Genomic DNA, 57,671 nt, shown 5'->3' on the forward strand with positions numbered 1-57,671 from the left:
CCCCCGCCCCCTCGCCCCTACGCCCGTACCGCCGGGGTGATCGTGGTTTCTGCCGGGCCTCGGGTGTCCGCCTCGCGTTGGCGTTCCGCGCTGTCGCTGATGCGGAGGAGGAGGGCGATCATGACCCAGTTGGCCAGGAGGGACGAGCCGCCCTTCGCCAGGAAGGGCAGGGCCTTGCCCGTCAGGGGGATCAGGCCCGTGACGCCTCCGGCGACCACGAAGACCTGGAGCGCCAGTGCCGAGGCCAGGCCCACCGCCAGCAGTTTGCCGAAGGGGTCGCGGGCGCCGAGCGCCATCCGGAGCCCGCGCTGCACGAGGAGCGCGTAGAGGATCAGGACGGCCATGACCCCGGCCAGGCCGAGCTCCTCGCCCACCGTCGTGAGGATGAAGTCGCTGCGGCCGGCGAACTTGATCAGTTCGGGGTGCCCCAGCCCGAGGCCGGTCCCGGAGATGCCGCCCGTACCGAAGCTGAACAGCGCCTGCGCCGACTGGTCCGAGGTGACGCCCGGGGGAGGGGTGTCCCAGTAGACGGAGAGCGGGTTCAGCCAGGCCGCCACGCGCGCCTTGACGTGCGGCTCCGTCGAGCCGACCACGAAGGCGCCCGCCGAGGCCATGAGGACGCCGCACACGATCCAGCTGGTGCGCTCGGTGGCGACGTACAGCATCACCACGAAGACGCCGAAGAAGATCAGCGACGTTCCCAGGTCGCGCTCGAAGACCAGCACCAGCATCGAGAGGATCCACACGGTGATGATGGGTCCGAGCTGGCGCATCGGAGGCAGCCGCATGCCGAGGAACTTCCGGCCGGTCAGGGCGAGGGAGTCCCGGTGGACGACCAGGTAGCCGGCGAAGAAGATCGCGATCATGATCTTCACGAATTCGCCGGGCTGGATCGAGAACCCGAAGAGGATGATCCACCTCTTGGCGCCGTACGTGTCCGCGCCGAAGAACGCCGGGGCGATCAGCAGCACCAGCGCGACCGCCATCGTGATGTAGATGAACCGCTGGAGCAGCCGGTGGTCGCGCAGCAGGGCCAGTACCGCGATGCAGGCGGCGACGCCGACCACCGTCCACAGCAGCTGGCCAGGGGCGTTCGCGTCCGAGTTGTACCGCTCGATGTAGCCCTGGTCGAGCCGGTGGATCAGTACGAGCCCCAGCCCGGTCAGCAGCATGGCCAGCGGGAAGACCAGCGGGTCCGCGTAGGCCGCGAAGCGGCGCACGCCCAGGTGCCCCACCAGTGACAGCAGCGTCATGCTGATGGCGAAGTAGGCGAGGTTGGGCGGGAGCTCGCCGTTCATCGCGAGGCCCGCGGCGGCGTGCCCGAAGACGGCGATGGCGATGACGAAGGCGAGGAGCAGCGCCTCGGTGCGACGGCGGGCGCCCGCCGTCGTCAGGGGCCTCAGTCCACGCACGGGATGCCGCCACCGTCCTGGAGGGCGGACGGGGAGGGCGGGGAGGAGGGCGGGGGTGACGCCTCACGCGCCCCCGGCGTGGCGCCGGGCGCGCCGGGCGCGCCGGCCGAGACGCTCGGTGCGCCGGGGCTTGCGGAAGCCTTGGGTCCGATCTGCTCTGCAATGAGGCGCTTTATCTTCATATCATCTACGACGTTGATGTCCTCCCCGAGGTTCCGTCCGAAGCGCTCCGCGGGAAGTGTCGTGACCGCACCCTGCCGCCGGACAGGTTCTTCGCCTGCTTCGCGAACGACAGCAGGTCCCACTCCTGGTCGGTGGCCACGTCCTGTTTCGCTGCGCCGATCAGCTTGATCAGCTTGATCAGCTTCACCGGCTCGGTGAAGGTCCCGGCGGAGTTGAGCTCCTTCGTCGCGCCCGCGGGGGATGCCTGCTGCCGCTTCGTACGGCCGGGGTGTTGTTCGGGCGGAGCCGTGGCGTGGGGTGGGGGCACGGCGGAGTGTCCCCGCAGGACGAGCGCGCAACCCAGCCCGTCTGCCCACCGCAAGGCCGCACGCGCCGAGCCGAGGAGACGCTCCGCCGGGGCGCCCCCCCACACCGCACATCACCGCCCCGCAGGAACCGTGGCCACCCTCGGCGGGAGCCGGTCGGCAGCGGACCCGGACAGGACACCGCGGCCGAGAATTGGCACTCCGCTTGACCGAGTGCTAATCGCCGGAATAGTCTCGCACCTGGCACTCACCCCCGGTGAGTGCCAACACAGCGACAGGCAGGTCCGGCACCCGCGACGACGGATCGACCTGGTCGCCACCTCAGACAGTTAACCCCGGATCTCCGAAGGGGGAGGTCGGACAGTGACGACCGCCAGCTCCAAGGTTGCCATCAAGCCGCTTGAGGACCGCATTGTGGTCCAGCCGCTCGACGCCGAGCAGACCACGGCCTCCGGCCTGGTCATCCCGGACACCGCGAAGGAGAAGCCCCAGGAGGGCGTCGTCCTCGCGGTCGGTCCGGGTCGCTTCGAGGACGGCCAGCGTCTCCCGCTGGACGTCACCGTTGGCGACATCGTGCTGTACAGCAAGTACGGCGGCACCGAAGTGAAGTACAGCGGCGAGGAGTACCTCGTCCTCTCGGCTCGCGACGTGCTCGCGATCGTCGAGAAGTAATTTCGCTTCACAGCACTGCTTTGAGCTGCGCCCCTGGTCACCCCGCTGATTGCCGGGCGGCGAGGGGCGCAGCCCGTTAAACCGAGTTTTCGAGAGGGCTGAACCGCTCCCATGGCGAAGATCCTGAAGTTCGACGAGGACGCCCGTCGCGCCCTCGAGCGCGGCGTCAACAAGCTTGCCGACACGGTCAAGGTGACGATCGGCCCCAAGGGCCGCAACGTCGTCATCGACAAGAAGTTCGGCGCCCCCACCATCACCAACGACGGTGTCACCATCGCCCGCGAGGTCGAGCTGGACGACCCGTACGAGAACCTGGGCGCGCAGCTCGTGAAGGAGGTGGCGACCAAGACCAACGACATCGCGGGTGACGGCACCACCACCGCCACCGTGCTGGCCCAGGCGCTGGTCCGCGAGGGTCTGCGCAACGTCGCCGCCGGCGCTTCCCCGGCCGCCCTGAAGAAGGGCATCGACGCCGCGGTCAAGGCCGTGTCCGAGGACCTCCTCGCGACCGCCCGCCCGATCGAGGACAAGTCCGACATCGCCGCCGTGGCCGCGCTCTCCGCGCAGGACGCCCAGGTCGGCGAGCTCATCGCCGAGGCGATGGACAAGGTCGGCAAGGACGGTGTCATCACCGTCGAGGAGTCCAACACCTTCGGCCTGGAGCTGGAGTTCACCGAGGGCATGGCCTTCGACAAGGGCTACCTCTCCCCGTACATGGTCTCCGACCAGGAGCGTATGGAGGCCGTCCTCGACGACCCGTACATCCTGATCAACCAGGGCAAGATCTCCTCGATCCAGGACCTCCTGCCGCTGCTGGAGAAGGTCATCCAGGCCGGTGGCTCCAAGCCGCTGCTGATCATCGCCGAGGACGTCGAGGGCGAGGCGCTCTCCACCCTCGTCGTCAACAAGATCCGCGGCACCTTCAACGCGGTGGCCGTCAAGGCCCCGGGCTTCGGTGACCGTCGCAAGGCGATGCTGCAGGACATGGCCACCCTCACCGGTGCCACCGTCATCGCCGAGGAGGTCGGTCTCAAGCTCGACCAGGCCGGTCTGGACGTGCTGGGCTCCGCCCGCCGCGTGACCATCTCCAAGGACGACACCACCATCGTCGACGGCGCGGGCAGCTCCGACGAGGTCCTCGGCCGCGTGAACCAGATCAAGGCCGAGATCGAGGCCACGGACTCGGACTGGGACCGCGAGAAGCTGCAGGAGCGCCTGGCGAAGCTCGCCGGCGGCGTCTGCGTCATCAAGGTCGGCGCCGCCACCGAGGTGGAGCTCAAGGAGAAGAAGCACCGTCTCGAGGACGCCATCTCCGCGACCCGCGCCGCGGTCGAGGAGGGCATCGTCTCCGGCGGTGGCTCCGCGCTCGTCCACGCCGTCAAGGTCCTCGAGGGCAACCTCGGCCTGTCGGGCGACGAGGCCACCGGTGTCGCGGTCGTGCGCCGCGCCGCCGTCGAGCCGCTGCGCTGGATCGCCGAGAACGCGGGCCTCGAGGGCTACGTCATCACCTCGAAGGTCTCCGAGCTCGACAAGGGCCAGGGCTTCAACGCCGCCACCGGCGAGTACGGCGACCTGGTCAAGGCCGGCGTCATCGACCCGGTGAAGGTCACCCGTTCCGCGCTGGAGAACGCCGCCTCCATCGCCTCCCTGCTGCTCACGACCGAGACCCTGGTCGTCGAGAAGCCGGCGGAGGACGAGGGCGACGCCGGTCACGGCCACGGTCACGGCCACAGCCACTGATCGCGTTCCACGTCGAAGGCCCCGTTCCGCAGTCGCGGAGCGGGGCCTTCCCCGTGTTCGGGTCTCAGGTTCCGTAGGGCATTCCGGTCCCGCCCATCTGGCGTTGCAGGGCCCCGGGGTTGTAGTGCCACCAGCCCTCGATGATCTCTCCGTTCGCGCACCGGAAGGTCGTGGTCCCGGACATCTCGTACGTCTTGCCGGTCGGTGCGACCCCCATGAACTCGCCCTTGTGGGTGCCGCGCCAGTTCCACACCGTCGTGACCATGTCGCCCTCGGCCACCTGGGCCACCGGCTCGAAGGTCATGTCGAAGCTCGCGCGCCACATCTCCATGTCGGAGCGCATGCCCTCGCGCCCGACGACGGTGGGCTCCTCCTTGCTGGCGTCGTGGTCGATGTAGTTCGTCGCGAAGCACTCGTCGAGGACGCTCATGTCGCCGGCCATGGCGGCTTCCTGGAACACCCGGTTGCAGAGCTGTTTGTTGAGGTGCTCGTCGCGGACCACGTCGAGGTTCATGAACGTCGGCATTCCCTCGCAGAGGGCCACCATCTCCTGGAACATGCGGTCCGTCTCGGGCAGCTGAGAGTTCTTCATCGCCTCCTCGTACGAGGAGAATTCCACCATGTCCACGTAGTGGTTCCGGGCCTCGCGGTCCTGGCCGATCATCGTGTGCGTGGCGGTGCGCCTGCCGCTGCTCTGTTCCGCCCAGCGGTCTATGAGCGCGTTCATCTCATCGAACCGCGTGGTTTCATAATCGATCACTTGTACGAATGTCATCGCGTCGCCTCCCGCTGGAGATGGGAACATGTCCATTTTAGGGAGATTTGGCCCGTTTGGCGGCTTCGGTGGGGCCCCGTCAGGGCCTTACCGGCGGGTCACGAACGCTACTGCGGCCCGTACTTGCGGCCCGTGCGCGAGGACACCCCGCCCAGCAGCCCGCGCGGGGTCAGCTTCACCACGCCCATCAGGGCCTTGTACCGCGGGTCCGGGATCGACACCGTCTTACCGCGCGCCAGGTCGGCCAGGGCCGCCGCCACCAGCTTGTCGGCGTCCAGCCACATCCAGCCGGGGATGTTGTCCGTGCCCATGCCGGCGCGCTGGTGGAACTCCGTCCGTACGAAGCCGGGGCACAGGGCCATCAGCCGGACCCCGGACCCCGCCATGTCCCGCGCCGCACCCTGGGTGAACTGCACGACCCAGGCCTTGCTGGCCCCGTACGTACCCCGGGGTACGAAGGCGGCCACCGAGGCCACGTTGATCACGCCGCCGCGGCCGCGCGAGCGCATCGACTCCGAGGCCGCCGAGGTCAGCCGCAGCACCGCCTCGACGTGCACCTTCAGCATGGTCAGCTCGTCGGCCATGGAGACCTCGAGGTAGCGGCCCTTGTTGCCGAAGCCGGCGTTGTTGACCAGCAGGTCCACGGGGTGCGTGCGGTCGCCGAGGCGCTTCTCGACCGCCGCGATGCCCGCCTCGGTGGAGAGGTCGGCGGCCAGTGCCTCGGCCTCGATGCCGTGCCGGTCGTGCAGCTCGGTGGCCTGCTCGCCGAGCCGCTTCGTGTCGCGTGCGACCAGCACCAGGTTGTGGCCCTGGGCGGCGAGTTTGCGTGCGAAGGCGGCGCCGATGCCCGCCGTGGATCCCGTAATCAGCGCAGTCGTCATAGGCGCAACCTAGCCGCCCCGGACGACAGCGCTAACGCGCCCCGGCCCCGGCCCCGTACTTCTCCACGTACTGGCGGACGGTCTCGTGCGCCTCCGGCTCCATCGCCGCGCCCGCGGCGAGGGTGCGCGGCAGCAGGGTGCGCTCGGTGGTGAAGGCGCGGAACCACAGCTGCACCGTCACGTCGTGGTCCGGCCGGTGGATGATCTCGATGGAGTCGCCGGGGGAGACCGAGCCCTCCTGGATCACCCGCAGGTACGCGCCCGGCCGGGCCTCCCGGGTGAACCGCTTCACCCAGCCCGCCTCGCCCAGCGCCCCCTGGAAGGTGCGGCACGGGATGCGCGCCGAGGCCACTTCCAGGACGAGGTCCGCGCCGACCCGCCAGCGGTCGCCGAGCCGTGCGGCGTTCAGGTCGATGCCGGAGGTCGTGAAGTTCTCGCCGAAGAGCCCGCCGGGCAGCTCGCGGCCCAGCTCCTGCTCCCACAGGTCGAGGTCCTCGCGGGCGTACGCGTAGACGGCCTGGTGGTCGCCGCCGTGGTGGCGGCGGTTGCAGATGGCGTCGCCCTCCAGACCGCTGCCCAGGCCGGTGGCCTTGTCGCCGGGGGCGAAGACGCGGACCGGCCCGGGGACGGGACGCTTGCCGATGCCCGTCACCCCGCTCTCCGCGTCGGTGTGCTCGGAAGGCGTGGCGGTGCCGACGTTCACGGAGATCAGATGCATGGGGCCCATGAGCACAGGCTAACCGCGCGGCCCCAAAGCGTCACGGGGGTATTCGCGCAGCGATGAAAGAGGGGCTTATGCTCGAAGGGTGATCGAGGCACGTCATCTCCGGGTACTGCGCGCCGTCGCCGGGACCGGGTCCTTCTCCGCCGCCGCGCGCGAACTCGGCTGCACCCAGCCCGCCGTCTCCCAGCAGATGAAGGCGCTGGAACAGTCGGCCGGCACCCCGCTGCTCATCCGCACCGGCCGCGAGATGCGGCTGACGCAGGCGGGCGAGGCCCTGGTGCGGCACGCCGCCGGGATCCTGGCCGGGCTGACGGCCGCCGAGGAGGAGGTCGCGGCCATCGCCGGGCTGCGCGCCGGCCGGGTGCGGCTCGTGTCCTTCCCCAGCGGCAGCTCCACCCTGGTGCCGACCGCGCTCGCGGCGATGCGTGCCGAGCACCCGGGCACCCGTATCTCGCTGGTCGAGGCCGAGCCGCCGCGGTCGGTGGAGATGCTGCGCGAGGGCGACTGTGATCTGGCACTGGCCTTCCGCTACGGCGGGGCGGCCGGGTCGGCGGCCGAGTGGGAGGACCTCGTGGTGCGGCCGCTGCTGACCGACCGGCTCGTGGGGCTGGTCCCGGAGGGACACGCGCTGGCCGGGGCGGAGCGCGTGGGCATGGCGGAACTGGCGGACGAGCCCTGGATCGCGGGCTGCCCGCGCTGCCGCCGCCATCTGGTGGAGGTGTGCGAGGACGCGGGCTTCACCCCGCGCATCGACTTCGCCACCGACGACTACCCGGCGGTGGTCGGCCTGGTGGGCGCGGGGCTGGGCGTCGCGGTGCTGCCGGAGCTCGCGGTGGAGTCCGTACGGGCCAAGGGCGTCAGCACGCTCGTCGTGGAGCCGGCCGTCGAGCGGGAGGTCGTGGCGCTGACCCTGCCCGACCTGGCCCGGGTGCCGGCCGTGGCCGCGACCCTGGCCGAGCTGGAGCGGGCGGCCGCGCGCTGACCGTACGCGCGGGGTGCGCGTACGGCCGAACGCGTGAAACCTGGAGCGGGCGGCGACACGCCCGGGCGTGCAAGTGGTGCGGAGGAAACGTTCCTTCCGTCGTTTCGTCGGCTCTCAGTGCGGCGCGGTCGGTCCGATCGCACTCGACGCGGGGATGAGTCGGTGCCGGGCGCGGCCCATCAGTTCCTCGCGTTCGTCCTCGGTGAGGCCGCCCCACACCCCGTAGGGCTCACGGACGGCGAGTGCGTGCGCGGCGCATTCCGAACGAACCGGGCATCGCATGCAGACCTCTTTAGCCGAGGCCTCGCGCGCGCTCCTGGCCGCGCCCCGCTCGCCTTCCGGGTGGAAGAAGAGGGAGCTGTCGACCCCGCGGCAGGCGGCTAGCAGCTGCCAGTCCCAGAGGTCGGCGTTCGGTCCGGGGAGGCGGGAGAAATCTGCCATTGGTAGTCCTCTTGGTGCCGGTACTGAGGCGGATACGGGTCCATGTCTCCAAGGGTCTCCACACCTACTGTCGGAGTAGATGTAAATATGACTCATTGGGAATCTAGCCTCAGACACGTGCCAAACGGAAGGAAAGCCGCCAAATAGGGCATAGCTCCAGATGGAGGACAGGCTGCGTGCGCCTCCGCCGTTGTGATCGCTTCCTCACGTAGAGTGCCGAAGGTGTCCGTCCGACCCGTAACTCTTTCGAGTGACCATCGTTGAGAGTGCGAAGGCGGTTGAACCAACGACTTCTCGGACAGATGTCCGGGGGCATCGACCGCACAGGTGACGATACGTACCAGCCTGGAGGCTCAAGGTGACGCGCATCAGCAGCTGCGGAGGGCGGTCATGACATCCGTCCTCGTCTGCGACGACTCCCCGCTTGCCCGAGAGGCGCTCCGTCGCGCGGTTGCCACCGTGCCCGGCGTCGAGCGTGTGACGACGGCTGCCAACGGCGAGGAAGTCCTCCGCCGCTGGGGCGCCGACCGCTCCGACCTGATCCTGATGGATGTACGGATGCCCGGGCTCGGCGGTGTGGAGACGGTCCGCCGCCTCCTCTCGGCCGACCCCGGCGCCCGCATCATCATGCTGACGGTCGCCGAGGACCTGGACGGCGTGGCCCTCGCGGTCGCCGCCGGCGCCCGCGGCTACCTGCACAAGGACGCCTCGCGCGCCGAACTGCGGGCCACGGTCACCCAGGCCCTCGCCGACCCGACCTGGCGACTGGCCCCCCGCCGGCTCCGCTCCGCCGAGATGGGCGCCGCGCCCACCCTCACCGCGCGCGAGATCCAGGTGCTGGAGGGCATGAGCCACGGCCGGTCCAACGCGGAGATCGGGCGCGAGCTCTTCCTCTCGGAGGACACGGTCAAGACGCACGCGCGCCGGCTGTTCAAGAAGCTCGGCGCCTCGGACCGCGCGCACGCCGTGGCGCTCGGCTTCCGCTGGGGTCTCGTCCGCTGACCCGGCCGTGGCCGGGCCCGGCCCGGTCCGCCGCAGACCGCGGATCGTCGAGAGCGGTCCCGTCCGCCACCGGTGGACGGGGCGGCGCGCCGCTCTTGCCGTCGCCCGGTGCCTCCCGGCGCCTCTTCTCGTCGCGGTAGCCCCGTCCCGCCGTACCCGGTGCGCACCCGGGGGTTGGCGGGGCACAATCCGGGGGACGTCTCGCTTCGTGCGCGATGCCGCATCCTTGAGGGTGTGGAGTCTCTCGGGGACTATTCGGCCGAGCGGGAGGGGAGGGCGCAGATGAAGAGTTCCGGCGCACCCGCTCATAACGCTTCGACGCACAACAAGGGCCACGGTGCCGCGGATGCTCCGGCGCCAAGGCACCATGGACGGATGCGCGACGACGAGGCCCTGGGGTCCCCTGCGGCCACAGGCCCCACCGGCGCCGCCGTCGGCGGCAGTGCCGGAGGCGTCAGCGCGCTCGTACGCCGCGCGGTGGAGGGTGACGAGCAGGCCACGCACGACCTGCTCGCCTTCGTGCACCCCCTCGCGATCCGCTATTGCCGCACCCGGCTGTCACGGCTCCCGGGTGACGCTCGCCACTTCGTGGAGGACCTGGCGCAGGAGGTCTGCGTCGCCGTCCTGATGGCGCTGCCGCGCTACCGGGACACCGGCCGCCCCTTCGAGGCCTTCGTCTTCGCCATCGCCGCGCACAAGGTCGCCGACCTGCAGCGGGCCGCCATGAGGCACCCGGGCAGCACGGCCGTGCCGTCGGACGAGATGCCGGAGCGGCCGGACGACTCGCTGGGCCCGGAGGAGCGCGCGCTGCTCAGCAGCGACGCCGCATGGGCCAAGAAGCTGCTGGCGAACCTGCCGGAGAACCAGCGCGAACTCCTCGTCCTGCGGGTGGCCGTCGGGCTGACCGCGGAGGAGACCGGTCAGATGCTCGGGATGTCCCCCGGAGCCGTGCGCGTGGCCCAGCACCGGGCGCTCAGCCGGCTCCGCGCGCTCGCCGAGCAGTAGGTCTACCCGTAGGAAACTACGAAACTTCTGGTTGACCTTGGTCGTGGAATGAGACGCGTCGCGATCCCGTTAGCATGGACATCCGCGCTGAGCAAGACCATTTGGGAAGGTGTCATGACTGCCGACGGAGTGCCCGACAAATTCGCCACGCTCGGACTGACCTACGACGACGTGCTGCTGCTGCCGGGCGCGTCGGACATGGCCCCGAACGACATCGACACCTCTTCCCTCATCTCCCGCAACGTGCGCGTGAACATCCCGCTGCTGTCCGCGGCCATGGACAAGGTCACCGAGGCCCGCATGGCCATCGCGATGGCCCGCCAGGGCGGCGTCGGCGTGCTGCACCGCAACCTCTCCATCGCGGACCAGGCCAACCAGGTCGACCTCGTCAAGCGTTCCGAGTCCGGCATGGTCACCGACCCGATCACGGTGCACCCGGAGGCGACCCTGCGCGAGGCCGACGAGCTCTGCGCGAAGTTCCGCATCTCCGGCGTCCCGGTCACCGACCCCGCGGGCAGGCTCCTCGGCATCGTCACCAACCGCGACATGGCCTTCGAGTCGGACCGCAGCCGCCAGGTGCGCGAGGTCATGACCCCGATGCCGCTGGTCACGGGCAAGGTCGGCATCTCGGGCGTGGACGCCATGGAGCTGCTGCGCCGCCACAAGATCGAGAAGCTTCCGCTGGTCGACGACGCGGGCATCCTCAAGGGCCTCATCACGGTCAAGGACTTCGTCAAGGCCGAGAAGTACCCGAACGCCGCCAAGGACAAGGACGGCCGCCTCCTGGTCGGCGCCGCCGTCGGCGTCGCCGGTGACGCGTACGACCGCGCCCAGGCCCTGATCGAGGCGGGCGCCGACTTCATCGTCGTCGACACCGCCCACGGCCACTCCCGGCTGGTCGGCGACATGGTCGCCAAGATCAAGTCGAACTCCTCCGTGGACGTCATCGGCGGCAACGTCGCGACCCGCGACGGCGCCCAGTCCCTGATCGACGCCGGCTGCGACGGCATCAAGGTCGGCGTCGGCCCCGGCTCCATCTGCACCACCCGCGTCGTCGCCGGCATCGGCGTCCCGCAGGTCACCGCGATCTACGAAGCCTCGCTCGCCGCGAAGGCGGCCGGCGTCCCGGTCATCGGCGACGGCGGCCTGCAGTACTCCGGCGACATCGCCAAGGCCCTGGTCGCCGGCGCCGACACGGTGATGCTCGGCTCGCTGCTCGCGGGCTGCGAGGAGTCCCCGGGCGAGCTGCTCTTCATCAACGGCAAGCAGTTCAAGTCCTACCGCGGCATGGGCTCGCTCGGCGCGATGCAGTCCCGCGGCGACCAGCGCTCCTTCTCCAAGGACCGCTACTTCCAGGAGGGCGTGGGCGGCGACGACAAGCTCATCCCCGAGGGCATCGAGGGCCAGGTGCCCTACCGCGGCCCGCTGTCCGCGGTCGTCCACCAGCTCGTCGGCGGCCTGCGCCAGTCGATGTTCTACGTGGGCGGGCGCACCGTGCCCGAGCTCCAGGAGAACGGCCGCTTCGTGCGCATCACCTCGGCGGGCCTCAAGGAGAGCCACCCGCACGACATCCAGATGACCGTCGAGGCCCCGAACTACAGCCGCAAGGGCTGAGCAGGCGCGACACTGAGGGGCGGACCCGGTCACCGGGTCCGCCCCTCTCGCATGGCGTCCGTACAGCGGTCACCGGAACGCGGCCCGCCGGGGTTCGGGGATACTGGACGGGCAGACCCAGAGGAAAGGCCACCACACGTGACTGAGATCGAGATCGGGCGCGGCAAGCGCGGCCGCAGGGCGTACGCGTTCGACGACATCGCCATCGTCCCGAGCCGGCGTACCCGGGACCCGAAGGAGGTCTCGATCGCCTGGCAGATCGACGCGTACCGCTTCGAGCTCCCCTTCCTGGCCGCCCCCATGGACTCGGTCGTCTCCCCGCAGACCGCCATCCGCATCGGTGAGCTCGGCGGCCTGGGCGTGCTGAACCTCGAAGGCCTGTGGACCCGCTACGAGGACCCGCAGCCGCTGCTCGACGAGATCACGGAGCTGGACGAGGAGTCGGCCACCCGCCGCCTCCAGGAGATCTACTCCGCGCCGATCCAGGCCGACCTGATCCGGCAGCGCATCAAGGAGGTGCGCGACTCCGGTGTCGTCACGGCCGCCGCGCTCTCCCCGCAGCGCACCGCCGAGTTCTCCAAGGCCGTCGTCGACGCGGGCGTGGACATCTTCGTGATCCGCGGCACGACCGTCTCCGCCGAGCACGTCTCCGGCGCCGCCGAGCCGCTGAACCTCAAGCAGTTCATCTACGAACTGGACGTCCCGGTCATCGTGGGCGGCTGCGCCACCTACACCGCGGCCCTGCACCTGATGCGCACCGGCGCCGCGGGCGTGCTGGTCGGCTTCGGCGGGGGCGCCGCGCACACCACGCGCAACGTGCTCGGCATCCAGGTCCCGATGGCGACCGCCGTCGCGGACGTGGCCGCGGCCCGCCGCGACTACATGGACGAGTCCGGCGGCCGCTACGTGCACGTCATCGCCGACGGCGGCGTGGGCTGGTCCGGCGACATCCCGAAGGCCGTGGCCTGCGGCGCCGACGCCGTGATGATGGGCTCCCCGCTGGCCCGTGCCACGGACGCGCCCGGCAGGGGCAACCACTGGGGCATGGAGGCCGTCCACGAGGACGTGCCGCGCGGCAAGAAGGTCGACCTCGGCACCGTCGGCACCACCGAGGAGATCCTCACCGGTCCCTCGCACAGCCCGGACGGCTCGATGAACATCTTCGGCGCGCTGCGCCGCTCGATGGCCACCACCGGCTACAGCGAGCTCAAGGAGTTCCAGCGGGTCGAGGTCACGGTCGCGGACTCCCAGCACCGCCGCTGATCCGCAGCCGGACGCACGTGACGAAGGGCCCGGCCCCCGCGACGGGGGCCGGGCCCTTCGGCGTGCCGGGATCCCGGCGCCGGGTCCTCAGCCTTCGCCGCGCCGACGCTTGCGCAGGTATTCGCTCCACGGATAGGCACAGATCGCGGTCAGCAGGGACATGAAGAAGACCGCGGCCCAGTCCGGGCCCTCGGGGCTCAGTTCCGGGTCGGTCTCGGCGAACGCGACGAGGCCGGTGGCGGCCGTGAGGATCACCGTGAGGGTGCCCAGCAGCCAGATCCACGCGGTGACGGCGCCGCTGCGGTCCGCCTTCCCGCTCGTACGCGGCCGGCTCCTCTCCGGGTCCGGCCGCGGGATCCGGGCCGGGTCGCGCGGCGGCATGCGGACCACGGAGGCGGGCGGAACACCGGCGTCCAGCGGGGCGAGGGCGCCGCCGGTCAGGTGGTAGAGGGTCGGTTCGACGGTGATGCTGAAGCCGTCCTCGCCGACGAGGTGGCGGCCGCCGTCGGGATAGACCTGCATGAGGGCGCACTCGGCGTACCGGACGGTCACCCGGCGGTTCGGTGTGACGAGGCTGATCCCGTCCTTCGCCACGAGCAGGGCGACCTTCCCGTCCTCCACGGCCGAGTAGCGGCGCCCGCTGACGATCTCCGGGGGAGCGGCGGCGGCGGTCAGGCCCGCCCAGTCCACGCCCCGCCCCGGCACCTGCACGAGGGCGTCCGCCCACACGTCGCGCGCGACACGGTGGAGGTCGGAAACGGTGACCGCCTCGATCTCGGCCCGCGCTCGGGCGACCGGCAGCCGGCGGTGACGCATCAGCAGGTTCATGGCGGCGGCCGGGAGCATCGACGCGGCGAGCTCCGGGCCGTCGAACTGCGCGAGCGCGGAGGCCCGTACGGAGTCCAGGTCGGCCTGCTCGATCCGGCCGGCCCGCAGCTTCGCGAGGACGTCGACGAAGGCGCCGACGAGTGCGTCCTGCTTCGCCGGGAGGGCGTCGGCGTACGCGAAGAGGGTGGCGTGGCCGGTGTCGCGCGGGTGGTACTCGGCGGAGGCGGTGTAGGAGTAGCCGCCCTTCTGGCGCAGCTCCCGGAAGAGCTCCTTGCCCAGGACGTCGGCGAACAGGCGCGCCGCGGTCGACCGGGGCAGGACCGAGCTGAGCACGACCACGCCGTCGGCGCCCTGGAAGTAGGCCGGGGTGGCGGGCAGGGCCGAGGTCGGCTCGGGTGCGGGCTGCCACTCGCCGGAGGGCAGTGTCAGGTCCAGGCCCTCGGGGAGGGTGTCACTGGTGATCCACAGGACCGCGTTCCCGGCGGTGAACCGGGTCCGGGCCCAGTTGCGGACGTCCTCGGCGGTGATCGCGGGCAGGCCCGTCTCGGCGCAGTCGACGAGCCCGTAGGAGCGGGCGCCGTAGCGCCACACGCCCATGCCGTCCGCGGCCCCGCAGCCGCGGCCTGCGGCTTCGGTGCGGAGGATCTCCTTCTCGGTCTCCAGCCGGTCCACCGGCAGGTCGCGCAGGGCGGCGCAGACCCCGTTCAGGTACTCGACCACGTCGTCGGCGGTGCCGGTGACGGCGAAATGGGTGTACGCGGCGGCGGTGGCGCCGTTGTAGTGGAGGTCGCTCAGGCCGTGCCGGTGCAGGGCGAGGTGCTCGACGAGGTGGGTGATCCCGCTGGTGGCGAGGGTCTCGTCGGCGCGGCCCACGCGGAAGAGGAGGCCCGCGGTGACGGGCCCGGAGCGGGGCGCCAGCAGCGTGCGCACGCCGTTCACGGTGGTCGTGGTGACCCCGTCCTCGTCGGTCGTGGTGGCGGTGGGCGCCGTCGTGGTGTCGATGTCCCTCTCCATGGTCCCTCAGCCCTTGGCCAGGGCGATCTTGCGGTGGCGTTCGAACTCGTTCTCGTGGTCGCCGCTCCCCAGGTAGCCCCACGGGAACTCGCTCGCGCGGTCGCCGAGGGCGCGGAAGTGCGGGGCCGCCGCGGCGTGGCGGGCAGCGGCGCTGTGCGCGGCGGCGAAGGCGCTGTGGGCGTCGACGGTGCGGAAGGCGTCGCGCCGGGAGGCGGGGTGGAGGACGGATTGGGCGGCCGCTTCGAGCCGCCGGGTCTGGTTGTCGAGGTCGCGCAGGTACGCCGACGCGGCGCCGGTGCTGGTCCGTTCGGAGATCTCCAGGTAGTTCTCCAGCTGGGCGATGGCGACCAGGGCTCCGTTCGGGCTGCCGTCGGGGGCCTTCGCCGCGCACTCCCGGGCGAAGCCGTGCGCGGCCTCCCAGCTGCCGCCCCACTTGGGGCAGAGCTGCTGGAGGAGCTGCGCCTGGCCGCTGTAGTGGTGCGGGTGGTGCTCGGCGAGCCGGTCGTAGCGGCGGCGGGTCTCGCCCGGGCCCAGTTCGAGGCCGCGCGAGGTGATGACCCGCAGGTACCAGGCCAGCGCGTACTGGGGGTGCTCGGCGCAGACGTCGATGAGCAGGATCTCGGCGCGCCGCAGGTGGGCGTGGAAGTCGTCGAACTGGCGCTGGGAGACGTGCTGGGCCCGGTGGCCGGTGCGGATGCCCCAGCCGATCTGGACGAGCCGGTCGGCGAGCAGCGTCCGGGGCAGCGGATCGTGCGGCAGGCGCTCCGCGGTCCGGCGCAGGAAGTCCTCCGCGCCGAGGGTCTCGGCGACGACCCGGCAGGCGAGCGCCCGGTCGTCCTCGTCGGGCAGTACGTCGAAGGAGGCGGCGACGGCGGTCCAGTCCTGGCGCCGGACGGCGGAGCGCAGGGCGGCGAGGGCCGGTATGCGGTCGGCGGGTTCGAACACGGGCGGACCGGGTGGGGTATGAGCGGGCACGCGCGGATCATAGGGACCCGTACGGATCCCGTCGACCGGGATTCGCGGTTGCCGCCCGGTCCGTCGTGCCTGCTCAGCGCCCCGTGGCCGGCCGGTGCGGGTCAGTGGGCGGCCTTGGGGGCCGTCCGGGAGGCGGCGCATGCGCCGCTCGTGGAGCAGAGGATCGGGATCGGGTCGGTGTCGTCCACGGAGAACCGGTTCGGGTGCACGAGCCCCCGGTCGGGCATCGCCAGGGGGTTTCCTGTGCTCAGAGGCGGTGGGCGGCGCCCGCCGGGCCGGCGCCGCGGGTGTCCAGGAGGAGCTGGGCCTTCACCGCCAGGGCCTGCATGTCGTAGGTGCGGTGGTGCTGGAGCAGGATCGTCAGGTCGGCGTTGGCCGCGGCCTCGTAGAGGGACTCGGCGCGGGGGACCGGCCGGTCCCGGACCCGCCAGCCCGTGATGTACGGGTCGTGGTAGCTGATCAGTGCCCCGAGGTCGATGAGGCGGCTGGCGATCTCGCCGGCCGGGGAGCCCTCCTGGTCGGCGAGGTCGGGCTTGTACGTGACGCCGAGCAGCAGGACGCGGGCCCCGCGGGCGGACTTGCCGTGCTCGTTCAGCAGGGTGGCGGAGCGCTGGATGACGTACTGCGGCATCCGGTCGTTGATCTCCTGCGCCAGGCCGACCATGCGCAGCGGGTGGCCGGGGGTGCGGGTGGTGTGGGGGAGGTAGTTCGGGTCGATGGGGACGCCGTGGCCGCCGACCCCGGGGCCGGGGCGGAAGGCCTGGAAGCCGTACGGCTTGGTCTCGGCGCAGCGGATGACGTCCCACAGGTCGACGCCGAGGTCGTGGCAGAGCACGGCCATCTCGTTCATCAGGGCGATGTTGACGTGGCGGTAGTTGGTTTCGAGGAGCTGCACGGTCTCGGCCTCGCGCAGGCCGCGGGCGCGGACGACCTTCTCGGTGAGGCGGGCGTAGAAGGCGTGCGCGGACTCGGTGCAGGCGGGGGTGAGGCCGCCGATCACCTTGGGGGTGTTGGCGATGCCGTGCGTCCGGTTGCCGGGGTCGAGGCGGCTGGGGGAGTAGGCCAGGTGGAAGTCCCGGCCCGCGCGGAGTCCGGATCCCTCTTCCAGGATCGGCCGCAGGTAGTCCTCGGTGACGCCGGGGTGGGCGGCGGATTCGAGGATCACCGTGGTGTGGGGGCGCAGCCGTGCGGCGAGCGCGCGGCCCGCGCCGCCCACGGCGGAGAGGTCCAGTGCGCGGTCGGCGCCCAGCCGGGTGGGGGCGCAGATGACGGCCGTGCGGACCCGGCCGAGCTCGGCGGGGTCGGTGGTGACCCGGAAGCCGGCCGCCGACATGCGGCGGATCTCGGCAGCGGAGAGAGTGGAGTCGGTGACCGGGCCGCTCTCGTAGCCGACCGTCTCGATCCCGGCGGCGACGGCCGCCTGGGCGAGCGGAAGGCCGAGGTGGCCGAGTCCGATGACGGCGAGGTCTGCGGGCATGGGGATGCCGTCCCTTCCCTGGCGTGAGGGGGTGCCGCGCAAGTCCTCCCGAGGGCAGGGGAGCTGGCGCAATGTCAGACTAGGCTTATATATGACAGATATGTCGCATTCCGGGGTGAACGCCACCGTTGTGTTGTCCACAGGCGGTGGCTGATGTGAGTGCGGGACGTCAGAATCATGAAACGGGGGCACGTGAGCGGGATCTCATCCGCACCAACGGGAGGCAGCCGTGAGGACAGCGACACTGGGGCCGGCACAGCGAGCCGTGGCCTTCACCCGGATGGCCGAGCGGGAACTGGACGTGCTGGTCGTGGGTGCGGGCGTGGTCGGCGCCGGTACCGCGCTCGACGCCGTGACGAGAGGCCTGTCCACCGGTCTGGTGGAGGCGCGGGACTGGGCCTCGGGCACCTCCAGCCGGTCGAGCAAGCTGATCCACGGCGGTCTGCGGTATCTGGAGATGCTCGACTTCGCCCTCGTGCGGGAGGCGCTGAAGGAGCGCGGCCTGCTGCTGGGGCGCCTCGCCCCGCACCTGGTGAAGCCGGTGCCCTTCCTGTACCCCCTGCAGCGCAAGGGCTGGGAGCGGCTCTATGCCGGCGCGGGCGTCGCGATGTACGACGCCATGTCGGTCTCCAGCGGCCACGGCCGCGGCCTGCCGGTGCACCGGCACCTGTCGCGCTCCCGGGCCCTGCAGGTGGCGCCGGCGCTGCGCAAGGACGCCCTGGTGGGCGCCCTCCAGTACTACGACGCCCAGATGGACGACGCGCGGTACGTCACCACGCTCGTGCGGACGGCCGCGGCGTACGGGGCGCACTGCGCCAACCGGGCGAGGGTCATCGGATTCCTGCGCGAGGGTGAACGGGTCGTCGGTGCCCGCGTCCGGGACGTCGAAGGCGGCGTCGAGTACGAGATCCGCGCGAAGCAGGTCGTCAACGCCACGGGGGTGTGGACGGACGACACCCAGGCGCTGATCGGGGAGCGCGGGCAGTTCCACGTACGGGCCTCGAAGGGCATCCACCTGGTCGTGCCGAAGGACCGCATCCATTCGACCACCGGGCTGATCCTGCGGACCGAGAAGTCGGTGCTGTTCGTCATCCCGTGGGGGCGGCACTGGATCGTGGGGACCACGGACACCGACTGGGACCTGGACAAGGCGCACCCGGCGGCGTCGAGCGCGGACATCGACTACCTGCTGGAACACGTGAACTCGGTGCTCGCGGTGCCGCTGACGCGCGACGACGTCGAAGGCGTGTACGCGGGGCTGCGGCCGCTGCTGGCCGGCGAGTCGGACGCGACGAGCAAGCTGTCGCGCGAGCACACGGTGGCGCATCCGGTGCCGGGGCTGGTGGTGGTCGCGGGCGGCAAGTACACGACGTACCGGGTCATGGCGAAGGACGCCGTCGACGAGGCGGTGCACGGGCTGGACCAGCGGGTGGCGCCGTGCGTGACGGAGGACGTGCCGCTGGTGGGGGCCGAGGGGTACAAGGCCCTGTGGAACGGGCGGGCGCGGATCGCGGCCCGGACGGGCCTTCATGTGGTGCGGGTGGAACACCTGTTGAACCGGTACGGGACGCTGACGGAGGAACTGCTCGGCCTGGTCGCCGACGACCCGGAACTGGGCAAGGTGGTGACCGGGGCGGACGACTACCTGCGCGCGGAGATCGTGTACGCGGCTTCGCACGAGGGGGCGCGGCACCTGGACGACGTGCTGACGCGGCGGACGCGGATCTCGATCGAGACCTTCGACCGGGGGACGCGGTCGGCGCGGGAGTGTGCGGAGTTGATGGCTCCGGTGCTGGGGTGGGACAAGCAGCAGATCGAGAAGGAAGTGGAGCACTACGAGAAGAGGGTCCAGGCGGAACGGGAATCGCAGCGGCAGCCGGACGACCAGACGGCGGACGCGGCGCGGCTGGGGGCGCCCGACATCGTTCCGTTGTAACTCCGGGATGCGGAAGGCGGAACCGCAGACCCGGGGGGTCCGTCCGTTGCGGAGTGAGGAACAATGATGGCTCTGCCGGGGCGGGTTACCGTGGGCCCCGGTCGCCGGGTCGCTCAGCCGCTGGGGCGGGCGGAGCAGCGGCACGATCGCAGAGGGGACGCATGTCGAAGCCGGAGCACACCGAGTCACCTGCCGGGGCGCCTGCGGCGGAGCTTGACGACGGCGCCTCTGCGGGGTCGCCTGCGGCGAAGCCCGAGGCTGTTTCCGTGCCCGCGGCAAGGGCTGCCGCGGACGCGGAGGCTGATGGGCCGAAGCCCGGCTCCGCGCCCGCGGATGCGCCTGCGGGCTCGCCCGCGGCGAAGCCCGGGGGTTCCGCTGCGGCTGCCGTGCCGGAGCCGAGCACGACCGTGCCCGCGGCGAGGGCTGCCGCTGACGCGGTGTCGCCCGCGGCAGCGAAGCCGGCGCCTGCGGCGCAGCCGGACGCCGGTGCGCAGCCCGCCGCCGCGAAGCCGGGGCCGACCGAGGCCACACCTGCGGCGGGCGGGACCGCTGACGCGAAGCCCGCGGCTGCGAAGCCGAGCCTGAGCAAGGCCGCGCCTGCGGCGCAGGCCGGGGCTGACGCGGAGTCTGACGGGCCGAAGGCCGCGTCCTCGCCTGCGGCGGAGCCGAATGGCGGTGCGGAGCCCGCCGACGCGCCGAGCCCGGACAAGGTCGCGCCTGCGGCACGGGCTGCTGCCGAGCCCGCCGCGGCGAAGGCCGCCCCCGCGGCGGAGCCGGTCGTCGGCGCGAAGCCGGGGAAGGCGGCGGTCGGGGCGACCGGGGGGAATCCCGTCGTCGAGAAGGCCGACGCGATGGCCGCCGCCGTCAAGGCCGCCGCGGCCAAGGCGGCCGGGGACGGGCAGCACGAAGGGCGGCTGCTGGCCGGCCGGTACCGGCTGGGAGCTGTGCTCGGCAAGGGCGGCATGGGTACCGTCTGGCGGGCCCAGGACGAGACCCTGGGCCGCACCGTCGCCGTCAAGGAACTCCGCTTCAGCAGCGGGGTCGACGACGACGAGAAGCGCCGCCTCATCACCCGCACCCTCCGCGAGGCCAAGGCCATCGCCAGGATCCGCAGCGGCGGCGCCGTCACCGTCTACGACGTCGTCGACGAGGACGCCCGGCCGTGGATCGTCATGGAGCTCATCGAGGGGCCCTCGCTCGCCGAGTTCATCCGGGAGAACGGCCCGCTCACCCCGCACCGCGCCGCCGAGGTCGGCCTCGCCGTCCTCGAAGTCCTGCGCGCCGCGCACGGCCAGGGCATCCTGCACCGGGACGTCAAGCCCTCCAACGTGCTCATCGCCGGCAACGGCCGCGTCGTCCTCACCGACTTCGGCATCGCCCAGGTCGAGGGGGACCCCTCCGTCACCTCCACCGGCATGCTCGTCGGCGCGCCCTCCTACATCTCGCCCGAGCGTGCCCGCGGTCAGAAGCCCGGCCCGCCCGCCGACATGTGGTCGCTCGGCGGCCTGCTGTACGCCTCCGTCGAGGGCGTGCCCCCGTACGACAAGGGGTCGGCGCTCGCCACGCTCACCGCCGTCATGACCGAGCCGGTGGACCCGCCGAAGAACGCCGGCCCGCTCACCGACGTCATCTACGGTCTGCTCGCCAAGGACCCGGCCCGCCGCCTGAACGAGGAGCGCGCCCGGGAGATGCTCACCGCCGTCCTCGCCGCGCCCGAGCCGGTGCCCGCCCCCGTGGTGCCCGCGGTCGCCGAGGAGACCCGGCAGATATCGCTGGCGGACGCCCAGCAGGCTGCCGAGAAGGCCACCGCCGAGAAGGCCGCCGCCAAGGCCGCGAAGAAGGAACGGGAGCGCCGGGAGCGGGAGCAGCGCGAGCGCGCCCGCGCCGCGCTGAAGGCCGCCCGCAAGGCGGCGACGGCCACTCCGGCCGTCGCGGTCTCGGCCGCGGAGGCGCCGAAGGGCCGCCCCGCCGCCGTCGTCGCGCCGCTCACGGACGTCATGCCGCGGCGCACCATCGCGCTCGCGGTGGCCGCCGTGATCGCCGTCCTCGTGGTGGTCGGCTCACTGATCGCCTACGCCGTCAGCGGCGACGACAAGGACAAGAAGGACCAGGGCAAGGGCGGTCAGCCCACCCCGGCCGCGTCCGCCCCGCAGACCTCGGGCGGAGCCGAGCAGGGTTCCCCGAAGCCGTCGGGGAACACGGGTGAGACCGGCGCGGGCGGTACCGGCGGCGCCGGTACCGACGCGGGCGCCGCCGGCCAGGGCCAGGGCCAGCAGACCGCCGGCCAAGGCCAAGGCCAAGGCCAGGGGCAGGGCCAGGGCGCCACGACCGGGGGAGCGGGCGGCGCGCTCCCTGCCGGATTCGTGATGGTGACGGAGCCCGGCTTCCACTTCTCGATGGCGATGCCCGAGGGGTTCAAGCGGACGGGCACCGCGGGCGACAACTCCGGCGGGATCTTCAGCCGCGACGGCGGATTCCCCCGGATCCAGGTCGACTTCACCAACAAGCCGGGCGACGACGCGGCCCTCGCCTGGGTCAAGCTGGCCCCCGCGGTGGGCCTCAGCAGCAAGGGCTACCGGCAGATCCGCATAGACAAGACGGAGTACCGGGGCTACCCGACCGTTGCGGACTGGGAGTTCGAGCGGGAGCACGGCGGGGTCAAGATGCGCGTCCTCAACCGCGGCTTCAAGACCGACGCCACGCACGGCTACGCCATCATGATCAGCTGCCCCGCGGACCAGTGGGACGGCCCCGAGTGCACCCAGATGCGCGAGGTCGCCTTCCAGACCTTCCAGCCTCTCGGCTGACCCCGGGACGCAGGCGCCCCTGTCGACGTATCGTGTCAGCGGGGCCCTGAGGGCCCGCCGCACTCGGGGGAGGCGATGTGGAGGAGTACGCGGGCCGGATCCTGGCCGGCCGCTACCGCCTGCCGCTGCCGCCGTCCGACGCGTACGAGCTCGTCGAGACCCGGGCCTTCGACACGCGCAGCGGACAGGAAGTCCTGGTGCGGCAGGTGCCGTTGCCGGAGGTCGTGGACGCCGAACTGGTGGACGGGCCGTCGGCCGTTCCGGCGGCCCGCCGCGCTCCCGCCGACCTGCCGGCCGTCCGGCGCGCGATCGAGGCGGCGCAGGCCGCGGCCTCGATTCCCGACCATCCGCGGCTGGACCAGGTCTTCGACGTGTTCGCCGAGGGCGAGTCGCTGTGGATAGTGAGCGAACTCGTCCCGGCCAGGCCGCTGGCCGCGCTGCTCGCCGACGAACCCCTCAGCCCCTACCGGGCGGCCGAGGTGGCGTCGGACGTGCTCACCGCGCTGCGGGTGCTGCACGCGCACGGCTGGACCCACCGGAACATCACCGTCCGTACGGTGTTGGTGTGCGAGGACGGCAGGGTCGTGCTGACCGGCCTGGCGGCCGGCGCCGCGGAGGAGGCCCTGTGCGGCTACGACCCCGTCCCCCGCACCGCCGACTCCGCCCCCGACGAGCGCTGGGGTCCGGGTCCCGCCCCCGACGAGCGCTGGGGTCCGGGTCCCGCCCCCGCCCCGTTACCGGCCCCCGCGCCGTCCCCGCCGGACCCCGTCCAGGCCCCGATCCCGATCCCGGCAGCCCCGCCCCGGTCCGAAGCGCCCGGGTACGCGCCGCTCGTGGCCCCCGGGTACGACACCGGGCCGCGGTACAACGACCACATCACCCCCGGCCGTCCGCAGGACCGGGCCGACCCGCAGGCCGCCGCGCGCGCCGGGGTCGTCGCCGCCTACCGCGCGGGCGCGCGGGCCGCCGCCCGGGTCACCGAGCAGCGCAGGGCCGAAGCGGCCCTCGAGGCCGCCACCGGGACCGGAGTGACGCCCGAGCGCAGGCCCGAGGGATCGACCCTCCCGCGGGGGTACTCGTACCCCTACGGCCGAGGAACGGAGACCGGGGCCGCAGCCGGGACCGGGACCGCAGCCGGGACCGAGGCCGCAGCCGGGACCGGGGCAGGCGCCTGGCACGGCGCGACCCCGCGCCGCCCGGCCCTGCCGCAGGCCGAATCCGCACCCGCAGCCGGACCGGAACGCGCAGCCGGACCGGAACCCGAAGCCGGACCGGCACCTGAGGCCCGGCCCGTCCCGGCTCCGCCCGCGTGGAGCCGGACCGAGCCGCCGGCCGTGCCCGCCCTGCCCGCGCAGCTCGCCCTGCCGCAGGGCTACCACCAGGCCGAGACCCCGGCGCCCGCGCCGGAGCGGGCCCCGCAGGCCGCCCCGTGGACCGGGCTCGACGCCGAGCGGGCACGGCACACGCGCATGGCCGTGGTCGGCGCGATCACCGAGCGGTGGGCCCCCGAACAGGCCGGCCCCGTGCACGGCCACTGGCAGCTGGCGGCTCCCGTCGGGCCCGCCACCGACCTCTGGGCACTGGGCGCGCTGCTCTACCGCGCCGTGCAGGGCCACGCCCCCTACCCGGAGGACAGCGTCGCCGAGCTGGTCGAGATGGTCTGCGGCGAGCCCCCCGCCTTCGCCGAGGAATGCGGGGCCCTCCGCCCGGTCGTGGAGTCCCTGCTGCGCCAGGACCCCACCGAGCGGCCGGACTTCGAGGAACTCCGCGGCTGGCTGCGCTCGCTCGTACGGTCCGCGCCCGAGCCGGACGCGGGGCTCGGCATGCTCCCGATGCCGGAGCCGGATCCCGCGCGGCTGCCCGTCGTACGCCGCCGCGGCGAGGTCCACGGCCGGCACCGCAATCCCACGGCCGCGCGCAAGCCGCAGGCGCTCGGCCGGACCCTGCTCGTCGGCATCCTGGTCCTCCTCGCCGGGGCCGTCGCGTACGCGGTGCTGTTCATGCCGCGGGCCGGCGTGCCGCAGGAGCAGGACGGCCCCGGGGAGACCACCGCGCACGCGTCGTCGGGGCCCAGCCCCTCCCAGGTCCCCACCGGAACGCCCGAGTCCAAGCCGGCGCCCCAGACCACCGGGCCCGCCGCCTCGCAGGCCGCACCCGCGCCGGCCCCGCCCGGCTACACCACCCAGCAGGACCCGGAGCACTTCGAGATCGCAGTCCCCCAGGGCTGGGAGCGCCGCGGGATCAACGAGGCGGGCCAGGTGCGCTACACCGACGGGTCGTTCGTGCTGACCGTGGTCCCCGGCAGGGACAAGGTCGAGGGCAACCCGGACCCGGCGGCGTACCAGAAGGACAAGGAGCCGGAGCTGACGCCGTACCGGACCTCCACCTGGTCGACCGTCGGGGACGTGAAGACCACCAGGGTCGGCCAGCAACTGCGGGCCACCGGCCGCTACACGTGGATCGACGGGACCGGCCGCAACGTGTTCGCGCGCAATTTCGTCGTCGCGCTGGCGGGCAGCTACCACGTCGTCCTGGTGACCGGTCCGGAGGACGAACAGACCAAGGTCACCGAGGTCTTCGAAAAGGCCACGGCGAGTTACAAGGCGGGCGGATGAGCGGATATTGACGACTGATCAGTACGGCGATTGCGTCACAGTGCCGTCTTTCGGCGCCCGGGCGGTTCCGACAGCCCCCGTGGGCTCCGTAATCTGGCCTGAAGTGCAGAGAGCGGCGGGAATTCGTGGAACAGCAGACAGGTGGGGGCGCCGTGCTGGCGGGCCGGTACAGGCTCGTCGAGCCGATCGGCCGGGGCGGTATGGGAAAGGTGTGGCGCGCGCATGACGAGCTGCTCCACCGGACCGTCGCGGTCAAGGAACTGACGGCGGGTCTGTACGTGGCCCAGGCGGACCGGGACGTCATGCACGCCCGGACGCAGAAGGAGGCGCGGGCCGCGGCCCGGATCCAGCACCCGGCGGTGGTCACCGTCCACGACGTGCTGGAGCACGATGACCGGCCGTGGATCGTCATGGAGTACATCGACGGCCCCTCCCTCGCGGACGCGGCCAAGGCGGCCGGACGGATCGAGCCGCGCGAGGCGGCCCGGATCGGGCTGCACGTGCTGGGCGCGCTGCGCGCCGCGCACGCGGTCGGTGTGCTGCACCGGGACGTGAAGCCGGGCAACGTCCTGCTCGCCAAGGACGGCCGGGTGCTGCTCACGGACTTCGGGATCGCGGCGATCGAAGGCGATTCGTCCATCACGCGCACCGGCGAGATCGTGGGCTCGATCGACTACCTGGCGCCGGAGCGGGTCACCGGTGGGATCCCCGACCCGTCCTCGGACCTGTGGTCGCTGGGCGCCACCCTGTACACGGCGGTGGAGGCCCGCTCCCCGTTCCGCCGTACGTCGCCCATCTCCAGCCTGCAGGCCGTGGTGAACGACGAGCCGCCGGCGCTGCGCCAGGCCGGGGTGCTGGGTCCGGTGATCACGTCCCTGCTGCGCAAGGACCCGACGGAGCGGCCCTCGGCGGAGGAGGCCGAGCGGATGCTGCTGGAGGCGATGGAGGGCCGCGAGCCGAAGGCGGCGCACGCGTACGTGCCGACGCGCGCGGTCACGCCCGAGGAGCTCGCCCCGGCGGCGCGGGAGCGGCCCGAGGAGCATGCCCCGCAGGCGGAGGCCGCGCCGACGGCACCGCTGCCGGAGCCCGCGGTCTCCGGGGCGGTGGCCGCGTCCGCCCCGGCCGACCGGGACGGCGGCTGGCTCAAGCGCGCCGCGGTGGTGGCCCTGGTGGCCGCGCTGCTCGGCGGCGGCGGGGTGTTCGGGGTGCTCAAGTACACCGCGGACTCGGGGAAACAGGGCGATCCGGACCGGGTCGCGAGCTCGACGGGCGGCCAGTCGGGCGACGACGGCAAGCCGCAGGCGGCGCCGCCGCCGGCCGGCTACACGAAGGTCGTCGACCCCCTCGCCGGCTTCACCCTGTTCGTCCCGGAGGGCTGGACGCGCAAGGCGAACGGCGACCAGATCGACTACACCCCGGACGACGGCAAGCACTTCATCCGGATCGCCGCCGACTCCACCCCGGACTACCAGGACCCGTACGCGCACCTGATCGACCTGGAGAAGCAGGTGGCGAAGCGGACCGACTACAAGAAGGTGCGGCTGAACCAGAACACCTTCCGGGACAGCACGCGGGCCGCGCTCTGGGACTTCACCTGGACGGAGAAGCAGAACCACCCCGGTCCGCGCAGGGCCAAGGAGCAGATGTACGTGGCCCCGGACGGCACGGAGTACGCCATCTACATGTCCAGCCCGGTGGCGAGCTGGGCCACCACCGAGCAGCAGTTCGACGTCGTGCTCAGTGGCTGGGAGCCGCCCGCCAAGAAGTCCTGACCGCCCGGATCCCGGCATCCTGCCAGCGATCGCTGGCGGAAAAGGCAAAATCCGGTTACCGGCGGGTACCCAAAGGCTGCCGGGCGCAATACGCTCACCGGCATGACGGACTCGCAGGCCCCCGCCGCCCCCCTCCGGACCGCACCGCAGCCCACCAACCCGGTCGCCCCGGCCCCGGCCGGCGCCCGCACCGCGGCCGACGTGGTGACGCCCGACCTGGTCGCACGGCTGACCCGCGGAGTGATCGGCTCCGGCCGCACCGCCAACCACACCCCCTTCACCGGGGACCGGCTGGCGGAGCTCCCCGAGGCCACCCCCGAGGACGTGGCCGAGGCCTTCGACCGGGCCCGCGCCGCCCAGCCCGCCTGGGCCGCGGTCCCCGTCCGCAAGCGGGCGGCGGTCCTGCTGCGCTTCCACGACCTGGTCCTCGCCCGCCAGGCCGAGATCCTCGACCTGATCCAGCTGGAGACCGGCAAGGCCCGCCTGCACGCCCACGAGGAGGTCCAGGCCGTCGCCGTCTCGGCCCGCCACTACGGCCGCAAGGCACCCTCCTACCTGCGCCCCAAGGGCCACACGGGCGCGATGCCGACCCTCACCAAGGTCACCGAGCTGCGCCAGCCGCGCGGGGTCGTCGGCCAGATCGCCCCCTGGAACTACCCCCTCGAGCTGTCGGTCGGCGACGCCCTCCCGGCCTTCGTCGCGGGCAACGCACTCGTGATGAAGCCCGACACCGAGACCGCGCTGACCGCCCTGTGGGCCCGCGACCTGCTGATCGAGGCCGGGCTGCCCGCCGAGGTGTTCCAGATCGTCCTCGGCGAGGGCCCCGTCGTCGGCCCCGAGGTGGTCCGCCACGCCGACTACGTCTCCTTCACCGGCTCCACCCGCACCGGCCGCGAGGTCGCCCGGGGCGCTGCCGACCGGCTCGTGGGGGTCTCCCTCGAACTCGGCGGCAAGAACGCCATGCTCGTCCTGCACGACGCCGACGTCGAGAAGGCCGCCGCGGGTGCCGTCCGCGCCTGCTTCTCCTCGGCCGGCCAGCTGTGCATCTCCATCGAGCGGCTCTACGTCCACGCCTCGATCGCCGACGCCTTCGTGGAGCGGTTCGCCGCCCGCACCCGGGCCATGCGCCTGGGCAGCTCCCTCGCCTACGGCGCCGACATGGGCTCGCTGGTCGGCGAGCGCCAGCTGGAGACCGTACAGCGGCACGTGGACGAGGCCGTCGCCAAGGGCGCCACCCTCGTCGCGGGCGGCACCGCCCGCCCCGACATCGGCCCGCTCTTCTACGAGCCCACCATCCTCGACGGCGTCGAGGCGCCCATGGCGGTCTGCGGCGAGGAGACCTTCGGCCCGGTCGTCTCCGTCTACCGCTTCACCGACGAGGAGCAGGCGATCGCGGAGGCCAACGCCACCGCCTACGGCCTCAACTCCAGCGTCTGGACCAAGGACGCCCGCCGCGGCCACTCCGTCGCCGCCCGCCTGCGCACCGGCACCGTCAACATCAACGAGGGCTACGCCCCCGCCTACGGCAGCGCCCAGGCGCCCATGGGCGGCATGAAGGACTCCGGCCTCGGCCGCCGTCACGGCTCCGAGGGCATCCTCAAGTACACCGAGGCCCAGACCGTCGCCCACCAGCGGCTGGTCCCGATGGCGCCCTCGCTGGGCATGGACGACGAGAAGTACGCGGCGTTCATGACCCGCAGCCTCAAGGTCATGAAGGCTCTCCGACTGCGCTGAAGGAGGTATCCGTGTCGCACGACGACGCATCCGACGACGCCTACGACTACGACGTCATCGTCATCGGATCGGGCTTCGGGGGGTCGGTCTCGGCCCTGCGCCTCACCGAGAAGGGGTACCGGGTCGGCGTCCTGGAGGCAGGACGCCGCTTCACCCGCGAGAGCCTGCCGAAGAACAGCTGGGACCTGCGCAACTACCTGTGGGCCCCGGCCCTCGGGCTGTACGGGATCCAGCGGATCCACCTGCTCGGCAACGTCATGGTGCTCGCGGGCGCCGGTGTGGGCGGCGGCTCGCTCAACTACGCCAACACCCTGTACGTGCCGCCGCGGGCCTTCTTCGAGGACCGGCAATGGGCGTCCATCACCGACTGGCGCGAGGAACTCGCCCCGTACTACGACCAGGCCCAGCGGATGCTCGGGGTGCGTCTCAACCCGACCATGACCCCCTCCGACGTCCACCTCAAGGCGGCCGCCGAGAAGATGGGCGTGGCGGACACCTTCCACATGGCTCCGGTCGGCGTCTTCTTCGGCGACGGCGAGGACGCCGCGGACGGGCCCCGGGTCCGGCCCGGGGAGGAGACCGCCGACCCGTACTTCGGCGGCGTCGGACCCGCCCGCAGGGCCTGCACCGAGTGCGGCGAGTGCATGACCGGGTGCCGGCACGGCGCGAAGAACACGCTGAACGAGAACTACCTGCACCTCGCCGAGCGCGCGGGCGCGGTCATCCACCCCATGACGACCGTCACCGCACTGTCCGAGCACCCGGACGGCGGCCACCGCGTCCGCACCGTGCCCACCGACGGCCGCCGCCGCGGGAAGGCGAAGGTGCTGCGCTGCCGGTACGTGGTCGTCGCGGCCGGCACGTACGGCACGCAGACCCTGCTGCACGCCATGAAGGACCGCGGCGAACTGCCCCGGCTGTCGCAGCGGCTCGGGAAGCTGACCCGTACCAACTCCGAGGGCCTGGTCGGTGCGCAGACCGACGACCGCCGCTACCGCAGGCGGCACGGCACCGGCCCCGGCACGGCACAGCGGGCCGACTTCACCCGCGGCGTGGCGATCACCTCCTCCGTGCACCCGAACGCCGACACCCACATCGAGCCGGTCCGCTACGGCAAGGGCTCCAACGCGATGGGGTTCCTGACCGTCCTCCAGGTCCCCTACAGTGCCCACCGGGTCCGCGGCTGGCTGGCCAGGACCGTGCGGCACCCCCTCCAGCTGGCCCGGTCGCTGTCGAACCGGCGCTGGTCGGAGCGGACCATCATCGGCCTGGTCATGCAGTCCCTGGACAATTCGCTGACCACCTACCGCAAGCCGGGCGGGATCGGGAAGGGCCTGCTCACGGCCCGCCAGGGGCACGGAGCCCCGAACCCGGTGCAGATCGCGGAGGCCACGCGGGCCGCGACCCTGCTGGCCGAGGAGATCAACGGCTTTCCGGGCTCCAACATCGGCGAGCTGATGGGGACCCCGCTGACCGCGCACTTCCTGGGCGGCTGCCCGATCGGGGCGTCGGCGGAGGACGGCGTGGTGGACCCGTACCACCGGCTCCACGGGCACCCGGGCATCTCGGTGGTGGACGGTTCGGCGGTCTCCGCGAACCTGGGGGTCAACCCGTCGCTGACGATCACCGCGCAGGCGGAACGGGCGATGTCGTACTGGCCGAACAAGGGCGAGCGGGACCCCCGGCCCGAACAGGGCGCGGCGTACGTCCGCCTGGACGCGGTGGAACCGGTCCGGCCGGCCGTCCCCAAGGACGCGTTCGGCGCGCTGCGGCTGCCGTTCCTGGCGGTCCCGGAAATTCCTCCGCGGGATCCGGAACCAGCAGGATGACGGCGGTGGGTACCGCGCTCCCCCTCCGAGCGCGGTACCCACCGCGGTACATACGTGACAGATGTTCAGCCTTGATGGTTGTACCGGAATCCGCCGAGCCGGGCTGTGGTGTCGATCACACCACCAAGGAGGCAACTGCGGCTCGCGTTCGGCCGTCAACGGCAGCATGAGAAAGCGCATCTCCTTGCTGGCTGCCTGCGGCGTCGCCGCCCTGGGGCTCGCAGCCACTCCCGCACACGCTGCGGACCCCGTCTTCACCCTGGCCGGACCGGCCGAGATCGGCCTGCGCCCGCACCCCGGGCAGAACGGCGGCGGGCCGCAGAAGACCTTGGTGGAGTTCCGGCTCGTCAACGACACCGCCTCGGCGTTCGACCGGCAGAGCACCTTCACGATCGACCTCAGCGGGCTCAAGGGCATCGCCGACGTCGCGCTCGCGAAGCAGCAGGGCTCGGACTGCGCCCTCACCGAGGCGGCCGTCACCTGCAAGCGCCCCGCGCTGTGGAAGGGCGAGACCAGCGTCGTCGACCTGGACCTGCGCGCCGCCGCGGGCAGCAAGGCCGGCGCCACCGCGGACCTCACCGTGACCGGCAAGGCCGAGGGGGCCACCTTCAAGGCCGCCACCACCAAGGTCCGGGTCGGCGGCCCCGACCTCGTGCTGGAGCGGGCCGCGCTCAAGGAGGAGCAGAAGCCGGGCGACAAGCAGAACCTGTCGATCGTCTTCGCGAACCAGGGCACGGAGCCCGTTCGGGGCGTCGTCCTGGAGATGCGCACCACGCACGGCATCGACCTGCTGGAGCAGTACGACAACTGCTCCTACTCCGAGGACACCGGTGCGGGCCGCCCCCTGAACCCGGGCTGGAGCACCGTGCAGTGCCTGCTGGAGGGCGAGTACGAGCCGGGCAGCGTCTACGGGGTCGACGGCCCGCTGACGCTGAAGGCCGCCCCGCACGCCTTCGCCGACACCCTCACCTACGCCGTGTACGCGGACGGCCACCAGCCGAAGGCCGGCGCGACGTCGAAGAAGCCGGCCGGAGGCAAGAAGCTGGCCGTGCAGAAGCGCGCCGCCGCCGGGGCCTCCGCGCAGTCGGTGGACCTCGACCCCTGGAACAACCTCCAGGAGTTCGACTTCAGGACGAAGAACAGCGCCGACCTCGTGGCCTGGCCCGTCGCCCTGGCCGGAGCGGCCGGCGAGACGGTCAAGGCCGACTTCGGCTTCCGCAACAACGGGCCCGCCTGGGTGGCGTACCTGCGTCCCGGTGAGAGCGTCGCCCGCACGGACATCGTGCTCCCGGCCGGTACGAAGGCCACCAAGGTCCCGGCCGACTGCCAGGGCGTCAACGCCGACGGCACCGCCCGCGAGCAGGCGCTGGGCGCGCCCCGCTACTTCTGCTCCACCGGCCACGTCGTGGGCGAGCGGGAGAAGTTCAGCTACCCGTTCGAGCTGAAGATCGAGCAGGTCGTGGCGAACGCGGCGGGCTCCGTCTCGGTCGGCCAGTGGACGCCGCAGGGCACCAAGGGCCAGCCGTGGGACCCGAACCACGCCAACGACAAGGCGTCCGTCGTGATCAGCGCGAAGGACGGGGGCGCCACGCCGAGCCCGACGGCGACCGCCACGGCCACCGCCTCGCCGACCGCCACGTCGAGCTCCTCGGCGACGCCCACCAGCACCACTGGCACCTCCGGCACCTCCGGCACCACGCCGAACGGCGGCCTCGCCGCCACCGGCAGCTCCGTCGGCCCGCTCGCGCTCGGCGGCGCGGTGCTCGTGGCCGTGGGCGGCGGCCTGGTCCTGGCCTTCCGGCGCAAGGCCGGCAGGCACGCCTAGCCGGGCGGTCGCGTACGCGCACACAGAACGGCCGGCCCGGGGCGTCCCCCGGGCCGGCCGTCCTTACGGGGTGACCGGGCTGCTGTCCCCTGCCGTCCGGTCACGCGAAGGAGCGAGGTCCCACGACGCACGCACCACGAGGCGTACGTCTCATCGCTCCTGCAGAGCCACGCGTGGTGTTGCGGTTCCGCGGCTGGCTGACGCGGACAACCTCACCAACGAAGCCTCCCGGGGGCGGTCACGCTCCGGACGGGTGACGAACAGCCGTCACACCCGGCCCCGGCACAGCTCCAGCAGGGTCATCGCGAGGGCGGTGCCGGGCCTGCCCAGGGCGTCGCTCCAATGGGACAGCACCTCCATCTCGCGGGACAGGTGCACCCGGCGCCCGCCGGAGGCGATCCGGGCCTCCTGGATGACCGTCGAGACGGCCATCCGCTCCTGGATCAGCCCGATGATCCGGTCGTCGATGGCGTCGATACGGGTACGGGACTCGGCGATCAGCTGCTCGGGGGCGGTGGCGATCGTGGTCATGGTCTTCTCTCCTGTCGGGTGGGGCCCGCAGGTCCGGAAAACGCAGAGCGCCCCGGTCCTGTCGGACCGGGGCGCTCTGGGAAGTCAGCGGCTCAAGCGAGCATCACGATGACCCATGGCGACCGGACCGGCCGGTGCCATAGGTAAAGAGGAAGCTCAGCTGCTTGCGCACGGAAGGATTATGGCCTTCCCTCCCCGCGCGTGCCAAGCCGCTTCGGATGGTGAGACGAAGGGGCCCCGGCGTCCCCCGTTAGAATTGACAAAACAGCCACCTCTTCCGCCGGAAGGCCGCCCCGTGCCAGAAGCACCCTCCGCCGCCCACGACAGCGCCCCGGACACGGTTCTCGTCGTCGACTTCGGCGCCCAGTACGCCCAGCTCATCGCCCGCCGCGTCCGCGAGGCACGGGTCTACAGCGAGATCGTGCCGAGCTCGATGCCCGTCGACGAGATGCTGGCCAAGAACCCCAAGGCGATCATCCTCTCCGGCGGTCCGTCCTCCGTCTACGAGGAGGGCGCCCCGCAGCTCGACCGCGCCCTGTTCGAGGCCGGGATCCCGGTCTTCGGCATGTGCTACGGCTTCCAGCTGATGGCGACCACGCTCGGCGGCACCGTCGACAACACCGGCGCCCGCGAGTACGGCCGTACCCCGCTGCACGTCTCCAAGCCCGGCTCCACCCTCTTCGAGGGCACCCCGGAGAACCAGTCGGTGTGGATGTCGCACGGCGACGCCTGCTCCGCCGCCCCCGAGGGCTTCACCGTCACCGCGTCGACGAACGTCGTCCCCGTGGCGGCCTTCGAGAACGACGAGAAGAAGCTGTACGGCGTGCAGTACCACCCCGAGGTGATGCACTCCACGCACGGCCAGCAGATCCTGGAGCACTTCCTCTACCGCGGCGCCGGCCTGGCCCCCACCTGGACCACCGGCAACATCGTCGAGGAGCAGGTCGCGGCCATCCGCGCGCAGGTCGGCGACAAGCGCGCCATCTGCGGCCTGTCCGGCGGCGTGGACTCCGCGGTCGCCGCGGCCCTCGTGCAGAAGGCCATCGGCTCCCAGCTGACCTGCGTCTACGTCGACCACGGCCTGATGCGCAAGGGTGAGACCGAGCAGGTCGAGAAGGACTTCGTCGCCGCCACCGGCGTGCAGCTGAAGGTCGTCGACGCGCAGGAGCGCTTCCTGAACGCGCTCGCCGGCGTCTCCGACCCGGAGACCAAGCGGAAGATCATCGGCCGCGAGTTCATCCGCGTCTTCGAGCAGGCCCAGCTGGAGATCCTCCAGGAGGAAGGCCCCGCGGTCGCCTTCCTCGTGCAGGGCACCCTCTACCCGGACGTCGTCGAGTCCGGCGGCGGCACCGGCACCGCGAACATCAAGTCGCACCACAACGTCGGCGGCCTCCCCGACGACATCGAGTTCGAGCTCGTCGAGCCGCTGCGCCAGCTCTTCAAGGACGAGGTCCGCATGGTCGGCCAGGAGCTCGGCCTGCCGGAGGAGATCGTCCAGCGCCAGCCCTTCCCCGGCCCCGGCCTCGGCATCCGCATCGTCGGCGAGGTCACCAAGGAGCGCCTGGACCTGCTGCGCGAGGCCGACGCCATCGCCCGCCACGAGCTCACCGCGGCCGGCCTGGACCGCGAGATCTGGCAGTGCCCGGTCGTCCTGCTCGCGGACGTCCGCAGCGTCGGCGTCCAGGGCGACGGCCGCACCTACGGCCACCCGGTCGTGCTGCGCCCCGTCTCCTCCGAGGACGCGATGACCGCGGACTGGACGCGCATGCCGTACGAGGTGCTCGCCCGGATCTCCACCCGCATCACCAACGAGGTGCCGGAGGTGAACCGTGTGGTCCTGGACTGCACGAGCAAGCCCCCGGGCACCATCGAGTGGGAGTAAGGGGCCCCGCCCCCGCACGACGGCGCCGCCGCTCAGCCCTGCTGAGCGGCGGCGCCGTCGCCGTTTCGCCGGTGCGCGGCTCTGTTCTCCTCGCGCGCAGGCCAGTACCTTGCGCCGACGACGACGACGGCGGAGACGGACCGACGGAGGGCGGGCGATGTCCGAGGAGACGGGGACGCCGGGCACGCGGCCCGGCCCGGTGCCGGTGCCGGTGGAGAGGCTGGCGTTCGAGATGCCGCCCGCGCACACCGACCCGGCCGAGGAGCGCGCGCACCGCAGGGAACGCCTCGCGGGCACGCTGCGGCTGTTCGCGCGCCTCGGGTACGAGGACGGGGTCGCCGGGCACGTCACCGCGCGGGACCCGGAGTTCGACGACTGCTACTGGGTGAACCCCTTCGGCCGTGCCTTCGCCGCCCTCGGCCCCGAGGACCTGCTGCTCGTCGACGGGGACGGGCGGGTGGTCCAGGGGGAGCGGCGGGTCAACCAGCTGGCCTTCGCCGTGCACGCCGCCGTGCACCGGGCGCGCCCCGAGGCGGTGGCCGTCGTCCGCGTGCAGGCCCCGTACGGCCGGGCCCTCGCGGCCCTGGGGGAACTCCTCGCCCCGATCACCCACGAGGCCTGTGCCTTCTACGAGGACCACGCCCTCCTCGACGAATACGCCGGCGCGGACGACGGCGCGCGGATCGGCCGCGCGCTCGGCCCGTACAAGGCGCTCGTCCTGCGCAACCGGGGGCTGCTGACGGTCGGCGGTTCGGTGGACGCCGCCGCCTGGTGGTTCGTCGCGGCGGAACGGGCGGCCCAGGTCCAGCTGATCGCGCGGGCCGCGGGGAAGCCGGTGCTCATCGACCACCACAGCGCCGTCGCCACCCGCGAGCGGTTCGGCGGGGACCTCGCAGCCTGGGTGAGCTACCAGCCGCTGTGGCAGACGGTCGCGGACATGGCGTCAACATCATGAACCGTTAATCACCTGCTCTGACATCGTGCGCAATCCGGAGCACTGCCGCAGTGGTGCACAATTCGCTGGCATTGCCCCGTAGTTCAGAGAGGCGGCACGTACGTGGCTGTCCAAGAGATGTCCCGCGGCACCCATACCACTGCCTGCGCCTGCGAAGAGTGCGCCCGGGAAGGGCACCGCCGAGCGGTCGCCGCGTTCCTGGAGAAGCGCGACGAGTTCGCCGCAGGGCAGGGCGTGCCGGCCGCCGTCGCGCACTCCCTCGGCGCCTCCCGGCAGTGGGTCTCCGACGAGCTGGCCCTGTCGGCCCGCAACGTCGCCGACCGCGGAAGGGAGGCCGGCAACTCCTGGCTGTACGTGTTCTCCCGGCGGGCCGTCCTCGCCGTGTGGATCGCCGCCGGTGTCCTGCTGCTGGTCCAGGTGGCCGCCGCGCTCGGCACCGGCTGGTCCACGGCGCGCACCGCCGGACTCCTGGCGGCGCTGCTGCTGGCCGGGCTGCTGACGGTCGCGGCCCGCGCCCAGTCGCTGCGCGGCGGGCTGCTGGCCCCGCTGGTCGGTGAGGACAACAGGCTGTCCACCTCGAAGGCGGTGCCCAGCGCCTGGGTGGTGCTGACGTCGTTCGCGACGCTGCTGCCCGCGCTGCGGCTGGCCGCGTCGGCCCCCGGACCGGAACGGCAGGCGCTGTACGCGGGCCTCGCCCTGGACCGGGCGCTGCCGGTGCTGTCGGTGGTCGTGCTGACCTCCGGGGTGGCGGTACTGGTGCGCCGGGTGGTCTGCGTACGGATCATGAGCCAGCGGCTGCAGAAGCTGCCGGCGGACCGGCCGCGCGGAGCGGACCTGCTCACGGACGACGCGGGCCGCGGGAGCTTCCCCGACGCGCAGTACGTGCTCGTCTCGACGGCCGTACTGGCCTACGCGGCGGCCTCGCTCGCCCGTTTCCCGGACCGGCTGCCGCAGCTGCCCTGGGCGCTGGCCCTGCTGATGGCCCTGTCGGCCGCGGTGTACCTGGCGGCGAAGTACGCGGAGGGCAGCCGCCCGCTCGTGCTGTCGGTGGTGCGCAGACGCGAGCCCGGGGACCTGGACGCCGCCGTCCGCCCCGGGGACGACATCGAGATCCGCGGCGTGGGCTTCGTGCCGCCCGGGGCGCAGACCCCGGAGATGCTCGCCCGGCTGGTGGTGCGGATCGGGGCGGTCCACGTGCACGTGCCGCTGGTCCCGGTGCCGGGCGGGTTCACCAACCCCTCCGACACGGTGCTGACGGTGCCGGTCCCGGCGGAAGTGGAACCGGGGCGCACCGAGATCCAGGTGGTCACGGCTGCGGGAGTGGAATCCAACCGCTGCACCATCGACGTGGCCGAGTGATCGGGGTAGACATGTCGCGTGACCAGAACCGAAGCACCTCCCCGGACCGACGTACCGCGCGGGCTGCGTGACCAGGCTGCCCGGTACCACCTGCTGCCCCTGCGGCTGTTCCTCGGCGTGACCTTCGTCTACGCGGGTGTGGACAAGCTCACCGATCCCGCGTTCCTCTCCGCCTCCGGCGACGGCTCCATCGGCGACCTGATGAGCGGGGTGCGCGACACCTCCGCGGTCCCCGCCCTCGTGGACCTCTCCCTGCAGGCCCCCGTGGGATTCGCCGTGTTCCTCGCCGTCGCCGAGATCCTGGTGGGCCTCGGCACCCTGGTCGGCCTGCTGTCGCGGACCGCGGCCGTCGGCGGGGCCCTGATCTCGCTCAGCCTGTGGCTCACGGTCTCGTGGGCGGTGTCCCCGTACTACTACGGCAACGACCTGATCTACCTGATGGCCTGGACCCCGCTGATCATCGCCGGTGCGCCCTACCTGTCGCTGGACTCGGAGATCCGGTCGCGCCGGTCCCGGCGTACGGCATAGGTCACCAGCCCCACCAGTGCGGCCAGCGTCAGCCCGCCCGCGGTCATCGGGATGACCGCGTACCACGGCAGGTCGGCCTCACCGGTGGTCTCGGCCAGGTAGAGCACGCCCGCCAGCAGCAGGACCAGTCCCGCGATCAGCCGTCCCGGCTGGAACTCATGACGCCGCACGCTCCACCTCCACCTGTCCGATTCCCGCACTGAGGTCCAGCTCGACCGTCCCGCCGGCCTCGGTGCCGGCGGCCGGGGCGAAGGTCGCCGTCCGGTTCTGCTGCCCGGGGCCGACCCGCTCGATCCGGCCCTCGTAGTCGTCCGGCAGCTGGATGTCGCCGAGGCGCCGGACGGTGACGTCCGCCCGGACGGTGGCCTCCCGCGGCAGCACCACCTGGAGCCGGCCCACGTCGATGGAGGCCCTCACGGCCACGGTGGTGCCCTTCGGCACGTCGAGGCGGCTCAGGTCCAATACGGCCAGTCCCGTGCCCGCCTCGTACTCGGGCCGTACGTCGGACATCGCGACCGGCCGCCACTCGAACGTCCCCCAGTCGGTGCCGATGTCGCGCGGCAGCGCCGCGGCGCCGGCCAGCAGACCGGAGGTGAGCAGGGCCAGCACGACCGTGCCGAATCCGGTGCGGCCCAGCAGGGAGCTGACCGCGAGGCCGAGACCGAAGACGATCAGCGCGCAGGCGAGTCCGGTCTGCAGGGCCTCGCCCAGCGGGCTGCCTTCCCAGTCCGCCGCGGTACCGACGGCCCCGGCCAGCAGGGCGAGCAGGAAGACACGGCCGCCGATGCCGCCGCGCCCCCGGACCCGGGCGGCGCCCGCGGCGGGCCGTGCGGACGCGCCCGTGGCTCCGAGGGCGCCGGACTCCGCCGGGCCGACGGAGTCGTCGGGCCCCCACAGGTATCCCGTCGAGCCGACGGGGCCGGTGGTGCCGTCCTTGACGAGTGGGTCCCGCCACCAGGACGGGGCACCGGGGGCGGGCGGCGCCTTCGTCTCCGGCGGGGCCGCCGGGGAGTGCGCGGCGCGCGGGGCGGCCCCGCCCGGGGCGGGCGCCTCCGTCTCGGGGGCGACGGCCTGCCGCCGCCGCTGCGACCAGTAGGAGGCCCCGCCGAGCGCCAGGACCACCAGGACCGAGAACACCGCCAGCGCGCCGTTGTCCAGCATCGACAGGAACAGGGCGCAGCCCACCAGGGCGGTGAACACCGCCGCCAGGGTCGCCCCCTCGACCCGGCCCGTCAGCAGCTTCTTCGCCTCGCTGTCCTCCTCGCCCTCCTGCGGGAGCAGCAGCCACGCGAAGCCGTAGAAGATGAGGCCCACGCCGCCGGTGACCGCAAGGACGCCGAGGACGATCCGGAAGACCACCGGGTCCAGGTCGAAGTACCGGCCCAGTCCGCCGCACACGCCCGCGAGGACCTTGTCGCGCTTGCTGCGGCGCAGGGGCGGCCGGGCCTCGGCCGCCAGGGGGGCCCCGGCGCCGGCGGGCGGGGCGTCGTGTACTTCGGTCATGCGTCCATGGTGACGGTCGGCGCGGGCCCCCGGAATCCGGTCCTACCCTGGCGCAACCCTGAGATCTCCCGGGCAGAAGTGGGGGGATGCCCTGATGCCCGGCCCCGGCCCGCCGTGTGACCCTTGGTGACATGCCCGTAGCCGCCTCCTCCCGCCCCCTGCACGCCCCGGACGCCGACGACCCGCCGCAGCGCAAGCTCTACCGCAGCGCCGACGGCCGGATGCTCGGCGGTGTCGCGCGCGGTCTGGCCGGGCACGTCGGGCTGCCCGTGGGCTGGGTCCGCCTCGTGTTCCTCCTCCTCTTCATGTGGGGCGACGGACTGGGTGTGCTGCTGTACGCCGCGTTCTGGGTCTTCGTACCGCTCGGCGTCGGCGGGCGCGCCGGGCACCGCTCCTTCTTCGAGACCCTCCCCGACGGCACCCGCCGCCTGCGCAAACCCGACAGCGGGCAGATCACGGCACTGATCGCCCTGTTCATCGGCGCGGGCATCTTCATTTCCAAGGTCCAGCTCGGCGGCGAGTCCGGACGCTACGTCTGGCCGACGCTGCTGGTCGGGGCCGGTGTGGTCCTCGTGTGGCGGCAGGCCGACAACGCCCGCCGCGCCCACTGGACCACCGCCGCCGGGCGGCACGGGCGCCTCTTCCAGGCAGCCCGCGCGCTCGCCGGGGTCGCCCTGGTCGGCGTGGGCCTCACCGTCTTCATCGTCGTACGGGGCTCCGCCGCGCAGCTCGGCAACGTCCTCACCGCCACCCTCGCCGTCCTCGTCGGCGTCGCCCTGCTCGCCGGCCCCTGGCTGATCCGGATGACCCAGGACCTCTCCGAGGAGCGGCTGATGCGCATCCGTGCGCAGGAGCGCGCCGAGGTCGCCGCCCACGTGCACGACTCGGTGCTGCACACCCTCACCCTGATCCAGCGCAACGCGGAGGACGTGGGCGAGGTGCGCCGGCTCGCGCGGGCCCAGGAACGCGAGCTGCGCAACTGGCTCTACAAGCCCGAGGGCACCGGCAAGGACGAGGCCGAGGAGCCGGCGACCCTGGCCGAGGCCGTGAAGAAGACCGCGGCCGAGGTGGAGGACCACCACGGCGTGCCCATCGAGGTCGTCGTCGTCGGCGACTGCCCGCTCGACGAGAAGCTGGGCGCACAGGTCCAGGCCGCACGCGAGGCGATGGTCAACGCCGCCAAGTACGGTGGCGAGGGCGGGCCGGTGCAGGTGTACGCGGAGGTGGAGGGGCAGACGGTGTTCGTGTCCGTACGGGACCGCGGGCCCGGCTTCGACATCGAAGCGGTACCCGACGACCGCATGGGCGTACGAGAATCGATCATCGGCCGGATGCAGCGCAACGGCGGGACCGCGCGACTGCGGTCCGCGCCCGACGGCGGCACGGAAGTCGAGCTGGAGATGGAGAGGGCGGCGAACACGGCATGACCGAGGCCGGAGAGAACCCAGGCGTGGCGGCGACCAGGAGGGTCCGGGTGGTGCTCGTCGACGACCACAGGATGTTCCGCACGGGCGTGCAGGCCGAGATCGGCGAGACCGACCGGACCGGGGTGGAGGTCGTGGGAGAGGCCGCCGACGTCGACCAGGCCGTCACCGTCATCACGGCCACCCGGCCCGAGGTGGTCCTCCTCGACGTGCACCTGCCCGGCGGCGGCGGCGTCGAGGTGCTGCGGCGCTGCGCCCCCCTGATGGCGGCCGCCGAGAACCCGGTGCGGTTCCTGGCGCTGTCCGTCTCCGACGCGGCCGAGGACGTCATCGGCGTGATCCGCGGCGGTGCGCGCGGCTACGTCACCAAGACCATCACCGGCACCGACCTGGTGGACTCGGTCTTCCGCGTGCAGGACGGGGACGCGGTGTTCTCGCCGCGGCTGGCGGGCTTCGTGCTCGACGCGTTCGCCTCGACGGACGCGCCGCCGGTGGACGAGGACCTGGACCGGCTCACCCAGCGCGAGCGCGAGGTGCTGCGGCTGATCGCGCGCGGGTACGCGTACAAGGAGATCGCCAAGCAGCTCTTCATCTCGGTGAAGACGGTGGAGTCGCACGTCTCGGCGGTCCTGCGCAAGCTGCAGCTCTCCAACCGGCACGAGCTGACCCGCTGGGCGACGGCACGCCGCCTGGTGTGACGCCGTACGGCGTCCGACCTGCGGTGTGACCCACACCGCAGGTCGGCTGGGCAACCGGCGCCGCGTCGGCCGCACTCTAGGCTGTCGTGATGAGCTTGACCGGTACACCCTTCTTCGTATCGGTGATCGCACTGACCGTGATCGCCGTCATCCTCCCCCTGGCCCTGTGGAGCAAGGTGCGCGGCCCTGCCGTCGTACGCGCTGCCCTGCGCACCTTGATGGTGGTGTTCGCCCAGGTCACAGCAGTCGCCGTGGTGTTCGTGGCCGTCAACCGGGCCGAGCACTTCTACAACTCGTGGGGCGATCTGCTCGGCACCGGCACGTACGTCACCGCCGCACCCGACCTCGGTCCGGACGGCCTGGGCGGAAAGAAGGTGGAGGAGGCCCCGAAGGCCAAGCAGGCCTTCCAGCCGGTCGAGGGCCTCGGTGGCCGCGTCCAGAAGACCGAGCTCGACGGCAAGATATCCGGCGTCAGGGGCGACGTCCTGGTGTGGCTGCCGCCGCAGTACGACGACCCGGCCTTCAAGGACAAGAAGTTCCCGGTCGTCGAGCTGATCCCGGGCATCCCGGGAACGGGGAAGTCCTGGTTCCAGGGGCTCAAGGCGCACGAGGTGCTGGAGCCGTTGATGAAGAGCGGCAAGGTGCAGCCGTTCATCCTCGTCTCGCCGCGCGCCATGCTCGTGGGCAACGGCGACACCGGCTGCGCCAACCTCCCCGGCAAGGTCAACGCGGACAGCTGGTTCAGCGTCGATGTCCGCAAGATGGTCGTCGACAACTTCCGGGCCTCGGACGAGGCCCGGACCTGGGGCGTGGCCGGCTACTCGGCCGGCGCCTACTGCGCCGCCAAGCTGGCGATCGCCCACCCCGACCGCTACAGCGCCGCCGTCTCCCTGTCCGGCTACAACGACCCCGGCCAGGAACCCTCCTCGCTGGTCGCCCAGGACCCGCAGCTGCGCGTCACGCACAACCTGAAGAACGTCCTCAAGGCCCAGCCGGCGCCGCCGGCGGTCTCGCTGTGGATGTCGGGGGCCGAGCAGGACGGCTACCTGTCCGGCATGGACCTCAAGGCGCTCGCGCAGAAGCCGACCGTCGTGCACGCGGAGAAGGTCACCGGCGGCCACAACCTCGACTCGTGGTCCAAGCAGCTGCCGCAGACCTTCGGCTGGCTGAGCGGCGTGGTCAAGGCCCCCTAGCCCTGGCGGACTCTGCCGATCGGCGGAGAGCGGCCGCCCCGGAGGCCGCCGGACTCTGCCGGTCGGCCGCTGTGCCCGCCACCCCCGCACCGCGAGGCTGGTCCCAGGACGACATCCGAGGGGGATCAGGGTCATGGCGCACGCGGTCGACAGCAGGAACGAGCAGGGTCGGGAGCGGGAGCGGGAGCGGGCCGCGGTGCGCCGCCGGTGGTGGTCGGGCTGGCCGCACTGGGCCGGGTACGCGGCTGCCGTCTGGTCCCTGGGCTACGGGCTGGCGGGGCTGTACTGGGCGCTGGGCGGGGCGGGGTACCCGTTCGCGCAGGCCGCCGTGGACCGCTCGTCCGGGTCGGTGCTGGACCCCAGCCCGGTGGCCGTGGTCGCCCCGGTCATGGCGGCGGTGGGACTGGCGGGGGCGGTCTGCGGGCTGCTCATGGCACGCCGCCGGTGCGGTACGGGTGCGGGCCGCCGGGCGCTGCTGGTCTTCGGCTGGACGCTGGCCGCGACGCTCCTGGTGGGCGTGCAGGACTACACCCTGATCGCCGTACTGGCCTTCGCCCCGCTCCTGGTGGTGTTCGCGTTCACCGGCGTGCCCGGTCCCCAGGAGGGCGTCGGCGACATCCTCTTCTGGCACCGGGACAACCTGCTCATCCTGTTCGTGGGCGGCGTCCTGTGGACGCTGGCGACGCTGGCCCACCAGCGGCGGACCGGCGGGCTGTGCGCGCACTGCGGCCGCGGCGGCCGGGCCGCCGCGTGGACCGCGCCGGAGTCGGCCGCCCGCTGGGGGCGCAGGGCGGTGCTGGTGTCGGTCCTGTCCACCGTCCCGTACGAGGCGACCCGCGTGGCCTGGTTCTTCGGCTACCCGCTCGGCATCACCGACGCGTTCCTCGAGGACATGCAGGACACCCCGGGGCTGCTCGGGATCGGGCTCGGCCTGGCGCTCGCCTCGGTCGGTGGCGCGGTGCTGACCCACGGCCTGGTGGCGCGCTGGGGCGAGGTCTGGCCGCGGTGGGTGCCGTTCAAGGCGGGCCGGCCGGTCGCCCCGGCCACCGCGGTCGTCCCGGCCCTGCTGGTATCCGTGGTGGCCGTCCCCGGCGGCCTGATGATGATCCGGGCCGGCAACCAGCCCTTCGGCTGGGGCACCAACTACCCCGCGATGCTGTGGGTGGTGTGGGGCGCCGCGCTGGGCGCCGCCACCCTCGCCTACTACCTCCGCCGGCGCGGGACGTGCGGGCACTGCGCGCAGGGCTGAGGCCGCACGCCGGGCCGGGGCTCGGGCCCGGGCGGGGGCTCAGGCCGGGCGGGCCGGGCTCAGGCCGGGCGGGCCGGGCTCACGCCGGGCGGGCCGGGCTCACGCCGGGCGGGAGGCGCCGGCCCAGGGCATCGAGTCGAGCGGCGCGAGCCGGACGGTCGATCCCGGGCGCGGGGCGTGGATCATCTGGCCGTTGCCGACGTAGAGGCCGACGTGCGTGATCCCGGAATAGAAGAACACCAGGTCGCCGGGGGCCAGCTGGTCGCGGGACACGCGCCGGCCGACGTTGATCTGGGTGTAGGTCGTGCGGGGCAGCGAGACCCCGGCCGAGCGCCAGGCCGCCTGGGTCAGTCCCGAGCAGTCGAAGGAGCCGGGCCCCGTCGCTCCCCAGACGTAGGGCTTGCCGATCGCCCCGTACGCGAAGGCCACGGCGCGGGCCGCCCGGGAGCCGTCGGCGGGCGGCGGGGGCGCGGCGGTCACGGGCCCGGCGGACGCCGCCCCGGAGGGTGCGGCACCGGACGACTGGGCCTCGTAGGCGGCGCGCTCCTCAGCGGTCAGCTTGTCCAGCAGTCGCTTGGCGGCGGCGAGCTTCCCCTCCGCCTCGGCCTTGTGGGCGGCGAGTTCGTCCCGCCGGGAACGGAGGTCGGCGAGCCGCCCGGAGGCCTGCTCCCGCAGCTTCGACAGCTCGTCCAGCTTGCGGCGCACCGTGGTGATCCCGGCGGCGTTGCGGTTGCCGGCGCGGGAGATGAAGGAGGCCTGGGTGAGGTACTCCTGCGGGTCGTCCGCGAGGGCGAGCTGTACGGCGGTGCCCAGGGAGCCGCTGCGGTACTGGGAGGCGGCGAGCGAGCCGAGCGCGCTGCGGGCGGTGTTGAGCTGGTCGGCCTTGCGGGCGGCCTCGTCACGCAGACCGGTCAGTGCCCGTTCGGCCTCGTCGGCCTGCTCCTTCGCCCCGTTGTACCGCTCGGTCGCCGCCTCGGCCTCCTCGTAGAGCCGGTCCACCTCGGTCTTGACCTGGGCGGGGGTGGGCCGGGGGTCGGCCTGGGAGGTGCCTTCGAAGGCGGTGGCGGTGGCAGCGCCCGCGAGGGCGATGGTGGCGGCGGTCCGTACCGAGCCGCCGGAGAGCGGGCGCTGCCTGGGCTTTCGATGAGTGGCCACGAGGGCCTCACGTCCTTCCTCTGCCGGTGCTTGGAGGAGGACGCTAGACCCGGAGGTAACGGGCGGATGACGCGATGACCGTAAGTGCCCCGATGCGACCGGAGCTGGCCGCACAGGACCGGAGCGGATCGTTCCGGTGTGGGTCAGTGCCAGAGAAGGGCGATGAAGATGTTGATCACGGTCAGTGCGCCGACCGTGGCGAACAGCGGCTTGTCCACGTGCTCCTCGTCGCGCTTGACGTAGACGAGAGCGAGGATCACGAAGAGGAGGGCGAGCTTCACGCCGACCTTGATGTTGTTGACGGGCGTGCCGTCCATCTCGTTGAAGCCGACGAGGAGCACGCCGGTGACGAGCATGGTGAGCGCGCCGTGCAGCATGGCGGGCGTGAAGCGGGCGGTGCCCGCGCTCATCGCCTTCATCTGGGTCAGGAAGCCGCCGAGGAGGGCCGCGATCCCGATGATGTGCAGGCCGACGAAGACACTGATGAGTACGTCCATGGCAGTCGAGCGTACGGGGGCGGACGGGCGGCGCCGGAAGCGGGTCGGGGTCCGTACGAGAACTGCGTACAGTGGAGGGCATGCCCGCCGCCGACGACCCGATCCACCCCGCCGTCGACCGCATCGAGCTCGTCGACGTCCTGGCGGCGCTCGGCCACCCCGTCCGGCTGGAGATCGTCCGCAGGCTCGCCTCCGGGGAGGAGGCCTTCTGCGGTGAGGTCGTGCCCGACCTGCCCCGGTCGAGCGTCACGCACCACCTCAGGACGCTGCGCGAGAGCGGGGTCATCTGCCGGCGACCCCAGGGCCGCAAGCTCTATCTCGCGCTGCGCCGCGACGACCTGGAGCTCCGCTTCCCCGGTCTGCTGGAACTCGTGCTGGCCTGTCGGTCCCGCCCCCTAGACTCGGAATGCGATGAGCAGCCTCTTTGACGACAGCTTCCTGGCGGACCTCACCCCCTCCGACGAGGTCCCGCCGCCGCCCGAGGAGTACCCCGCCCCGGAGGCGGGCGCGGACGACCTCTTCGGCGGGCACTTCGACGTGCCCATGACCGGTGACGCGTACTACCGGGACGGCGCCCCCAAGCCCGTCATCGACCCGGCGGCGCTCCTCGACGGCCTGAACGAGCAGCAGGCCGCGGCCGTGGTGCACGCGGGCTCCCCGCTGCTCATCGTGGCCGGCGCCGGCTCCGGCAAGACCAGGGTGCTCACGCACCGCATCGGCCACCTGCTGGCCGCCCGGAACGTCCACCCCGGCCAGATCCTGGCGATCACCTTCACCAACAAGGCCGCCGGCGAGATGAAGGAGCGCGTCGAGGGCCTCGTCGGCCCGCGCGCGAACGCCATGTGGGTCTCCACCTTCCACAGCGCGTGCGTGCGCATACTGCGCCGCGAGTCCAAGCGGCTCGGTTTCACGTCCTCGTTCTCGATCTACGACGCGGCCGACTCGAAGCGCCTGATGGCCCTCGTCTGCCGGGACCTCGACCTCGACCCGAAGAAGTTCCCGCCGAAGTCCTTCAACGCCAAGATCTCGAACCTGAAGAACGAGCTGATCGACGAGGAGGCCTTCGCCGACCAGGCCGCCGACGGCTTCGAGAAGACGCTCGCCCAGGCGTACGTGATGTACCAGGCGCGGCTGCGCGAGGCCAACGCCCTCGACTTCGACGACATCATCATGACCACGGTGCACCTGCTCCAGGCCTTCCCGGACGTCGCCGAGCACTACCGGCGCCGCTTCCGGCACGTCCTGGTCGACGAGTACCAGGACACCAACCACGCGCAGTACACGCTCGTGCGCGAGCTGGTCGGCACCGGCTACCCGGACCTGCCCCCGGCCGAGCTGTGCGTGGTGGGTGACGCCGACCAGTCGATCTACGCCTTCCGCGGCGCGACGATCCGCAACATCCTCCAGTTCGAGGAGGACTACAAGGACGCGACGACGATCCTGCTCGAGCAGAACTACCGCTCCACGCAGACGATCCTCTCCGCCGCCAACGCCGTCATCGAGCGCAACGAGAACCGCCGCGCCAAGAACCTGTGGACCGAGGCCGGCACCGGCGCGGTCATCACCGGCTACGTCGCGGACACCGAGCACGACGAGGCGCAGTTCGTCGCCGACGAGATCGACCGGCTCACCGACGCCGGCGACGCCAAGGCCGGCGACGTCGCGATCTTCTACCGGACCAACGCCCAGTCCCGCGTGTTCGAGGAGATCTTCATCCGGGTCGGCCTGCCGTACAAGGTCGTCGGCGGCGTCCGCTTCTACGAGCGCAAGGAGGTCCGCGACGTCCTCGCGTACCTGCGCGTCCTCGCGAACCCGGAGGACAACGTCCCGCTGCGCCGCATCCTGAACGTCCCCAAGCGCGGCATCGGCGAGCGCGCCGAGGCGATGATCGACGCACTCGCGCTGCGCGAGAAGATCACCTTCCCGCAGGCGCTGCGGCGCGTCGACGAGGCCTTCGGCATGGCGGCCCGCTCCACCAACGCCGTCAAGCGGTTCAACGCGCTGATGGAGGAGCTCCGCACGATCGTCGACTCGGGCGCCGGCCCGGCGGTGGTGCTGGAGGCGGTCCTGGAGCGCACCGGCTACCTCGCCGAACTCCAGGCGTCGACCGACCCGCAGGACGAGACGCGGATCGAGAACCTCCAGGAACTGGCGGCCGTGGCGCTGGAGTTCGAGCAGGCGCGGGAGGCCGCGGCCGCCGAGGCGCCGGAGGGCTCGGCGCCCGTCGGCCCCGGCACGCTCGCCGAGTTCCTGGAGCAGGTCGCCCTCGTCGCCGACTCCGACCAGATCCCCGACGAGGACGAGGACGGCTCCGGCGTCATCACCCTCATGACCCTGCACACCGCCAAGGGCCTGGAGTTCCCGGTGGTCTTCCTGACGGGCATGGAGGACGGGGTCTTCCCGCACATGCGCGCGCTGGGCCAGACCAAGGAACTGGAGGAGGAGCGCCGCCTCGCCTACGTCGGCATCACACGGGCGCGCGAGCGGCTGTACCTGACCCGGTCCAGCATGCGCAGCGCGTGGGGCACCCCCTCGTACAACCCGCCGTCGCGGTTCCTGGAGGAGATTCCGGACCAGTACCTGCAGTGGAAGCGCACGGGGGCGGCCCAGAAGCCGGCCGGCCCGATGCGCAGTTCGGGCTACGGATCGGGCTCGGGCGGCGGACGGTCCTCGTTCGGCACCTCGCCCGAGGCCTTCCTGTCCTCGTCGCGCACGAAGTCGGGTCCGTCCGGTTTCGCGACGCGCCGGGCCGCGGACAAGCCCGTCATCGCGCTGGCGGTCGGGGACCGGGTCACGCACGACCAGTTCGGGCTCGGCACCGTCATGGAGGTCAAGGGAGCGGGCGCGGACGCGCAGGCCACCATCGACTTCGGCGACGACAAGCCCAAGCGGCTGCTGCTGCGCTACGCGCCGGTGCAGAAGCTCTGAGGGCCGGGGCGGGCCGGGGCGGGGCGCATCGTCCCGCCCTCGCCGGCCTGCCGCCCTTGCCGAACCCGCCGAACCCGCCGTGCAGGAAAGGGAAGTGCCCGGCAGCGCGACCGCTGCCGGGCACTTCCATGGAGTCGGTGGAGCCGGTGGCTACCTCGGGTCCAGGCCCTTGCTGCGCAGCCAGGCCAGGGGGTCGATCGCGGAGCCGCCGCCGGGCCGGACCTCGAAGTGGAGGTGCGGGCCGGTGGAGTTGCCGGAGTTGCCCGAGTAGGCGATGACGTCGCCCGCCTTGACCTTGCCGCCGCGGATCTTGGTGGAGCTGAGGTGGCAGTACCAGGTCTCGGTGCCGTCGGGCGCGGTCACGATGGCCATGTTCCCGTAGGCGCTGTTGTACTGCGTGCGCACGGTGCCGTCGGTGGCCGCCATGACCGGGGTCCCGTAGGAGACGGGGAAGTCGATGCCGGTGTGGACCGACATCCACATGCCGCCGGCCTGGCCGAAGCTGGCGCTGAGGCCGTGCTGCGCGACCGGGACCGCGAACTTGGGGCGGGCGGCCTCCTTGGCCGCGGCCTCCTCGGCCTTCTTCTTCTTTTCCTCTTCCTGGCGTTCGCGCAGGTCGATGCGCTCCTGGGTGCGGCTCGCGCGGTCCGCGAAGTCGCCCGCGTCGGCGCTGAGCGCGACCAGTTGGGTGTCGAGCTTGGTGTTCGCCGCGACCGGCTTCACCGAGGCCGGGTCGGGCGCGGCCATCGTGGTGGTGTCCTCACCGGACTTGTCCGTACCGGTGAGCCCGCCCACGGAGGCGGCCGCGACACCGGCGACGCCCATCACGCAGGCGGAGGGAACGGCCACGGTCAGCAGGGCGGAACGCTTCGCCGGGGTGCGCCGGCGGCCGCCGGCCGCCTTGGCGCCCGACGCCTTGGCGACGCCCTTGGCGTTCCCCTTGGCCGCGGTCCGGCGCGCGGAACGCGGAGCGGAGGTCACCGGCATGGCCTGGGTGGGCATGTCGTGGACGCCGTGCAGTTCGTGGACCTCGGGCAGCTCGTACGACTCGCCGGACTCGAACGTTTCTTCGCTTGTGGGTGCCTCGTCGGAGAGCACCTCGAAGACGGCGGTCTCGCTGTACGCGGCGGCCGCGGGGTCGGTCCCGGTCTCCGCGTCGGTCGCGGTGGGCTGGGCCTCGTGGGTGTAGCCGACGGTGCCGAGGGTGGCCGTCCCGTACGCGTAGTCCTGCTGTGCGGGCTGGTAGTCGTACGCGTATTCGGCCTCGGGCTGTGCCGGGGTCTGCGTGACGGTGTTCCAGGCGGTCGCGTCGTAGGCGCCGGTCTCGGTACCGGTGGTACCGAAGCCGGGCATCGCCCAGTGACCGGTCTGCTCGGCGGAGGTGTCGTAGCCGAAGGAGGCCGTCGGGTAGGCGGTGTAGCCGGAGTGGTCCGTGCCCGTGCCCGTCCCCGCCGCGTTCCAGGCGCTCGCGTCCCAGCTCCCGGTGGTGTCCTCGGGGACGGACTGCGAGGGGACCGTGGACAGGTAGGGGTCCTGCGAGGTCCACGCGGTGGTGTCGTACGCGCCGGTCTCGTAGGAGCCATAGGCAGCGTAATTGACCCCCTGGCCCTGCGTTTCGTAGGAAACGTAGGCCGAGTCACCAGCGAAAGCGGTGGTGGAAAGGCCGTCATACCCGGCATCCGGGTACTGGCCCGACGAGGGGCGGTCGTTCACCAACTTCTCTTTCGCCTCGGCAGTGGGGGCCTGGGTGGCCGGGAACTCGAAGTTCACCGGAGGAGAGCAGTGGCGTGACTGTACCCGGCGGTTACTCGCAACGACAATCTTCGCCGGGTCCCCAGATCAGCGGAACCGGGCATTCGGCCGTCTTTCGGTCGCCGAAAGACGCAGCCTTGGCCTTGAGTTCGAAATGTGTTCGACTCCCGGTCGCCGGAAGGTCAGGCGACGGAGGCGGTGTCCGGGCCCGCCACGAGGGCCGGAGCGGGGCCGTCAAGGGCGCGCCCGACCGCCGCGATGACCGCCGGGTGCGCCGGTAGCGCGAGATGGCCGATACCCGTGACCTGCACATTTTCCACACACAGGTCCGGGTGTTCGATCCGCGCGCTCCCGACCGGGGCCATGAGCGTGTCGAACTCGCTCCAGAACGCCACGCAGCGCGTGGTGCACCCCGGCGAGGGCGCCGCCAGCTCGGCCAGCACCTCGGAGCCCGGGCGCATCTGCCGCACCAGGGGGTGGGCGTCCAAGAACGGGGCGACCCGCGTACCGGAATGCGGGGTGCCGAGCGTGACCAGGGTGCGGACGCGCGTGTCGCCGCCGAGGCGCTGGACGTAGTACCGGCCGATCAGGCCGCCCAGGCTGTGCCCGACGATGTCCACCCGCTCCTGCCCGGTGCGCTCGCACAGCTCCTCGACACGCCGGGCGAGATGGCCGGCGATGACGCGCAGGTCGAGGGCGAGGGGCGAGTAGTTGTACGCCTCCACGTGCCGCAGGCCGCCGGCGCAGAGGGCGCGGCGCAGCAGGACGAAGACGGACCGGTTGTCGGTGAATCCGTGGAGGAGCAGGACGGGCGGGCGTGTCGTGGTGGGGACACGGACGAGTTTCTCCTGGCACACCCCGGTGGGGTACAGCAGGAGGTGCCCGCCCAGCACGACGACCTCGAGTGCGCCGGCCCGCAGCGCGGCACCGGAGAAGGTGACGGGGACGGATACGGGTAAGGACAGACCCACGACGGCCTCCAGTGGTCCTCGGGGGCGGCGGCCGCCGCGCCACCGTGCCGTGCGGCTGGCGGCACGGTGGCGCAATGCCGTCCCACGTGTGATTTCCCCCTCGTGCTTGACCGCGAAACGGCGGCGTGCGCGATGCTGTACTTAACGTTCGTTCACTCGGGAGGCAGTGCGATGGGTGTGACCGGTCCGATCCGTGTGGTGGTGGCCAAGCCGGGTCTCGACGGCCACGACCGCGGGGCCAAGGTGATCGCGCGGGCGCTGCGGGACGCGGGGATGGAAGTCATCTACACCGGCCTCCACCAGACCCCCGAGCAGATCGTGGACACCGCGATCCAGGAGGACGCCGACGCGATCGGCCTGTCGATCCTCTCGGGCGCCCACAACACGCTCTTCGCGCGCGTGCTGGAGCTGCTGAAGGAGCGCGACGCGGAGGACATCAAGGTCTTCGGCGGCGGCATCATCCCCGAGGACGACATCGCCCCCCTCAAGGAGAAGGGCGTGGCGGAGATCTTCACCCCGGGCGCGACGACGACGTCCATCGTGGAGTGGGTCAACGCCCACGTCCGCCAGTAGCCACCGGCGGCCCGCAGCGACCCCGCCCGTCGGCAGCCGCGCGGGCACGCAGCTCCGGGCCGCGCCCGGTGAGCCCCCCCGCCCGGCGTAGACGTGAACCGGAACCGCTGCGCCGGCCGCGGCGCGTCGGCCCGGCCGGGTCCCCGGCCGCGGCGTGCCGGCCCTGCCGGGCCCTGCGCCGGCCGTGGCGCGTCGGCCGTGGCGCGTCGGCCCTGCCGAGTTTCCCGGCCGGCCGCGGCGTGCCGGCAGGCCGAGCCCCCCGCCGCGCCCGGCTCCGGCCGCCGGCGGTGGCCCGGCCCCCGGATGCCGGTCGCGCCCCCCGCAGGGGGCGGGCCGGGTCGAGCTCCACGGCGTCGCTGCGTGAGCACCGGGTCGTCCGGTCCCGGGCGGCCGGGCAGGTGCCGGCCGAGCTCCCCGCAGGGGTCACGGTGGGGTGAGTTCCGACAGCATCGCTGCGCGCAGGCGAAGGGTGGCGACCAGGCGCTGGAAGGCTTCCGCCCAGTACGCCGCCGCTCCCGGGGACGCGTCCGGCGGGTCCTCCGCGGCCGCGGTCAGGGCCTCCAGCCGGCCCGCCTCGGCCGGGTCGAGGCAGCGCTCGGCCAGGCCCATCACCCCGCTGAAGCTCCACGGGTAGCTGCCCGCCTCCCGGGCGATGTCGAGGGCGTCCACCACGGCCCGGCCCAGAGCGCCCGCCCACGGCACCACGCACACCCCGAGCAGCTGGAAGGCCTCGGACAGACCGTGGGCCCGGACGAACTCCGCCACCCACTCGGCGCGTTCCCCGTCGGGGAGGGTCTCCAGCAATGTGGCCCGCTCCGCGAGGGAGGCCGTGCCCGGGCCCGCCGCGGGCGGCGCCGACGCCGGGCCGAGCAGGGCCCGCGACCACTGCGGGTCCCGCTGGCGCACCGCGGCCCGGCACCACGCCGCGTGCAGCTCCTCCGCCCAGCCCTCGGCCGAGGCGACCGGCAGTGCCACGATCTCCGCCGGGCCGAGCCCCCCGAACCGCTCCCGCCAGCACGACAACGGCGCCGCCTCGACCAGTTGGCCGAGCCACCACGCCCGCTCCCCGCGACCGGCGGGCGGCCGCTTGACCACCCCGTCGCGGAGCATCCCCGCATCGCACTCGGCCGGCGGCGTCACCCCCTCCGGACCCACACAGGCCAGTGCCCGCCCGGCCATCCGGCCCGCCAGCGCCGACTGCGGCAGTGCCGACAGCAGTTCGGCGGCCGTCGCGCGGACGTTGCGGCTGCGGTCGCCCAGCGCCGCCTCCAGGAAGGGCTCGTCCTCCAGGGACAGCCCCGCACGCAGCGAGTCGAGGAACATCAGCCGGTCCTCGGCCCGTTCGCCCGCCCAGGTCGTCGCCAGCAGCCGCGGTGCCGCCGCCGGCTCGTGGGTCCGTACCGCGCCCAGCAGGGCCACCCGCTCCGCGAACAGCCCTTCCTCCCACAGCCGTTCCACCGCGGACGGGTCCGTCACGTCCGGCAGTTCCCCGCCGCCCGCCCCGCCGCGCAGGGCGAACCGCCAGTCCGGATTCATCCGCGCCAGCCACTGCCCCCGCGCACCGGCCAGGGCCAGGGCCTGCGGGCGCAGGTCCGTACGGGCCCGGGCGGCGTCCAGCAGTGCCGGTACGAGCGCGGCGGGCGCGCGGTAGCCGTGCCGTCCGGCCGCGGCCAGCCACTGCGGGAGCAGCTCCGTCAGATCCGGGGCCGCGCCGCGACGCCCGCTGCCGCCCCCGCTGCCGGTACGGCCCGCCAGCAGTTGCGCGAGCCGCCGGGCCGCCGCCTCCGGCGGTGCCGGCCGGGGGTCGCGGGGCGCGGGCTCGGGCCGCGGCCGTGCCGCCGCCGGCCGCAACCCCGCGCGGCGGCGCACGGTGTGCACGGCCGCCGCGTCCAGCAGTGCCCCGGGCGAACCGGCCGGGCCCCCGCCCCGGCGCCGGTCGGTGCCCAGCAGCGCGGCACCGACCAGCTCCTGCCACTCCCCGTACCCCTCGTCACCCTCGCCCATCGGTGCCCCTCCCTCGCTGCTCGTCCTCGGTCGTGTCCGGTGCCCCGGTCCCGCCCCCTCCACGGGACCGGGGCTGTCGATGTCCCGTGCGGGTCCGCTCAACTGGCGTGGTTGTCGTTCATGAAAGCCCCCCGGCTTCTCGTCGTTCCTTGTGCGGCGCCCCCCGGCGCCGCACCTCTGCGTGCCGTCCCCGTACGACGGCGCAGGACCCCCCAGGCCCCCTGCGATGTGGTGGTCCGGTCCCGTCCCGCTCAGGACAGGGCGACCGGCTCGGACGAGCCCGGCTGCCATGCCGTCAGCGGGGTGAACCCGCGGTGGCCGCACTCGCCGAAGACCGTCACCGGGCCCCCGCCCGACAACGCGGCCAGCTGCCACAGCCCCCCGCGGGAACGGCTGCCCGCCCCGGTGAGGGGCACCGGCAGGGCGGAGGTGCCCTCCGCGTCCGCCAGCTGCCAGCCGAGCTCTCCCGGTATCGGGATCACCGGGCCGAGCACGACCGGCCAGGACTCCAGCCACGGGTCCTCCCGCAGCGCGGCCCCGTAGGCCTCCAGGGCCGCCTGCGTGCTCACCCCGGCCGGTACCTCCGTGCACGGCGCGGCCGCCGCGGACCTCTCCCCGAGGTCCGCCCGCAGCCCCGCCGACCCGGGCCGGAAGCGCAGCTCCGCCTCCAGCACCAGCCCCACCGGCAGCGCCAGCCCCGGCGGCCGCCCGGGCGGCCCGAAGTCCAGCACCAGCGCGGGCCGTCCCCCCGCCAGCCCGCGCAGCCATATCCGGCGGGTGGTGAGCCGGCCGTCCGGCGACACCGAGTCGTACTGGGCGAGCACCAGCCAGCGGTCCCGTACGGCCTCCCCCTCCCCGGAGGCCGGTAGTCCCACCCGGCTGCGGACGGTCGCCGCCAACTGGTCCGGAAGTCCCGTCACGCCCATCCAGGCCCGGTCCAGCAGGTGCAGCAGCGCCGCCTCCTCCAGCATCCGGGCGGGCCAGCCGGGGCCGCAACTGGGTATCGTCCCCAACTCCCGTACTCGCCCCGCGAGTCCGGGTGCCTGGGCGTCCACCATCCGGGCGGCGGTCTCCTCCCACGCCGCGTAACCGGCGTGCTCCTGGCCCGCGAGGCCGCCGCGCAGCAGGTCGGCCAGCCGTTGCTCCAGCTCGGTGACGCCCGCCCCCACGCGCGCCGCCCGCCGCTCGGCCCGGCGCCGGGCCCCCTCCTCGTCCACCGGACCGGCCGTCGGACGCGCGGCCCTGGCCGCCCGGTCCGCCAGCCACTGCGCTGCCCAGTCCGGCGCCTCCCCGGGCTCGCCGACCCCCTCGGCGGACCAGAGCAGGAGCAGCCCCAGCGCGTGCTTGCACGGGAACTTCCGGCTCGGGCAGGAGCACTTGTAGGCCGGTCCCGTCAGGTCGACCACCGTCCGGTACGGATTGCTGCCGCTGCCCTTGCACAGCCCCCACACAGAACCGGAAGCGGAACCTCCGATCTGCGACCACGGCCCCGCCCCGCCGAGTCTGCCGCCCGCCTTGCGTGAAGCATCGTCAGGAGCCAGAGCCAGTACCTGTTCCGCCGTCCAGCGGACCCCCTGCTCAGTCATGACAACCACCGTAGAGACCCCCTCTGACAATCGCGCTGACCTGCAACGACGTGCACAGCAGGGGGCGTTGTCAGTGGCGTGGTGCACCGTTGGAACAGCAGTCGGGAGCGGCTGCCGAGCACTGGAGGGGGACCATGAGCAAGCCCGAGAACGGCATCGGCGCCGAGGCGCTGCGACCGCACGCCGAAGACGCCTTCGCGCACGAACTGAAAGCCCTGGCGGCCGCCGACGACAGGCCCCGCCCGACCCGCTGGAAGCTCTCCCCCTGGGCCGTCGCCACCTACCTGCTCGGCGGCACACTCGACGACGGCACGGTGATCACGCCCAAGTACGTGGGACCGCGCCGCATCGTCGAGGTCGCGGTCACCACCCTGGCCACCGACCGCGCCCTGCTCCTGCTCGGCGTGCCCGGCACCGCCAAGACCTGGGTGTCCGAGCACCTCGCGGCCGCCGTCAGCGGCGACTCCACCCTCCTCGTCCAGGGCACTGCCGGCACCCCGGAGGAGGCCATCCGGTACGGCTGGAACTACGCGAGGCTCCTCGCCCACGGCCCCAGCCGCGAGGCCCTCGTACCCAGCCCCGTCATGCGGGCCATGGCCGAGGGAATGACCGCCCGCGTCGAGGAGCTCACCCGCATCCCCGCCGACGTCCAGGACACCCTCATCACCGTCCTGTCCGAGAAGACCCTGCCCATACCGGAGCTCGGCGAGGAGGTCCAGGCCGTGCGCGGCTTCAACCTCATCGCCACCGCCAACGACCGCGACCGCGGGGTCAACGAACTCTCCAGCGCACTGCGCCGCCGCTTCAACACCGTCGTCCTGCCGCTGCCCGCCACCGCGGACGCCGAGGTCGACATCGTGGCGCGCCGCGTCGACCAGATGGGCCGCGCCCTCGACCTGCCGGCCGTGCCCGAGGGACTGGAGGAGATCCGCCGCGTCGTCACCGTCTTCCGGGAGCTGCGCGACGGGGTCACCGACGACGGCCGGACGAAGGTGAAGTCGCCCAGCGGCACCCTCTCCACCGCCGAGGCCATCTCGGTCGTCACCAACGGCCTCGCCCTGGCCGCCCACTTCGGGGACGGCGTCCTGCGCCCCTCCGACGTGGCCGCGGGGATCCTCGGCGCCGTCGTCCGCGACCCGGCCGCCGACAAGGTGGTCTGGCAGGAGTACCTGGAGACCGTGGTCCGCGAGCGCGACGGCTGGAAGGACTTCTACCGGGCCTGCCGGGAGGTGACGGGATGAGCACCGCCCGGCAGGGCCCGCTGCTCCTCGGCGTGCGCCACCACGGGCCCGGATCGGCCCGCGCGGTCCGCGCCGCCCTGGACACGGCCCGCCCGGCGGCCGTGCTGATCGAGGGGCCGCCCGAGGGGGACGCGCTGCTCGGACTGGCCGCCGACCCCGGCATGCGGCCGCCCGTGGCGTTGCTCGCGCACGCCGCGGACGACCCCGGCCGGGCGGCGTTCTGGCCGCTCGCCGACTTCTCCCCGGAGTGGGTGGCGATCCGCTGGGCGCAGGAGGCGGGCGTACCGGTCCGGTTCATGGACCTGCCCGCCGCGCACTCGCTGGCCGCCATGGGGGAGGCCGACGACACCGGGCCCGACGCGGTCCGGCTGGACCCCCTCGCGGTGCTCGCAGGGACCGCCGGGTACGACGACCCCGAGCGCTGGTGGGAGGACGTGGTCGAGCACCGCGGCTCCGGCGGCGCGGGGCAGGAGGCGCTCGGCGCGTTCGAGGCCCTCGGGGAGGCCATGGAGGCCCTGCGCGAGGCGTACGGCGACGGCGGCCACCGCCGCGACCTGGTGCGCGAGGCGTACATGCGCCAGCGGATGCGCGCAGCCCGCCGGGAGTTCGGCGACGGGTACGCCGTGGTGTGCGGGGCCTGGCACGTCCCGGCGCTGCGGACGAAGACCACCGTCGCCGCCGACAAGGCGCTGCTGACCGGGCTGCCCAAGGTCAAGGTGGAGACCACCTGGGTGCCGTGGACCCACCGCCGGCTCGCCCGGGCCGGCGGGTACGGCGCGGGGATCACCTCGCCCGGCTGGTACGCACACCTCTTCGCAGCCCGGGACCGGCCCGTCGAGCGGTGGCTGACCAAGGTCGCCGGCCTGCTGCGCGAGGAGGACCGGCAGGTCTCCTCGGCCCACGTCATCGAAGCGGTCCGGCTCGCCGAGACCCTGGCCGCGATGCGGGGGAGGCCGCTGCCCGGCCTGACCGAGACGCTGGAAGCGGTCCGGGCGGTGATGTGCGACGGCTCCGACGTACCGCTCGCGCTCATCGAGGACCGCCTCGTCGTCGGCGACGTGCTCGGCGAGGTCCCGGACGCGGCACCCGTCGTACCGCTCCAGCGGGACCTGACGCGGCAGCAGCGGTCCCTGCGGCTCAAGGCGGAGGCACAGGAACGCGAGCTGGAACTCGACCTGCGCAAGGACACTGACGCGGCCAAGTCCCTGCTGCTGCACCGGCTGCGGCTGCTCGGCATCGACTGGGGCACCCCGACCGCCTCCCGCAGCAGCACCGGCACCTTCCGGGAGACCTGGCGGCTGCGCTGGCAGCCGGAACTGTCCGTACGGGTGGCCGAGGCCGGGATCTGGGGCACCACCGTCCTCGCGGCCGCCACCGCCAGGGCGGAGGCCGACGCAGCGGCCGCCGGGGAGCTGGGCGAGGTGACGGCGCTCGCCGAGCAGTGCCTCCTGGCCGGACTGTCCGAGGCACTGCCGGCCGTACTGCGGGCCCTCGCGGACCGCGCCGCGCTGGACACGGACGTCGCCCGGCTCGCCAAGGCCCTGCCGGCGCTGGCCCGTTCGCTTCGGTACGGCGACGTACGGGGCACCGACGCCACGGCGCTCGGCGCGGTCGCGGCCGGGCTCGCCGAGCGGATATGCGTCGCGCTGCCCCCGGCCTGCGCGGCCGGCCTGGACGCCGACGCGGCGGCGGAGCTGCGCGGCCACATCGACGGGGTGCACACGGCGGTGGGACTGCTGGCCGACGCCGACGACGGGCTGCGGGGACGCTGGTCCGAAGTCCTGGGCAAGCTGGCGGACCGGGACACCGTGCCGGGCGTCATCCGGGGCAG

At 72.9% G+C, this 57,671-nt stretch carries 46 protein-coding genes (1 of these 46 running past the window's edge); 27 read left to right on the forward strand and 19 right to left on the reverse strand.

Translation table 11 applies throughout. The annotated features are described in order from the left end of the window. Positions 1 to 17 precede the first annotated feature (17 nt). Together IH80_RS0115540 and IH80_RS40865 are read right to left on the reverse strand one after the other, a co-directional pair. Complete coding sequence (locus IH80_RS0115540; protein WP_037880089.1) at positions 18 to 1,412, reverse strand: FtsW/RodA/SpoVE family cell cycle protein; 1,395 nt, start codon at positions 1,410 to 1,412, stop codon at positions 18 to 20. Between the two features lie 187 nt (positions 1,413 to 1,599). Continuing rightward, positions 1,600 to 1,902: a hypothetical protein gene (locus IH80_RS40865; RefSeq protein ID WP_030960955.1), complete on the reverse strand. Its 303-nt coding sequence runs from the start codon at positions 1,900 to 1,902 to the stop codon at positions 1,600 to 1,602. Between the two features lie 361 nt (positions 1,903 to 2,263). On the opposite strand from IH80_RS40865, the gene groES reads away from it, so the two are divergent. After that, the gene (gene groES, locus IH80_RS0115550; RefSeq protein ID WP_030011064.1) at positions 2,264 to 2,572 is read left to right on the forward strand and encodes a co-chaperone GroES; all 309 of its coding nucleotides are present in this window, start codon (positions 2,264 to 2,266) and stop codon (positions 2,570 to 2,572) included. Positions 2,573 to 2,683: 111 nt separating this feature from the next. Continuing rightward, positions 2,684 to 4,312, forward strand: a complete 1,629-nt coding sequence (gene groL, locus IH80_RS0115555; RefSeq protein WP_030960956.1) for a chaperonin GroEL — start codon at positions 2,684 to 2,686, stop codon at positions 4,310 to 4,312. Between the two features lie 64 nt (positions 4,313 to 4,376). On the opposite strand, the gene IH80_RS0115560 is transcribed toward groL, so the two are convergent. The 3 genes from IH80_RS0115560 to IH80_RS0115570 all read right to left on the reverse strand — a co-directional run bounded on the left by IH80_RS0115560 (position 4,377) and on the right by IH80_RS0115570 (position 6,686). Continuing rightward, positions 4,377 to 5,087, reverse strand: a complete 711-nt coding sequence (locus IH80_RS0115560; RefSeq protein WP_030960957.1) for an ester cyclase — start codon at positions 5,085 to 5,087, stop codon at positions 4,377 to 4,379. 107 nt (positions 5,088 to 5,194) lie between these two features. Further along, entirely contained in the window at positions 5,195 to 5,968 is a 774-nt protein-coding gene (locus tag IH80_RS0115565) for an SDR family NAD(P)-dependent oxidoreductase (RefSeq protein ID WP_030960959.1), read from the reverse strand. A 31-nt stretch (positions 5,969 to 5,999) separates the two neighbouring features. After that, positions 6,000 to 6,686, reverse strand: a complete 687-nt coding sequence (locus IH80_RS0115570) for an MOSC domain-containing protein (protein ID WP_030960961.1) — start codon at positions 6,684 to 6,686, stop codon at positions 6,000 to 6,002. Positions 6,687 to 6,774: 88 nt separating this feature from the next. Between IH80_RS0115570 and IH80_RS0115575 the strand changes: the two genes are divergently transcribed. Next, positions 6,775 to 7,674: a LysR family transcriptional regulator gene (locus IH80_RS0115575; protein WP_030960962.1), complete on the forward strand. Its 900-nt coding sequence runs from the start codon at positions 6,775 to 6,777 to the stop codon at positions 7,672 to 7,674. A gap of 114 nt (positions 7,675 to 7,788) precedes the next feature. Here the strand turns inward: IH80_RS0115575 and IH80_RS0115580 are convergent, their stop codons facing one another. Next, entirely contained in the window at positions 7,789 to 8,115 is a 327-nt protein-coding gene (locus tag IH80_RS0115580) for a WhiB family transcriptional regulator (RefSeq protein WP_030960963.1), read from the reverse strand. A 390-nt stretch (positions 8,116 to 8,505) separates the two neighbouring features. On the opposite strand from IH80_RS0115580, the gene IH80_RS0115585 reads away from it, so the two are divergent. The 4 genes from IH80_RS0115585 (at position 8,506) to IH80_RS0115600 (ending at position 12,999) form a co-directional block, all read left to right on the forward strand. Continuing rightward, positions 8,506 to 9,117 (forward strand): response regulator transcription factor, encoded by a 612-nt coding sequence (locus tag IH80_RS0115585; RefSeq protein ID WP_003948568.1) that lies wholly within the window; start codon positions 8,506 to 8,508, stop codon positions 9,115 to 9,117. 375 nt (positions 9,118 to 9,492) lie between these two features. Then, positions 9,493 to 10,122 (forward strand): sigma-70 family RNA polymerase sigma factor, encoded by a 630-nt coding sequence (locus IH80_RS0115590; protein WP_030960964.1) that lies wholly within the window; start codon positions 9,493 to 9,495, stop codon positions 10,120 to 10,122. A gap of 114 nt (positions 10,123 to 10,236) precedes the next feature. Then, a complete protein-coding gene (gene guaB, locus IH80_RS0115595) occupies positions 10,237 to 11,736 on the forward strand; it encodes an IMP dehydrogenase (protein ID WP_030960965.1) in 1,500 nt (499 codons plus the stop codon). Positions 11,737 to 11,874: 138 nt separating this feature from the next. Continuing rightward, the gene (locus tag IH80_RS0115600) at positions 11,875 to 12,999 is read left to right on the forward strand and encodes a GuaB3 family IMP dehydrogenase-related protein (protein WP_030960967.1); all 1,125 of its coding nucleotides are present in this window, start codon (positions 11,875 to 11,877) and stop codon (positions 12,997 to 12,999) included. An 87-nt stretch (positions 13,000 to 13,086) separates the two neighbouring features. Here IH80_RS0115600 and IH80_RS0115605 read toward each other — a convergent pair whose 3' ends face one another. From IH80_RS0115605 to IH80_RS0115620, 4 genes are all read right to left on the reverse strand, one after another. Continuing rightward, on the reverse strand, positions 13,087 to 14,841 hold the full coding sequence (locus tag IH80_RS0115605) for a M16 family metallopeptidase (protein WP_051809369.1): 1,755 nt from the start codon (positions 14,839 to 14,841) through the stop codon (positions 13,087 to 13,089). Positions 14,842 to 14,847: 6 nt separating this feature from the next. After that, positions 14,848 to 15,816, reverse strand: a complete 969-nt coding sequence (locus IH80_RS0115610) for a hypothetical protein (protein ID WP_030960971.1) — start codon at positions 15,814 to 15,816, stop codon at positions 14,848 to 14,850. 101 nt (positions 15,817 to 15,917) lie between these two features. Beyond that, positions 15,918 to 16,043, reverse strand: coding sequence for a hypothetical protein (locus IH80_RS46875; protein ID WP_267883518.1), 126 nt, complete (start codon positions 16,041 to 16,043; stop codon positions 15,918 to 15,920). Positions 16,044 to 16,063: 20 nt separating this feature from the next. Next, positions 16,064 to 17,293 carry a nucleotide sugar dehydrogenase gene (locus IH80_RS0115620; RefSeq protein WP_030960973.1) on the reverse strand — a complete coding sequence of 410 codons (1,230 nt, stop codon included), beginning with the start codon at positions 17,291 to 17,293 and terminating at the stop codon, positions 16,064 to 16,066. Between the two features lie 229 nt (positions 17,294 to 17,522). On the opposite strand from IH80_RS0115620, the gene IH80_RS0115625 reads away from it, so the two are divergent. The 7 genes from IH80_RS0115625 (at position 17,523) to IH80_RS0115655 (ending at position 31,811) form a co-directional block, all read left to right on the forward strand. Next, positions 17,523 to 19,229, forward strand: coding sequence for a glycerol-3-phosphate dehydrogenase/oxidase (locus IH80_RS0115625; RefSeq protein WP_030960976.1), 1,707 nt, complete (start codon positions 17,523 to 17,525; stop codon positions 19,227 to 19,229). Positions 19,230 to 19,666: 437 nt separating this feature from the next. After that, positions 19,667 to 22,036: a serine/threonine-protein kinase gene (locus tag IH80_RS0115630; RefSeq protein ID WP_324609408.1), complete on the forward strand. Its 2,370-nt coding sequence runs from the start codon at positions 19,667 to 19,669 to the stop codon at positions 22,034 to 22,036. A gap of 77 nt (positions 22,037 to 22,113) precedes the next feature. After that, positions 22,114 to 24,651 carry a protein kinase gene (locus tag IH80_RS0115635; protein ID WP_030960979.1) on the forward strand — a complete coding sequence of 846 codons (2,538 nt, stop codon included), beginning with the start codon at positions 22,114 to 22,116 and terminating at the stop codon, positions 24,649 to 24,651. 125 nt (positions 24,652 to 24,776) lie between these two features. Then, the gene (locus IH80_RS0115640; RefSeq protein ID WP_030960980.1) at positions 24,777 to 26,423 is read left to right on the forward strand and encodes a serine/threonine-protein kinase; all 1,647 of its coding nucleotides are present in this window, start codon (positions 24,777 to 24,779) and stop codon (positions 26,421 to 26,423) included. Positions 26,424 to 26,525: 102 nt separating this feature from the next. Continuing rightward, positions 26,526 to 28,157: a succinic semialdehyde dehydrogenase gene (locus IH80_RS0115645; protein ID WP_030960981.1), complete on the forward strand. Its 1,632-nt coding sequence runs from the start codon at positions 26,526 to 26,528 to the stop codon at positions 28,155 to 28,157. An 11-nt stretch (positions 28,158 to 28,168) separates the two neighbouring features. Continuing rightward, the gene (locus IH80_RS0115650) at positions 28,169 to 29,986 is read left to right on the forward strand and encodes a GMC oxidoreductase (RefSeq protein ID WP_199819267.1); all 1,818 of its coding nucleotides are present in this window, start codon (positions 28,169 to 28,171) and stop codon (positions 29,984 to 29,986) included. Between the two features lie 166 nt (positions 29,987 to 30,152). After that, entirely contained in the window at positions 30,153 to 31,811 is a 1,659-nt protein-coding gene (locus tag IH80_RS0115655) for a hypothetical protein (protein ID WP_030960983.1), read from the forward strand. A gap of 267 nt (positions 31,812 to 32,078) precedes the next feature. Here IH80_RS0115655 and IH80_RS0115660 read toward each other — a convergent pair whose 3' ends face one another. Further along, entirely contained in the window at positions 32,079 to 32,342 is a 264-nt protein-coding gene (locus IH80_RS0115660) for a chorismate mutase (protein ID WP_030960985.1), read from the reverse strand. Positions 32,343 to 32,637: 295 nt separating this feature from the next. On the opposite strand from IH80_RS0115660, the gene guaA reads away from it, so the two are divergent. The 4 genes from guaA (at position 32,638) to IH80_RS0115680 (ending at position 37,066) form a co-directional block, all read left to right on the forward strand. Then, positions 32,638 to 34,224, forward strand: coding sequence for a glutamine-hydrolyzing GMP synthase (gene guaA, locus IH80_RS0115665; RefSeq protein ID WP_030960987.1), 1,587 nt, complete (start codon positions 32,638 to 32,640; stop codon positions 34,222 to 34,224). Between the two features lie 157 nt (positions 34,225 to 34,381). Continuing rightward, positions 34,382 to 35,179, forward strand: a complete 798-nt coding sequence (locus tag IH80_RS0115670; RefSeq protein WP_030960989.1) for a class II aldolase/adducin family protein — start codon at positions 34,382 to 34,384, stop codon at positions 35,177 to 35,179. A gap of 102 nt (positions 35,180 to 35,281) precedes the next feature. Continuing rightward, positions 35,282 to 36,538, forward strand: coding sequence for a hypothetical protein (locus tag IH80_RS0115675; protein WP_030960990.1), 1,257 nt, complete (start codon positions 35,282 to 35,284; stop codon positions 36,536 to 36,538). Positions 36,539 to 36,556: 18 nt separating this feature from the next. Continuing rightward, positions 36,557 to 37,066: a DoxX family protein gene (locus IH80_RS0115680; RefSeq protein ID WP_030960991.1), complete on the forward strand. Its 510-nt coding sequence runs from the start codon at positions 36,557 to 36,559 to the stop codon at positions 37,064 to 37,066. On the opposite strand, the gene IH80_RS0115685 is transcribed toward IH80_RS0115680, so the two are convergent. Together IH80_RS0115685 and IH80_RS0115690 are read right to left on the reverse strand one after the other, a co-directional pair. Then, a complete protein-coding gene (locus IH80_RS0115685; protein WP_030960993.1) occupies positions 37,012 to 37,236 on the reverse strand; it encodes a hypothetical protein in 225 nt (74 codons plus the stop codon). The two genes, IH80_RS0115680 and IH80_RS0115685, sit on opposite strands and share 55 nt — an antisense overlap. Beyond that, on the reverse strand, positions 37,223 to 38,569 hold the full coding sequence (locus IH80_RS0115690) for a PspC domain-containing protein (RefSeq protein ID WP_030960995.1): 1,347 nt from the start codon (positions 38,567 to 38,569) through the stop codon (positions 37,223 to 37,225). Before IH80_RS0115690 ends, IH80_RS0115685 begins: the two co-directional genes overlap by 14 nt. A gap of 131 nt (positions 38,570 to 38,700) precedes the next feature. Between IH80_RS0115690 and IH80_RS0115695 the strand changes: the two genes are divergently transcribed. The 4 genes from IH80_RS0115695 to IH80_RS0115710 all read left to right on the forward strand — a co-directional run bounded on the left by IH80_RS0115695 (position 38,701) and on the right by IH80_RS0115710 (position 43,133). After that, complete coding sequence (locus IH80_RS0115695) at positions 38,701 to 39,996, forward strand: ATP-binding protein (protein ID WP_030960996.1); 1,296 nt, start codon at positions 38,701 to 38,703, stop codon at positions 39,994 to 39,996. Then, the gene (locus tag IH80_RS0115700) at positions 39,993 to 40,691 is read left to right on the forward strand and encodes a LuxR C-terminal-related transcriptional regulator (protein ID WP_030960997.1); all 699 of its coding nucleotides are present in this window, start codon (positions 39,993 to 39,995) and stop codon (positions 40,689 to 40,691) included. The genes IH80_RS0115695 and IH80_RS0115700 overlap by 4 nt, the downstream gene beginning before the upstream one ends. A gap of 89 nt (positions 40,692 to 40,780) precedes the next feature. Continuing rightward, complete coding sequence (locus IH80_RS0115705) at positions 40,781 to 41,884, forward strand: alpha/beta hydrolase (RefSeq protein ID WP_030960998.1); 1,104 nt, start codon at positions 40,781 to 40,783, stop codon at positions 41,882 to 41,884. 133 nt (positions 41,885 to 42,017) lie between these two features. Continuing rightward, a complete protein-coding gene (locus IH80_RS0115710) occupies positions 42,018 to 43,133 on the forward strand; it encodes an NYN domain-containing protein (RefSeq protein WP_234432255.1) in 1,116 nt (371 codons plus the stop codon). 99 nt (positions 43,134 to 43,232) lie between these two features. Here IH80_RS0115710 and IH80_RS0115715 read toward each other — a convergent pair whose 3' ends face one another. Beyond that, positions 43,233 to 44,288, reverse strand: coding sequence for a C40 family peptidase (locus IH80_RS0115715; RefSeq protein ID WP_030961002.1), 1,056 nt, complete (start codon positions 44,286 to 44,288; stop codon positions 43,233 to 43,235). Between the two features lie 143 nt (positions 44,289 to 44,431). After that, the gene (locus IH80_RS0115720) at positions 44,432 to 44,785 is read right to left on the reverse strand and encodes a hypothetical protein (RefSeq protein WP_030961003.1); all 354 of its coding nucleotides are present in this window, start codon (positions 44,783 to 44,785) and stop codon (positions 44,432 to 44,434) included. 80 nt (positions 44,786 to 44,865) lie between these two features. Here IH80_RS0115720 and IH80_RS0115725 point away from each other — a divergent pair, with 80 nt between their 5' ends. After that, a complete protein-coding gene (locus IH80_RS0115725) occupies positions 44,866 to 45,213 on the forward strand; it encodes an ArsR/SmtB family transcription factor (RefSeq protein ID WP_030961004.1) in 348 nt (115 codons plus the stop codon). Next, entirely contained in the window at positions 45,197 to 47,713 is a 2,517-nt protein-coding gene (pcrA, locus tag IH80_RS0115730) for a DNA helicase PcrA (RefSeq protein ID WP_030961005.1), read from the forward strand. Before IH80_RS0115725 ends, pcrA begins: the two co-directional genes overlap by 17 nt. Positions 47,714 to 47,863: 150 nt before the next feature. Here pcrA and IH80_RS0115735 read toward each other — a convergent pair whose 3' ends face one another. Continuing rightward, a complete protein-coding gene (locus tag IH80_RS0115735; protein ID WP_386393317.1) occupies positions 47,864 to 49,483 on the reverse strand; it encodes a M23 family metallopeptidase in 1,620 nt (539 codons plus the stop codon). A gap of 164 nt (positions 49,484 to 49,647) precedes the next feature. Then, positions 49,648 to 50,436, reverse strand: a complete 789-nt coding sequence (locus IH80_RS0115740; protein WP_234432256.1) for an esterase/lipase family protein — start codon at positions 50,434 to 50,436, stop codon at positions 49,648 to 49,650. Between the two features lie 171 nt (positions 50,437 to 50,607). Between IH80_RS0115740 and IH80_RS0115745 the strand changes: the two genes are divergently transcribed. Continuing rightward, on the forward strand, positions 50,608 to 51,009 hold the full coding sequence (locus IH80_RS0115745) for a cobalamin B12-binding domain-containing protein (RefSeq protein ID WP_030961008.1): 402 nt from the start codon (positions 50,608 to 50,610) through the stop codon (positions 51,007 to 51,009). Between the two features lie 423 nt (positions 51,010 to 51,432). Here IH80_RS0115745 and IH80_RS0115750 read toward each other — a convergent pair whose 3' ends face one another. Both IH80_RS0115750 and IH80_RS0115755 read right to left on the reverse strand, forming a co-directional pair. Continuing rightward, positions 51,433 to 53,013, reverse strand: coding sequence for a DUF5691 domain-containing protein (locus IH80_RS0115750; protein WP_037880094.1), 1,581 nt, complete (start codon positions 53,011 to 53,013; stop codon positions 51,433 to 51,435). 251 nt (positions 53,014 to 53,264) lie between these two features. Further along, complete coding sequence (locus IH80_RS0115755; RefSeq protein WP_030961010.1) at positions 53,265 to 54,599, reverse strand: SWIM zinc finger family protein; 1,335 nt, start codon at positions 54,597 to 54,599, stop codon at positions 53,265 to 53,267. A 134-nt stretch (positions 54,600 to 54,733) separates the two neighbouring features. Between IH80_RS0115755 and IH80_RS0115760 the strand changes: the two genes are divergently transcribed. Beyond that, positions 54,734 to 55,840 (forward strand): ATP-binding protein, encoded by a 1,107-nt coding sequence (locus IH80_RS0115760; RefSeq protein ID WP_030961011.1) that lies wholly within the window; start codon positions 54,734 to 54,736, stop codon positions 55,838 to 55,840. Beyond that, positions 55,837 to 57,671, forward strand: the 5' portion of a protein-coding gene (locus tag IH80_RS0115765) for a DUF5682 family protein (protein ID WP_037880099.1). The gene runs 448 nt beyond the window's last position; 1,835 of the gene's 2,283 nt are visible here — the first part of the coding sequence; the start codon lies at positions 55,837 to 55,839; the stop codon falls past the right edge of the window. Before IH80_RS0115760 ends, IH80_RS0115765 begins: the two co-directional genes overlap by 4 nt.

It is taken from the genome of Streptomyces sp. NRRL S-378 (assembly GCF_000720645.1).
Taxonomy (GTDB): Bacteria; Actinomycetota; Actinomycetes; order Streptomycetales; family Streptomycetaceae; genus Streptomyces.

Excerpts from the sequence above, each read along its gene's own strand:
- pcrA (WP_030961005.1), top strand. The coding sequence starts at position 45,197 with ATGAGCAGCCTCTTTGACGACAGCTTCCTGGCGGACCTCACCCCCTCC.
- IH80_RS0115755 (WP_030961010.1), bottom strand. The coding sequence starts at position 54,599 with ATGACTGAGCAGGGGGTCCGCTGGACGGCGGAACAGGTACTGGCTCTG.
- IH80_RS0115655 (WP_030960983.1), top strand. The coding sequence starts at position 30,153 with ATGAGAAAGCGCATCTCCTTGCTGGCTGCCTGCGGCGTCGCCGCCCTG.
- IH80_RS0115695 (WP_030960996.1), top strand. The coding sequence starts at position 38,701 with ATGCCCGTAGCCGCCTCCTCCCGCCCCCTGCACGCCCCGGACGCCGAC.
- IH80_RS0115720 (WP_030961003.1), bottom strand. The coding sequence starts at position 44,785 with ATGGACGTACTCATCAGTGTCTTCGTCGGCCTGCACATCATCGGGATC.
- IH80_RS0115585 (WP_003948568.1), top strand. The coding sequence starts at position 8,506 with ATGACATCCGTCCTCGTCTGCGACGACTCCCCGCTTGCCCGAGAGGCG.
- IH80_RS0115670 (WP_030960989.1), top strand. The coding sequence starts at position 34,382 with ATGTCCGAGGAGACGGGGACGCCGGGCACGCGGCCCGGCCCGGTGCCG.
- IH80_RS0115750 (WP_037880094.1), bottom strand. The coding sequence starts at position 53,013 with ATGGGCGAGGGTGACGAGGGGTACGGGGAGTGGCAGGAGCTGGTCGGT.
- IH80_RS46875 (WP_267883518.1), bottom strand. The coding sequence starts at position 16,043 with ATGCCCGACCGGGGGCTCGTGCACCCGAACCGGTTCTCCGTGGACGAC.
- IH80_RS0115560 (WP_030960957.1), bottom strand. The coding sequence starts at position 5,087 with ATGACATTCGTACAAGTGATCGATTATGAAACCACGCGGTTCGATGAG.
- guaB (WP_030960965.1), top strand. The coding sequence starts at position 10,237 with ATGACTGCCGACGGAGTGCCCGACAAATTCGCCACGCTCGGACTGACC.
- IH80_RS0115580 (WP_030960963.1), bottom strand. The coding sequence starts at position 8,115 with ATGGCAGATTTCTCCCGCCTCCCCGGACCGAACGCCGACCTCTGGGAC.
- IH80_RS0115745 (WP_030961008.1), top strand. The coding sequence starts at position 50,608 with ATGGGTGTGACCGGTCCGATCCGTGTGGTGGTGGCCAAGCCGGGTCTC.
- IH80_RS0115565 (WP_030960959.1), bottom strand. The coding sequence starts at position 5,968 with ATGACGACTGCGCTGATTACGGGATCCACGGCGGGCATCGGCGCCGCC.
- IH80_RS0115725 (WP_030961004.1), top strand. The coding sequence starts at position 44,866 with ATGCCCGCCGCCGACGACCCGATCCACCCCGCCGTCGACCGCATCGAG.
- IH80_RS0115710 (WP_234432255.1), top strand. The coding sequence starts at position 42,018 with ATGGCGCACGCGGTCGACAGCAGGAACGAGCAGGGTCGGGAGCGGGAG.
- IH80_RS0115705 (WP_030960998.1), top strand. The coding sequence starts at position 40,781 with ATGAGCTTGACCGGTACACCCTTCTTCGTATCGGTGATCGCACTGACC.
- groL (WP_030960956.1), top strand. The coding sequence starts at position 2,684 with ATGGCGAAGATCCTGAAGTTCGACGAGGACGCCCGTCGCGCCCTCGAG.
- IH80_RS0115660 (WP_030960985.1), bottom strand. The coding sequence starts at position 32,342 with ATGACCACGATCGCCACCGCCCCCGAGCAGCTGATCGCCGAGTCCCGT.
- IH80_RS0115590 (WP_030960964.1), top strand. The coding sequence starts at position 9,493 with ATGCGCGACGACGAGGCCCTGGGGTCCCCTGCGGCCACAGGCCCCACC.
- IH80_RS0115690 (WP_030960995.1), bottom strand. The coding sequence starts at position 38,569 with ATGACCGAAGTACACGACGCCCCGCCCGCCGGCGCCGGGGCCCCCCTG.
- IH80_RS0115645 (WP_030960981.1), top strand. The coding sequence starts at position 26,526 with ATGACGGACTCGCAGGCCCCCGCCGCCCCCCTCCGGACCGCACCGCAG.
- IH80_RS0115605 (WP_051809369.1), bottom strand. The coding sequence starts at position 14,841 with ATGGAGAGGGACATCGACACCACGACGGCGCCCACCGCCACCACGACC.
- IH80_RS0115700 (WP_030960997.1), top strand. The coding sequence starts at position 39,993 with ATGACCGAGGCCGGAGAGAACCCAGGCGTGGCGGCGACCAGGAGGGTC.
- IH80_RS0115620 (WP_030960973.1), bottom strand. The coding sequence starts at position 17,293 with ATGCCCGCAGACCTCGCCGTCATCGGACTCGGCCACCTCGGCCTTCCG.
- IH80_RS0115570 (WP_030960961.1), bottom strand. The coding sequence starts at position 6,686 with ATGCATCTGATCTCCGTGAACGTCGGCACCGCCACGCCTTCCGAGCAC.
- IH80_RS0115760 (WP_030961011.1), top strand. The coding sequence starts at position 54,734 with ATGAGCAAGCCCGAGAACGGCATCGGCGCCGAGGCGCTGCGACCGCAC.